Here is a 57671-nt window from a genome sequence, read left to right as displayed (position 1 = left end):
GCGGGTGAGAAGCGCAGGGCGGACGGCACCAGGACATCCGCCCTGCGCTTCGCCTCACCGCACCCGCTGTCGCTCCTCCGGGAGGGCTCGGGCTACTGGCGTTACGTCCCCGTCCCCGACGGCGGCATCCGCTTCCTCACCGGCTACGACTACCGGCCGCGCTGGGGCCGCTTCGGCGCGCTCGCCGACCGGGCCGTCTTCCGCCCCCTGATGGGCTGGGCCACGGCCTGGTCCTTCGACCGGCTCCGGCTCTGGCTGGAGCGCGGGATCACCCCCGAGCGCCAACTGCTGCACGCACTGGCCGAGGTGGGGGTGCGCGTCGGGTGCGTGGCCACGGCCGCCGTCGCCGCGCCGATGGTGGCGCCCGCGGTCCTCGCGCTCGCCTTCGTCCTGCCGCCCCTGCCGACGACACCTGCGGCGCGCCGCTGCCTCCGTGTTCCACCGCCACGCACGCGTGCCCCGCGTGTTCTCGCGACCCTCCAGGAGAAGTGATGCCGGCATCGATCTTCCGTACGGTGATGGGCGCCGACTTCGACCGGCTGCACCCGCAGTTGCGACGCCGCTTCTCCGTGGGCCTGGCGAGCGGCGAGGCGTGCACGGGGCGGGGCGTGATGGACCGCATCTGGCACGGCGGAGGCTTCGTGAAGCCGTTCCTGGCCCTCGGCGGCACGCGCAACATCCTCGTCCCCCGCGCGGGCCGCCACGTGCCCTTCACCATCGAGAACGTGCCGTACGTCGACACCTTCGGCCGTGAGACGGTGAGCTTCGTGCGCACCTTCGATCTGCCAGGACGCTCCCGCCGCTTCGACGCCCAGATGGTCCTCGGCCCCAAAGGCGACCGGATTCTCGACTACCTGGGCACTCATCAGCACCTCGCGAGCGACCTCCACCTCCGGGCCGAGCCGGACGGCTCCCTGTTGATCCGCTCCGGGGAGCACCGCTTCCGGGAGGGTCCGGTGGATGTCCGCGTCCCGGGACTGATCGGCGGTGACGCGGAGGTGCGGGAGTCCTACGACGACTCCACGGGGCGCTTCCGTATCCAGGTCAGGGTGGTGAACCGGCACTTCGGGCCGCTCTTCGGGTACGAGGGTTCCTTCACGGCGGCGTACGCGGATGTCCGCAGCTGCGGTGTGCGGCCGGGGTTGCGGCCCCTGCGCGAGGAGGCGAGGGCGTGAGCGCCGACACGAAGGAGAAGCTCCTCGACGGGGCGCTGCGCACGTTGACGGAGCAGGGCATCGCGAAGACGTCCGCGCGGACGATCGCGGCTGCCGCCGGGGTCAATCAGGCGCTGGTCTTCTACCACTTCGGGTCCGTCGACGAGCTGTTGGCCGCGGCCTGCCGCCATGGGTCGGAGCAGCGGGTCTCGCGTTACCGGGAGCGGCTCGACGCGGTGTCCTCGCTGGCCGAACTCCTCGAATTCGGCCGTGAGATGCACGAGGAGGAGAGGGCCGCGGGGCATGTCGCGGTCCTCGGCCAGCTTCTGGCGGGGGCCCAGACGCAGCCTCGCCTCGCCCCCGCGACGGCGGCGGGTCTCGCCCTCTGGATCGAGGAGATCGAGAAGGTCCTGGTCCGGGTCCTCTCGGCGACGCCGCTGGGGGAGTTCGCTGACCCCGTGGGTCTCGCGCGGGCGGTGGCCGCGTCCTTCGTGGGGATAGAGCTGTACGAGGGGGTGGACGCGGCGGGGGCGGAAAGGGCGCTGGACGCTCTGGAGCAGTTGTCCGTCCTGGTGACGGCTGTAGAGGAGTTGGGGCCGATTGCTCAGCGGGCCATGCGGAGTCGCCTACGGCGGGTTTCGCGGTCCTGAGCTGAGCCCCCTGCGGTGGCGGGCTTCCAAGGGACCTTTCCCACCCACCCGCCCGATTGCCCCGCAGTTACCTCTGGCCGAACGAGCCTTTCCCGCCCACCCGCCCGATTGCCCCGGGTGTCCGGGGTGGGTGGGCGTGCGTGATCGGGTGGGTGGGGAACACGTGCGCGTTCGGACGCCCAGTCGCGAGGCCCGGTCGGTGCTCGGACGGAGCAACCCCGTTCGGCCCCTGCCCCAAGGTCTTTCGGCCCGCAACCCCGGCCGAACCGCTCACCGTAAGACCGCTCGCACGGACGCGTCCGGTTCGACACGCCGGGGAAACTCCACTTTTGTGTGGTTATCGGCTCGTTCGCACCTGAACCTGCCAGAGCCAGATCACCCACGACCTGGAGGGCGCTGTGCGGCCGGAGGGCTACGACTACGACACCCACAGCACACTCGCCGGACCGCTCACGGAGCCGGACGGCGAAGGCAGCGGCAGCGGCGAAGGGGGTCGCTATCGGGTGCGGTACAACAAGCTTCTCTCCAGCGAGCCCCACCGAATACGAGCCGTCCTCCTGATGACGCTCGCCCCCGTCCTCACCGGCCTCCTCCTCGTCTACCTCGTGTGGCCGAGTCACTGGACGGAACGCGAGGGCGCCGACAGCTGGCTCATCGGGCTCGACATCACGATGCTCGTGGCCATCGGCCTGATCGAGCTCTTCATGCTCGTCAACGTCGTGTCCATCGCCCACGCGACCCTGGTGGCGAGGGACCCGGTCCCGGTCACCCCCGAACCCGGCACCCGCGTCGCGTTCCTCACGACGTACGTCCCGGGCAAGGAACCCCTCGGCATGGTCCGCGCCACCCTTGAGGGCGCGAAGGGCATACACCACACCGGCCCTCTCGACGTGTGGCTCCTGGACGAGGGTGACGACGAGGACGCCAAGGCCCTGTGCGCCGAACTCGACGTACGTCACTTCACCCGTAAGGGCGTGCCCGAGTGGAACCGCGCGAAGGGCGTCCACAAGGCCCGCACCAAGCACGGCAACTACAACGCCTGGCTCGCGATGCACGGCGGCGACTACGACTTCTTCGCCTCCGTGGACACCGACCACGTGCCGCTCCCCAACTTCCTGGAACGGATGATGGGCTACTTCCGGGACGAGGACGTCGCGTTCGTCGTCGGACCCCAGGTGTACGGGAACTACGACTCGCCCGTCACCAAGGCCGCCGAATCCCAGCAGTTCCTCTTCCACGCCCTGATCCAGCGCGCCGGCAACCGCTACCGCGCGCCCATGTTCGTCGGCACCAACAACGTCGTACGCATCCAGGCGCTGCGCCAGGTCGGCGGCCTGTACGACTCCATCACCGAGGACATGGCCACCGGCTTCGAGCTGCACCGGCACAAGAACCCGCTCACCAAGCGGCACTGGCGGTCGGTCTACACCCCGGACGTGCTCGCCGTCGGCGAGGGGCCCGCCTCCTGGACGGACTTCTTCACCCAGCAGATGCGCTGGTCGCGCGGGACGTACGAGACGCTGTTCAAGCAGTACTGGAAGGCACCGTTCACGATGCCGCCCGGCCGCCTCTTCTCGTACACGATGATGCTCGTCTACTACCCCATGACGGCGGTCAACTGGCTGCTCGGCGTGCTGAGCTGCGTCCTCTTCCTCTGGTTCGGCGCGTCCGGGACGCAGGTCGCCGCCTCCGTCTGGCTGATGCTCTACAGCGACGCGGCCGCCCTCCAGGTGGGGCTCTATCTGTGGAACCGACGCCACAACGTCTCCCCGCACGAACCGGCCGGCTCCGGAGGACTCGCCGGAATGGGGATGTCGGCGCTCTCCGCCCCCATCTACGCCAAGTCGCTCGGCGCCGCCGTCGTGCGCCGCCCCAGCCGCTTCGTGGTCACCCCCAAGGGCGGCGACGCGAGCCCCGACCGGCTGCTCACCTTCCGCATCCACCTCTTCTGGGCGGCGGTGCTCACCAGCTCACTGGTCGCCTCCTTCGTGCTCGGCCACACCCACGCGGCGATGCGCACCTGGGCCGTCCTGGCCCTGGTCATCTCGCTGGCCCCCGTCACGATCTGGGGCTTCACGCTGCTCAAGGAGCGCAGGGCGAACGAGGGGCGCAAGGAGGCCCGCGCGCGGGCGCGGCAGCGCGGCAGGCAGGACGCGGAAGGCATCGCCACCGCGGCCGCGGACGGCGAGCCGGAGCCGGCGTTCGCCACCGGTACCACGACAGGAGGGAACTGACCCATGGCATACCGGCCCTCTCAGCGGACGAAGAAGACACTCCTGGGTGTCGGGGCGGGCGCGCTGCTCGTCGGGCTCAACGCACCGGCGGCGCTCTCGTTCGCCGAGAAGCAGTACTACGAGTACAAGATCGCCCAGCCCGGCTACAAGGCCAAGTACGGCTCCTGGAAGCAGATCGGCATCCCCGAGGAGTTCCGCACCAACGCCATCCACGCCGCGCTCCTGCACACCGGCAAGGTCCTGATCGTCGCGGGCTCCGGGAACGAGCAGAAGAAGTTCGACAAGGGCGCCTTCGACACGATCCTCTGGGACCCGAGGAACGACACCTTCAAGAAGGTCAGGACCCCGGAGGACTTCTTCTGCGCGGGCCACGCCCAACTCCCGGACGGCCGCCTCCTGGTGGCGGGCGGCACGGCGCGCTACGAACTCCTCGACGGCGAGATCAACCGGGCCGGCGGCGGCATGCGCGTCAAGAACGAGAACCCCGACAAGCCCATCGTCCTCAAGAAGGGCACCCGTTTCCGCTCGCCGTCGGGCGTCGAGTACGTGAGCAAGTTCGACGTCAAGGTCCCCAAGGCCAAGCGGGACTACGAGATCACGTACACCAAGTCCGGTGTGATGAAGCCCTGGAAGACGACGGTCAAGGCCAGCGAGGCGCGCGTCTTCGTCGAGGCGGCCAGGGAGGGCGAGGAGTTCGCCACGCAGAAGGCGGCGCAGTACGAGATCGAGGGCCTCACCGGCAAGGAGGCCGACAACGCGTACGGGATCGCCGAGAAGATCACCATGGACAAGCAGGACTTCCAGGGGATCAAGGCGGCCTACGAGTTCGACCCGAAGGCCGAGAAGTACGTCCCGGTGGAGCCGATGGAGAAGGCCCGCTGGTACCCCACGCTCGTCGGTCTCGACGACGGCAAGGTGCTCGCGGTCTCCGGCCTCGACGACGTGGGCCAGATCGACCCGGGCGACAACGAGATCTACGACCCGAAGACGAAGAAGTGGACCAACGGCCCCAAGCGCTACTTCCCGACCTACCCGGCGCTCTTCCTCACCAAGGGAGGCAAGCTCTTCTACCCGGCGTCGAACGCGGGCTACGGCCCCGCCGACAAGGGCCGTGACCCGGGCCTCTGGGACCTGAAGACCAACAAGTTCGAGAAGATCCCCGGCCTCGTCGACCTCGACCAGACCGAGACGTCCGCGTCCCTCCTGCTGCCCCCGGCGCAGGACCAGAAGGTGATGATCCTGGGCGGCGGAGGCGTCGGCGAGTCCGACAAGGCGACCCGGCGCACGGCCGTGGTGGACCTCAAGGAGAAGCGCCCCTCCTTCCGGACGGGCCCCGAACTCCCGCAGGGCACGCGCTACTTGAACAGCGTGATCCTGCCGGACGACTCGGTCTTCACGGCCAACGGCTCCAAGGACTACCGGGGGCGCGGGGCGAGCAACATCCTCAAGGCGCAGTTCTACGACCCCAAAACGAACAGCTTCCGCGAGGCCGCGTCCCCCAAGGTGGGCCGCAACTACCACTCCGAGGCGCTGCTCCTGCCCGACGGACGGGTCGTCACCTTCGGCTCCGACCCGCTCTACGACAACCAGCAGAACACCAAGCTCGGCCACTTCGAGCAGCGCATGGAGGTCTTCACGCCGCCCGCGCTGCACAAGGCGGGCGACAACCGCCCGGTCCTCGGCGAGGGCCCGGAGGAACTGGCGGCGGACGGCCGCGCGACGTTCCGCACGAAGAGCCCCGGGAAGATCGCCGCGGCCAGGCTGATGCGCCCCAGCGCGGTGACGCACACGACGGACGTCGAGCAGCGCTCGATCGCCCTCGGCCTCACCAAGGGCAAGGGCGAGGTGACGGTGGAGGTGCCCAGGAACGACACCGCGCTGGTGCCGCCGGGCTGGTACATGCTCTTCGTGACGGACCAGGACGGCACGTCGTCAGAGGCGAAGTGGATCCATGTGAGCGGGAAGTAGCCGCGTGGGCCGCGGTCAGGTGGCCTTGGCGTTGCGCGCGAGACCGAGCGCGTAGTCGGGCCACCACTGGCCCGCCGCCGGGCCGCCCCGGCACGGTCCGTCCGAGTCGCCGGGCCGCTTGATCCACAGGACCGCGTCGAGCAGCGCGTCACCGGTCTTGTCCGTGGGCGGGGTGCCGAGCCCGCGCCCCGGCGGGTTGCACCAGGCGTCCTCGCGGTCGCCGGCGAGCGGACCCTTGCCGTTGCGGCTGGTGTCCATCACGAAGTGCTTGCCGCCGACGATCCCCGAGAGACCGCGGCCGTACGCCTTGATGGTCTCGTCGTCCTGGAAGTTCGACACGTTCAGCGAGAAGCCGTCCGCCTGCGCGATCCCCGCCTGCTGGAGCGGCTCGGCGAGCTTGGCCGCCTGGGAGATCCAGCCCGGGTTGCCCGCGTCCAGGTAGACCTTCACCCGCGGCTGCTGCTTGAGCCGCTGGATGGCATCGGAGAGCAGTTGGTAGCGCTCGGCGTGGTACTCGGCGGGGGTGCAGCCGTCCACGATGTGCGGGATCGCGTCCGGCTCCAGGATGACGACGGCCGGCCGGTCGCCGATGGCCCCCGCGAACTCGTCGATCCACTGCCCGTAGAACTCCGGGCTCTGCGCGCCGCCCGCGGAGTGCTGGCCGCAGTCGCGGTGCGGGATGTTGTACGCGACGAGCACGGTGGTGCGGTCCTCTTGCGCGGCGCCGTCGACGGCCGCCTTGATGTCCGGGGCCGGGTCGTCGCCCGCGGGCCACACGGCCATGGGCTGCTCGGAGATCCGCTTGAGCGCGGCGGCGTCCTGGGTGCGGCCCTCCTGCTCCCACTGCCTGACCTGCCGGGCGGCGGGGCTCTGCGGGTCGACCCAGAAGGTGCTCTGTGCGGCCTTCTGGGTGGCCGCGGGGGAGGCGCCGGCCTCGGTGGCCGTCCGCTCCTCGCCCTTCGTGCCGGATTCGGAGGAGCACCCTGCCGTGAGCCCGAGGGCCGTGAGGGCCGTGAGTGCGGTGAACGTGCGGAGCAGCCGGTACATCCAGCCCCCTATGGGCGACGGTGACCGGGCAATCGTTACATAACGGTCCAATCGCCCCTGGTTACGACACCGGGACGGGTGATGACGGCACCGGAGCGGACGTCAGACGCCCCCGCCGGCCGCCAGCGCGATGCCGAGCGGAGTGCGTTCGTAGAGCACCTGGTGTCCGTACCGCCGCGAGACCAGCAGCCCCGCGCCGCGCAGGGCCCCGAGGTGCGCGGAGACGGACGAGGGGGCGAGCCCAAGGCGGTGCGCCAGGGCCGAGGTGGTGGCGGGGTCGTCGAGCGCGGCGAGGACCGAGGCCTTGCCCCGCCCCAGGAGCCGTACGAGTGCTTCGGCGGTGTGCCCGCCCGGCTCGGTCCAGAGCCCGGCGAGCCCGCGCGCGGGGTAGACCAGGGTCGGCTGCCAGGGCGGTTCGTGGCCGCCCACCACGTCGGGCCAGGCGAAGACACTGGGCATCAGGACGAGGCCCTGCCCCGCCAGATGCCGCACGTGGTCGCCCCGCCGGGCGACGGTCAGCGTGCCCGCGTCCCAGGCGAACCGCGGGTCGAGTTCGGCGACCAGCGCGCCGAGGCCGACCTCCGCGAGCCGCCGCGAGTGGAAGGCGACGTCCGCCTCCAGGAGTGCGCGGAGCCTGGGCCAGTCCGGCTCGACCAGGGTGTGCCAGGCGGCCTCCACGGCATCGGCCAACTCCCGTACCGCGCGCACGGGATCGGCGAGCAGCGCGCGCCCCCGCGGGGACTCGGCGGCCCCCGCGGTACAGGCAAGGGCCCGCGCCAGTTCCTGCCGCGCGGCCTCGGGATCGGCCGCGCGCACGGCCGCGATCTCCTCGTCGAAGGAGGCCGCGGGGCCGATGGGCGGCGGGCCGATGAAGTCCGGGGTGTAGCCGCGCACCGGCATCAGGAGCCACAGGGTCTCCAGGTCGAGCCCGGCGCTCGCCCCGCGGATCCGCCGCAGCCACCGCGGGTGGTAGCCGTGCCGTTCGGGCCGTTTCAGGGTGCGCACGGCCTCCTGCGTCTCCCACAGCGGCGACACGGCGAACCGGCACCGCAGAAGGTCGTCGGGCCCGAAGTGCAGCCGGTTCGGCACGCGCCCACCCCCGTGATTCGCCTGGAACCGAAACTCTAGGGCGACGGGCACGCGCGCGTGCAGGGTGCGGGCATGTCCGCAGAGAACCCCACCGTCCCCGAACCCGCCGCTCCCGAACTCGAAGCCCCCGAACCCACCGGATATCTCCGCCTCTTCACCATCCGCGAGTTCCGCGCCGTCTTCCTCGCCCACGCGCTCTCGCTGCTCGGCGTGGTCGTCAGCGAGGTCGCGCTCACCGTGCTGGTGTACGGGCTCACCGGCTCGCCGCTGCTCAGCGCGCTCACCTTCGCCCTGGGGATGCTGCCCTACCTCGTGGGTGGGACGCTGCTGTCCGGGATCGCCGACCGGTATCCGCCGCGCCGGGTGCTCGTGCTGTGCGACGTGGTGTGCGCAGGGTGCGCGGCGCTCATGGCCCTGCCCGCCACGCCCGTCTTCGCCCTGCTGGCGCTGCGGTGCGTCATCGCCCTGGTGTCGCCGGTGTTCAACGGGACGCGGATGGCCACCCTCACCGACATCCTCGGAGACGGTGACCTGTTCATCCTCGGGCGCTCCCTGCTGCGGATCGTCTCGCAGAGTTCCGTGCTCGTCGGGTTCGGGCTCGGCGGCGTCCTGCTCACCGTCGTGCCGCCGCGCGGCGCGCTCCTCATCACCGTCTGTACGTTCGCCGCGTCGGCGCTGCTCCTGCGCTGCGGGACCAGGCGCAGGCCCGCGCGCGGAGGCGGCGGCTCCGCCTTGGTGAAGTACTCGCTCAGCGGCGCCGGACGGGTGCTCGGCGACCGGCGGATCAGGGGGCCGCTGCTCCTCCTCTGGGTGCCGCCGATGTTCATGGTCGCCCCGGAGGCGCTGGCCGCTCCCTACGCCGATCAGATCGGGGTCGGCGTCGCGGGTGTCGGACTCCTGATGTGCGCGCTGCCGGTCGGCACGATCGCCGCCGAGCTGTACGCGGGCTCCGTGCTCTCCGCGACCTCCCGGGCCCGCGTCGCCCTGCCGCTCGCGTCCGTCACGCTGCTGCCGCTCACGGTGTACGTGGTCACGCCGGGCCTCCTGTGGGCGATGCTCGCCCTGGTGCTCGCCGGCTCCGGGTCGGCGTACACGCTGGGCGTCGACCGGTGGTTCGTCGACGCCGTTCCCGAGGAGCTGCGCGGGCGGGCGATGACCGTGCACACGGCGGGGCTCATGACGATCCAGGGAGTCGGGATGGCGCTGGCCGGGCTCGCGGCGGAGTTCTTCGCGGTGAGCACCGTCGTCGCGGCGTCGGGCGTGCTCGGCACGGTCTGCTGCCTCGCCCTGGCGGCCGAGGTCCGCGCCACGCGTCGCGGCGCCGACGGCAAACCCGCCAACCTACGGGAACAGACGACCGAATCGCGAGACGGGGCTGACCACCATGTGACCGGCGGGTAAGGTCTTTGGCGTGCCGAAGCCGCTCAGCCTCCCCTTCGATCCCATCGCCCGCGCCGACGAGCTCTGGAAGCAGCGCTGGGGATCTGTTCCGGCCATGGGGGCGATCACCTCGATCATGCGGGCGCACCAGATCCTGCTCGGCGAGGTCGACGCGGTCGTCAAGCCCTACGGACTGACGTTCGCGCGGTACGAGGCGCTGGTTCTGCTCACGTTCTCGCAAGCCGGTGAGTTGCCGATGTCCAAGATCGGCGAGCGTCTCATGGTCCACCCCACGTCCGTCACCAACACCGTCGACCGCCTGGTCAAGTCCGGTCTCGTCGACAAGCGCCCCAATCCGAACGACGGGCGCGGCACCCTCGCCTCCATCACGGAGAAGGGCCGCGAGGTCGTCGAGGCGGCCACCCGCGAGCTGATGGCCATGGACTTCGGGCTCGGGGTGTACGACGCCGAGGAGTGCGCGGAGATCTTCGCGATGCTGCGGCCGCTGCGGGTCGCCGCCGAGGACTTCGAGGAGCAGTAGAACCCCGGGTTCCGCTCGTGCCGGGGCCGCCCGAAGATCGCGCAAAACGGGCCGATACGCTCGTGGGCATGAAGCGATCCGTGCTGACCCGTTACCGGGTGATGGCCTACGTCACCGCCGTCATGTTGCTCGTGCTGTGCACCTGCATGATTTTCAAGTACGGCTTCGACAAGGGCGAGGGCCTGACGCTGGTCGTCTCGCAGGTCCACGGCGTCCTCTACATCATCTACCTGATCTTCGCCTTCGACCTGGGCTCCAAGGCGAAGTGGCCGTTCGGCAAGCTCCTGTGGGTGCTGGTCTCCGGCACCATCCCGACGGCCGCGTTCTTCGTAGAGCGCAAGGTCGCGCGGGACGTCGAGCCGCTGATCGTCGACGGCTCCCCGGCCACCGCGAAGGCCTAGTCTCACCGCCCGAAGCGCCGCCACGGACATACCCGTGGCGGTGAGCCATCGACATTTACTAGGACGTCCAAGTAAATTCGAGGGTATGGACGCTGACGCCATCGAGGAGGGCCGCCGTCGCTGGCAGGCCCGGTACGACACCGCGAAGAAGCGCGACGCGGATTTCACCACGCTCTCCGGCGACCCGGTCGAGCCGGTCTACGGGCCACGGCCCGGGGACGCCTATGAGGGATTCGAGCGGATCGGATGGCCCGGCGAATACCCCTTCACCCGCGGCCTGCATCCCACCGGCTACCGCGGCCGGACCTGGACCATCCGCCAGTTCGCCGGCTTCGGCAACGCCGAGCAGACGAACGAGCGCTACAAGATGATCCTGGCCGCCGGCGGCGGCGGTCTCTCCGTGGCCTTCGACATGCCGACCCTGATGGGCCGCGACTCCGACGAGCCGCAGTCCCTCGGCGAGGTCGGGCACTGCGGGGTCGCCATCGACTCGGCCGCCGACATGGAGGTCCTGTTCAAGGACATCCCGCTCGGTGACGTCACGACGTCGATGACGATCTCCGGGCCCGCCGTCCCCGTCTTCTGCATGTACCTGGTCGCCGCCGAGCGCCAGGGCGTCGACCCGGGCGTCCTGAACGGCACGCTCCAGACGGACATCTTCAAGGAGTACATCGCGCAGAAGGAGTGGCTCTTCCAGCCCGAGCCGCACCTGCGCCTCATCGGCGACCTGATGGAGCACTGCGCGCGCGACATCCCCGCGTACAAGCCCCTGTCGGTCTCCGGCTATCACATCCGCGAGGCCGGGGCGACGGCCGCGCAGGAGCTCGCGTACACCCTCGCGGACGGCTTCGGGTACGTCGAGCTGGGGCTGAGCCGCGGCATGGACGTGGACGTCTTCGCGCCAGGGCTCAGCTTCTTCTTCGACGCGCACCTGGACTTCTTCGAGGAGATCGCCAAGTTCCGCGCCGCCCGCCGGATCTGGGCCCGCTGGATGCGGGACGTGTACGGCGCGAAGACGGACAAGGCGCAGTGGCTGCGCTTCCACACGCAGACCGCGGGCGTCTCGCTCACCGCGCAGCAGCCCTACAACAACGTCGTACGTACCGCTGTCGAGGCCCTCTCCGCGGTCCTCGGCGGCACGAACTCCCTGCACACGAACGCCCTCGACGAGACCCTGGCGCTGCCGAGCGAGCAGGCCGCCGAGATCGCGCTGCGCACGCAGCAGGTGCTCATGGAGGAGACCGGCGTCGCCAACGTGGCGGACCCGCTGGGCGGCTCCTGGTACGTCGAGCAGCTCACCGACCGCATCGAGGCCGACGCCGAGAAGATCTTCGAGCAGATCAAGGAGCGGGGGCGCCGGGCGCACCCTGATGGGCAGCACCCCATCGGGCCCATCACCTCCGGCATCCTGCGGGGCATCGAGGACGGCTGGTTCACCGGGGAGATCGCCGAGTCGGCGTTCCAGTACCAGCAGTCCCTGGAGAAGGGCGACAAGCGTGTCGTGGGCGTGAATGTCCACCATGGTTCCGTCACCGGTGACCTGGAGATCCTGCGGGTCTCTCACGAGGTGGAGCGGGAGCAGGTCAAGGTGCTGGGGGCTCGGCGCTCGGCGCGGGACGAGGTTCGGGTGCGGGCCTCGCTCGACGCGATGCTTGCCGCTGCGCGGGGCGGGGAGAACATGATCCCGCCCATGCTGGAGGCGGTCCGTGCGGAGGCCACCCTCGGGGAGATCTGTGGCGTTCTGCGGGACGAGTGGGGGATTTACACCGAGCCGCCGGGGTTCTAGTTCGGGTCGCTTGGAGTGCGTGGGGATCTGCGGGCGCGTTGTGGCTGGTCGCGCAGTTCCCTGCGCCCCTTTCAGGGCCTCTTCGGGGCCCAGGGAATCCGGCGGAAACTCGTGGGTGTCAGATGCGCGCGGCTGGGTAGGCGCCGCCCGTCCACCCGCCCTGCCCCTGGAGTCACCCTGTGTCACCCGTGAGCCTGCCCGGTCCCACCCGTACCGCCGTGATCGCCATCGGAGCGGCGACGCTCACGCTGCTCGGTGCGCTGACGGTGTACGGCTCCGGAGAGGTGAGCGCGAGTCCGCCCGCCGAGCCGAAGGTCCAGGACACCTTCGACTCGCTGGGCCCCGACGTGCACGCGGCGAAGCTCTCGAACGGCCGGACGGCTCACTACTCCGACACCGGGAACAAGAAGGGCAAGCCCGTCCTGTTCATAGGCGGCACCGGCACCAGCGCCCGCGCGGCGCACATGACGGACTTCTTCCGCACCACCCGCGAGGACCTGGGGCTGCGCCTCATCTCCGTCGAGCGCAACGGCTTCGGCGACACGGAGTACGACGAGAAGCTCGGCAAGGCCGACTTCGCCGACGACACCCTCGAAGTCCTCGACAAGCTCGGCGTGGACGACGTGAGCGTGATCGCGATCTCCGGCGGCGGCCCGTACGCCGCGGAGCTCGCCGGGCGCGCGCCCGAGCGCGTGTCGGCCCTGCACCTCGCGGCCGCCCTGCCGCCGTACGGCGCGAAGCCCGCGTACTGCTCGATGTCCGACGACGAGCTCGCCGCCACGGTGAAGGACTCCATCAGGGACCCGCGCAAGTGGTGGGCGTTCCCCGACGACAGCCCCGTGAAGTCGATACCGGGCTTCGCCGACACGGCGTACGAGGAAGGCGCGCGCACCTACAACCAGCGCGGTCAGCAGGCGGACCCCGCGCCGCAGGTGCACGAGCAGAAGCTGTACTGCGGGCGCCCGGGACCGGACCTGAAGAAGCTCGACGCCCCCGTCTACCTCTACGGCGGCAAGAAGGACACGACCGTGCCGCCGGCCACCCTCAAGACCTGGCAGGACGAGCTGCCGGGCAAGGCGAAGGTGCGGACGTACGCGGACTCCGGGCACGACGTGCAGTACCGCCACTGGGACCAGATCCTGGTCGACCTCGCGGGACACGGTGACCGCACGGTCATCTGCCGCGGCAAGACCACGCGCGTCATCCCCGCCGGAGAAGCGGACCGCCTCCTCGCGAAGGGCCGTGCCGAGCTCGGCAGCTGCGCCTGGAAGAACTAGAGCGTCAGCCTGAACAGCGCGCCGCCGCCCGGCGCCCTCTCCGCCGAGAGTTCCGCCCCGTGCGCGTGGGCGATCTGGCGGGCCATCGCGAGACCCAGGCCCGAGCCCGGCAGGGCGCGGGCCTTCTCGGCGCGGTAGAAGCGGTCGAAGACGTACGGCAGGTCCTCCTCCGCGATGCCGGGACCGTGGTCGCGGACCGTCAGGGCCGCGGGGGAGAGGGAGACCTCCACGGGCGTGCCCGGCGGGCTGAACTTGGCCGCGTTGTCCAGGAGGTTGGTGACGAGGCGGGACAGGCGCGCCGGAACGCCGGGGATGCTCACGCCGTCGGCCTCCGGCGTCACGTGCAGGGTGAACGGCACCTGCGGCCAGTGGCCGCGCGCCGCGTCCACGACATGCGTGATCAGGGGAGCGAGCCGCACCTCCTCCAGGAGGGGCTGCGGCTCCTCGTCGCGTGCCAGCTCGATCAGGTCGTTGACCATGCCGGTGACCTCGCGGAGCTGCCGGGCGAGCGCGCCGGAGGCCCGTTCGCGCTGCGCTTCGGTCAACCGGTCGGCGCGGGCGAGGAGTTCGGCGTTGGTGCGCAGCGCGGTCAGCGGCGTCCGCAGCTCGTGCGAGGCGTCGGCGACCAGTCGGCGGCGCGCGGTGACCGACTCCTCCAGCTCGGCCAGCATCGCGTTGAACGAGGCGGCGAGCCGGGTCACCTCGTCCTCACGGCCCGGCGGCCCCGGCGGCAGCTCGATGCGGTGGCGGGCGTCACGCGTCGCCGCGATGCGCTCGGCCGTGGCGGTGAGGCGGGCGACCGGGGCGAGGCCGGTGCGCGAGACCCAGTAGCCGCCGAGCCCCGACAGGAGCACTCCGGCGCCGCCCACCGCGGAGAGCAGCCCGGCGGCCTGCCGCACCCCGCGCTCGGCGATGTCGGCGCGCAGGGCGACCTGGACGGCGCTGCCCGTGCCGTAGTTGGTCGTATACATCCGCGTCGGTCTCCCGTACAGCGTCAGACTCGTGTAGTACGGGGCCGCCTGGCCGCGCGCGACCTTCCTGGTGGAGTCGGTGACCGGCAGCAGATACGGCTTCGAGGGGTCCTTCGCGGGGTCGGCGGGGACGATCTGGGAGCAGGCGGGGGCGCCGGGGTAGCGGCACTCGCCCGCCACGACGCCCGGCTCGGCGTCGTACTCCCGCTGCTGGGCGATGAGGGTCGCCGACTGGGTGAGGTTCTGGTCGAGCTGCTGGTAGAGCTTGTAGCGGATGACGAGGAACGCGGCCACGCACACCCCGACCGCGACCAGCGCGACGGCCGCCGCCGCGGCGAGCGCGAGCCGGGTGCGCAGCGGGCGCCTGCGCCGCCACTGCGCGCCGAGCCTGCGCCGGGCGCTCACGGACTGCCCAGCCGGTAGCCGACGCCGTGCACGGTGTGCACGAGCCGCGGTTCGCCGCCCGACTCCAGCTTGCGGCGCAGGTAACCGACGTACACGGCGAGGGAGTTGGAGTCGGGGCCGAAGTCGCGCCCCCAGACCGACTCCTGGATGAGTTCGCGCGGAAGGACCTGCCCGGCGTTGCGCAGGAGCAGTTCGAGCAGGGCGGCCTCGGTGCGGCTGAACTCGACCGTGCGGTGGCCGCGGCGGCCGGTGCGGGTCGACGGATCGAGCACGAGGTCGCCGTACGTGAGGTCGTCGCCCTCGGCGGTGGAGTGCGGCTCGGGGGCCGCGCGGCGCAGGAGGGCGCGGACGCGGGCGACGAGCTCGTCCAGGGCGAAGGGCTTCACCAGGTAGTCGTCGGCGCCCGCGTCGAGACCGTCGACGCGTTCGCTCACCGAGCCGAGCGCGGTGAGGACGAGGACGGGGGTGCGGTCGCCGAGGGCGCGCATCTGACGGCAGACGGCGAGGCCGTCGAGGACGGGCATCATCACGTCGAGGACCACGAGGTCCGGCTCCCAGCGGGCCACCGCCGAGAGCGCGCGCTGTCCGTCCGGGGCGCCGCGCACCAGGTGGCCCTCGACGGTGAGGCCGTCCTCCACCGCCGCGCGGACCTCGGGGTCGTCGTCGACCACGAGGATCTTGGCGGGCGGCGGGCCGCCGCCGGTCACGGGGGGGCCCGGCCTGCTCGTGAAGCTCATGGACCCAAGGTGCCAAACGCGGCTCTTAAAACCCTCTTAGACCTGCTCGTGATGCTCCATTGCCATGCGAACACCCGATATGCGATCACCCGAGGCAGGGGCCCGTACCCACGGGCGGGCCCCTCTCTCCGTCGTCATCGGCGCGGGCGGCACCGGTGGACACATCTATCCCGGGCTCGCCCTCGCCGACGCCCTGCGCCGGGCGGTGCCGGGCGCGGTCGTCTCCTTCGTCGGCACCGAACGGGGCCTGGAGACCCGGCTGATACCGGAGGCCGGATACCGCCTGCACACCGTCGACATGATTCCGTTCGACCCCTCGCTCGGCGCCAGGCGGTTCCTGCTGCCCGCCGCCCTGGTGAAGTCCGGCGCGCAGTGCCGGGCGATCCTGCGGGAGCAGGGCGCGCAGGTGGCCGTCGGGATGGGCGGCTACCCGAGCGCTCCCGTCATCGTCGGCGCCAGGATGGCCGGGCTGCCGAGCCTCATCCACGAGTCCAACGCCGTCCCCGGCCGGGCCAACCGTTTCGCGGCCCGCCTCACCCCGAACATCGCCGTCGCCTTCGACCGCAGCCGCGAGCATCTGCCGGGCGGCGAGCGCGCGTACACCACCGGGATGCCCATCGCGGCGCCGCTCGCCGCGCTCGACCGGGGCGCGCTGCGGGCCGAGGCACGGCGGGAGTACGGGGTTCCTGACGCGGCCCGGCTGCTGCTCTTCAACGGCGGCAGCCTGGGCGCCGCCCGTCTCACCGAGGCGGCCGTGGGGCTCGCGGCGCGCTGGCGGCACCGCGCCGACGTACAGCTCCTGATCAAGACGGGGCCCGCCGCGCTCGACGAGACGCGGCGGCGCCTGACGGAGGCGGGGGTGGAGGCGACCGCGCGCGCCGTGCCCTACCTCGACCGGATGGACCTCGCGTACGCGGCCGCCGATCTCGTGGTCTGCCGCGCCGGTTCCGCGACCGTCGCCGAACTCGCCGCCACCGGGGTGCCCGCCGTCCTCGTCCCCTATCCGCACGCGCCCGGCGACCACCAGACCCACAACGCGCGTGTCCTGTCCGACGCGGGCGCGGGTCTCTTGCTCCCCGACGGCGAGACGACGGCCGCGCGGCTCGCGGAGCTCGTCGGGCCGCTGCTCGCCGATCCGGCGCGGCTGGCCGCGATGAGCGGGGCGGCCGACCCGGGCCCGCACGCGCGGGCCGCCGACCTGCTCGCCGAGCAGGTCATCCGACTCACCCACCACACACCGCACTTGGAGTACGCATGAGCAGCAGCGAGAACACCTTCAGCTGGGCGGGCCGCACGGTCCTCGTCACCGGGGCGGAGGGCTTCATCGGCTCGACCCTCGTCGACCTGCTCCTGGAACAGGGCGCGAAGGTCCGCGCCTTCGTGCACTACAAGCCGTACGCGGAGAAGGGCCACCTCGCGCATCTGCTCGGCGACCCGCGGGTCGAGATGCTCGCGGGCGACGTGCGGGACGCGGGACGCGTGATGGACGCGGTGGAGGGCTGCGACACGGTCTTCCATCTGGCCGCGCTGATCGGCATCCCGTACTCGTACGACTCCCCGGGTGCGTACGTCCAGACGAACGTCGTCGGCACGGAGAACGTGGCGGAGGCGTGCAGGCGGCACGACGTGCGGCGGCTCGTCCACACCTCCACGAGCGAGGTGTACGGGACGGCGCTGACGGTGCCCATCAGCGAGGCCCACCCCCTCCAGCCCCAGTCCCCGTACTCCGCGTCGAAGATCGGCGCCGACATGATGGCGCTCTCGCACTGGCACGCCTTCGAGCTGCCGGTGACGGTCGTGCGCCCCTTCAACACCTACGGCCCGCGGCAGTCGGCCCGCGCGGTGATCCCCACGATCCTCGCCCAACTGCACTCCGGCGCCCGGCAGATCAAGCTCGGCTCGCTCACGCCCACCCGGGACTTCACGTACGTCACGGACACCGCGCGGGGCTTCATGGCCCTGGCGGCGTGCGATGCGGCCCTGGGTCACGCGGTCAACCTCGGCGTGGGCCGGGAGATCGCGATCGGGGACCTGGCGCAGGCGCTCATCGAGGCGTCCGGGCGCGAGGCGGAGGTGGTCGTGGACCCGTCCAGGCTGCGTCCCTCGGGCAGCGAGGTCCAGCGGCTGCTCTCGGACAACTCACGGGCGACGCGGTGGGCGGGCTGGAGCCCGGAGGTCTCCCTGACGGAGGGCCTCAAGCGGACCTCGGAGTGGGTCGCCGGGAACCTCCGCCTCTTCGCCCCGGACCGCTACCAGGTCTGACCCGCGGCCGCCGCGAGGCCGCCGAGCAGGAGCAGCGTGAAGCGGCGGGCCCAGGCCTCGTCGACCGGTTCCGCGCTCACCAGGGCGCGGTGGACCACCGCTCCGGCGATCACGTCGAAGATGAGGTCGGCGGTCCGGCCCGCCGCGGCGGGATCGGGTTCCGCGGGCAGCTCACCGCGCTCCTGCGCCCGCCTGCGCCCCGCGAGGACCAGCCGCTTCTGGCGGTCCACGATCGACGTACGGATGCGCTCCCGCAGCGGCTCGTCCGACGTCGACTCGGCCACCACCGCCATCAGCGCGGTCTTCGTCTCGGGACGGCCGAGCAGCGCCGCGAACTGGAGCACCACGCCCTCGATGTCCGCGGCCAGGCTGCCGCGGTCCGGCAGCTCCAACTCGTCGAACAGTTCCGCCACCGCGTCCACGACCAGCTCGCTCTTGCCCGCCCAGCGCCGGTACAGGGTCGTCTTGGCGACGCCCGCACGCGTGGCGACGTCTCCCAGGGTCAGCTTGGACCAGCCGAGCTCGACCAGGGCCTGGCGGGTCGACTCCAGGATCGCGGTGTCGGCCGCGGCGTTGCGGGGGCGGCCACCGGTGCGGGCGGGTGGGGGAACGCGGCTCTGCATCCCGCGACCATACCGGCCAGTACGGAATCGGTCGGAGCGCGGGCGAGTGAGCCAGATCACCGAAGTTCTCGCAGGTCCGCCGTCCACACGGCCAGGCATGGCAGTTACGCTACGACTCGTAGCGAAAGAGAAGTGGGCGAGATGAACGGCAACTCCTCGGCGCCCACTTTCTTTCGCGGCGAACGAACAGCGACAACCACAGCGACAACCAGAGCGGCACGCACCGGCACAGGGTGGGGACCCTGCGCCACAACCATCGGTCCTCCTCGGGACCTTGGCGCCACGGCCGTCCGCGGCCCCGCAATCCGGCGGGGGGTCACGGACGGGCGCGGTTCCCGCACGGCTTGGGGGAGGATGTACTCATGCAGCCACGGAACATGTCCATGAGCGGAGTCGTCGACCTCGCCGCCGTGAAGGCGGCCCAGGAGGCCAAGGCGAAGGCGGAGCAGGCGCGTGCCGAAGCCGCCAGGCAGGGTGGGGGCGCCGTGTCGGGCGTCTCGCCGTCCAGCCTCGTCATCGACGTAGACGAGGCCGGCTTCGAGCGCGAGGTCCTGCAGCGCTCCACCGAAGTGCCCGTCGTCATCGACTTCTGGGCCGAGTGGTGCGAGCCGTGCAAGCAGCTGAGCCCGCTGCTCGAAGGTCTCGCGCGGGAGTACAACGGCCGTTTCGTCCTCGCCAAGATCGACGTCGACGCCAATCAGATGCTGATGCAGCAGTTCGGGGTCCAGGGGATTCCGGCCGTCTTCGCGGTGGTGGCCGGACAGGCCCTGCCGCTCTTCCAGGGCGCGGCCCCGGTGGAGCAGATCCGCCAGACCCTGGACCAGCTGATCCAGGTCGGCGAGGAGCGCTTCGGCCTGACCGGTCTCACCGTCGACCCGGACGCCCAGGGCGGGGAGCAGCGGGAAGCCCCCGTCGCCGAGGTGCCCGCGGGACCGCACGACGCCCTGCTCGAAGCCGCCGTACAGGCGCTGGACGCGGGCGACTTGGGCGGCGCGGTGCAGGCGTACCGCAACGTACTGAACGACGACCCGGGCAACACCGAGGCGAAGCTCGGTCTGGCCCAGGCCGAACTGCTCCAGCGTGTCGAGGGTCTGGACCCGCAGCAGGTCCGCAAGGACGCCGCCGACCGACCCGCGGACGTGGCCGCGCAGATCGCCGCCGCCGACCTGGATCTGGTGGGCGGTCATGTGGAGGACGCCTTCGGGCGGCTCATCGACACGGTGCGGCGCACGGCGGGCGACGACCGGGACGCCGCGCGTGTACGGCTGCTCGAACTCCTCGAGGTGGTCGGCTCGGACGACCCGCGGGTGACCGCGGCGCGCACGCAGCTCGCGCGGGTCCTCTTCTGACCCGTTCCCCGGGCCGTTCGCTGACCAGTCTCTAAACGCCGGGGCTTGTGATGCCCGAGTGAAAATTCGCCGTCAAGGCGTCACAGTGGCCGCGCTTTACCAAAACTTGGTAATCGCGGCCACTGTTACTTGGAGTAAGCCCAGGTCAGTCTTCTGTCCTGGTGTGCCCTTCAACATCCCGTTCTGTTCCTCCCCATGGGTGCACCGTCTGTGGCCGACCGATACCGGGCGGTCGTGGTTCGGTTATCGCGCCGTTACTAGCCAGTAACGAACCCCCTTGTGCGGGGACCGAGAATGCACCACGATCGGCGACGCTCGGTCCAATAACCCGCAGCCCGAAAGCCAGTCGGGAGCGGGCTTTCTGGGTCCCCACCGAGCAGGCCGGAGACACCCCGTCGCCCGGTCTAGGACAGGGGGGTCTCTGCCGTCCGGCAGGGCCTGTCCGGCAGGTTGTGCGTGTCGCGTGCGACCAGTGGTTGTCGCTCGGGGGTGATCTCCCGAGGACGTAGCGCTTCTCCCATCCCTGCCCGGCTGCGCCGCCCGAACGGCGGCAGCCAGGGCCGGAGATGTACGTCCGAGAAGGAGGAAAGTCATGGAGTCCGTGGCTCGTGGCGGAACCAGATGGAAGCGGTTCGCCGTAGTCATGGTGCCGAGCGTCGCGGCGACTGCCGCGATAGGTGTGGCCCTCTCGCAGGGTGCACTCGCGGCATCGTTCAGTGTGTCCGGTCAGCAGTTCAAGGTGACTGCCGACCAGCTCGACGGTACGGGTTTCGTCCAGTACGGGGCGCTTGACAGCGGCAAGTCGGGTAACCACCCGGTCGCCGTCGTCGGCCTCGACTCGGCCAAGATCACCAACCTGTGTCAGTCCGTCGTCGTTCCGGTCCCCGTCTTCGGCGATGTGTCGATGACCCTCAAGGCCGGCGCCAAGGGCGGCCCCAGGGTCGAGGCGAAGAAGCTTTACATCGACGCCGATGACCTGAAGGCCGACGCCACGTTCACCAACGTGGACATCGGCGTCTCGATCGACCGGACCACCAAGGGCCCGGGTCCGTCGAAGGGTGACAAGTACGCCCCCGACTCGTTCGCGCAGCAGGCCGACAAGGTGCGGTTCACCGACGTCAAGCAGCGTGCGTGGGCGACGACCGCCGGCACTTTCAAGCTCTCCGGTCTGGCCATGTCGGTCAAGAAGGGCAAGCACGAGTGCTACTGAGGCAACTGATGCCTTGGCAGCGGCACTTGTCGCTATGAAACGGCCGGGCGCGGGGGCGCACGGATCTTGACCTCGACCGTCCCCGTGCCCGAATCCGCAGGACACAGAACCAACGCCATTCCCCGAGGAGCTGTACGACATGAGCGCCGAAGCGCAAGTGGGACTGGGCGACAAGCTCGGCCGGATGCGCCGATCGTTCCGAGGGTGGCGCGGTCAGCGCCCGTTCTGGGGTGGTCTGCTGACGTTGCTCGGCGGCATCCCGATCATGTACTTCCCGTACGCGAACCTCACGATCGGCACGATGACGATCCGGATGGCGACGACCGCCGGTGCCGGTTCGCTGATCATCGGCGTCCTGCTTGTCGTGCTCGGCCTGACCATGTGGTTCCAGCCGCATTCCCGGATCTTCGCGGGTGTCGCGGCGATTCTGCTCGCCCTGGTCTCTCTGGTGGTCTCCAACTTCGGCGGCTTCGTCGTCGGCTTCCTGCTCGCTCTGCTCGGCGGTGCCCTCGGCATCTCCTGGGCGGCGGACAAGCCGGTGAAGCAGTCCGCGAAGAAGCGGGCCGAAGGCTCCGACGACGGGGCGCCGGAGCCCGCGGCCGCGGGGGCCGCGAACGGGGTGAGCGGCACTACGGACGATCTGTCAGGAACGAGCCCGGACAACGGGACGAACGGGAGGCACCGTGCCGGCTGACGAGGTGCACCATGTGGACTCCGCGGGGGAGCCCCGCGCGAGATCCGGGCCGCGCCACGCGGCACCCAGAAAGCCGCTCCTCACCCGCCTGCACGTCCCGGCGGGCAAGGCGATAGCCATCGCGGCCATGCCGACCGCCGTTCTCATGGGCATGGGTCTGACTCCCCAGCTCGCGCAGGCCAAGCCGCTGCCGAAGAACCCCTTCCAGGACGGCCCGTGTGTCACGGCGCCGGACGATGCCTCCGAGGCCACCAAGGACTCGGAGAAGGAAGCCGACAAGGCTGCCGAGGAGAAGGCGGCGAAGGAGAAGGCGGAGCAGGACGCCAAGGACGCTGCCAAGAAGGACGAGGCCGCCGAGCCGACTCCCTCGCCCTCCGCCGGTGGCAAGGCGGGCTCGGACGCCGACGGCTCCGGGAAGGCCGAGCCGACCCCGTCGCCGTCCGCTTCCGAGGACGGGGACGAGAAGGCCGAGGAGCCCGCTCCGGAGCCCTCCGAGACCAAGAACCCGCTGGACCCGCTGGGTGTCGGTCCCGCGCTCAAGGACCTCTTCACGCCTGACGAGAAGGAGTCCGAGAGCCCCACGCCGACCCCCTCGGCCGCGGAGGAGACCGAGTCCGCCGAGTCCTCCGAGGACAAGGCGAAGGACACGGTCGACGACGTCACCAAGCCGGTCGACGACGCCCTCGACGGGGTCAAGGACGGCGTCGAGGACGGTGCCGACAAGGCCGGGGACACGGTCGACAAGGCCAAGGAAGACGCCGAGAAGGCGGCCGAGGAGGCTGCCGGCAAGGCGGGGTCCGATGAGCCTGCGGCGTCCGCGGACCCGATGGCACCGGACGAGAACGGCAAGAAGCCGTTCCCGTGTGTGGTCGAGAAGAAGGTCGACGGAAAGGCCGAGCAGACGCCCGCGCCGATCCCGAACCAGCCGTGGCACCTGGAGGCCAGTTCGCTCACCCTCAAGGGCGCGGACTACCAGGGCGTCGTGAACCTGACGATGCCCAACGGCAAGACCAAGCAGGCCCTGAAGTACGTCGTCCAGAACACGGACATCGGCGACCTGCACCAGATCGTCGAGGGCCCGGCCGGCAAGAAGTACCACGTGCAGGCCGAGAAGGGCTCCACGTCCACGATCCGTGGCGGCGAGACGACGATGTACACCGAGTCGATCTCCGGCAAGCTCTTCGGCCTGATCCCGATCACGTTCGACCCGGAGCACCCGCCGCCCCTGAACATCCCGCTGATCTACTTCACGGACGTGAAGGTGCAGCAGGCGGGCCAGTTCGGCGGCAACCTGCACGTCCCCGGCCTGAGCCAGACGATCACCGACTGATCTTCACCGGGAGCCGCGAAAGCGCCGAGGGCGCCCCCTGTGTCAGGGGGCGCCCTCGGCGTCGTACCAGGTGTCGGTGTGTCAGTCGCGGCCGACGCCGCCCAGGTGGTGCACCCGGACCATGTTGGTGGTGCCGGGGACACCGGGAGGCGAACCGGCCGTGATGATCACGGTGTCGCCCTCGTTGAAGCGGTTCAGCTTGACCAGCTCGGCGTCGACGAGGTCGACCATCGCGTCGGTGTTGTCGACGTGCGGCACGACGTACGAGTCGACGCCCCAGCTCAGGGAGAGCTGGTTGCGGGTGGCCTCGTCGGTGGTGAAGGCCAGGATCGGCTGGGCCGCGCGGTAGCGCGACAGACGACGGGCCGTGTCACCGGACTGCGTGAAGGCGATCAGCGCCTCGCCGCCGAGGAAGTCCGCGATCTCGCACGCGGCACGGGCCACCGAACCACCCTGCGTACGAGGCTTCTTGCCGGGCACGAGCGGCTGCAGACCCTTGGCGAGCAGCTCCTCCTCGGCCGCCGCGACGATCTTCGACATCGTCTTGACGGTCTCGATCGGGTAGGCGCCCACGGACGACTCGGCGGACAGCATGACCGCGTCCGCGCCGTCCAGGATCGCGTTGGCGACGTCGGACGCCTCGGCGCGCGTGGGGCGCGAGTTGGTGATCATCGACTCCATCATCTGGGTCGCGACGATCACCGGCTTGGCGTTGCGGCGGCACATCTCCACGAGGCGCTTCTGCACCATCGGGACCTTCTCGAGCGGGTACTCGACGGCCAGGTCGCCACGGGCGACCATGACGGCGTCGAAGGCCGCGACGACGCCCTCCATGTTGGCGACGGCCTGCGGCTTCTCCACCTTGGCGATGACGGGGACCCGGCGGCCCTCCTCGTCCATCACCTTGTGGACGTCCTTGACGTCGCTCGCGTCGCGCACGAAGGAGAGGGCGACCATGTCGCAGCCCATCTTCAGCGCGAAGCGCAGGTCCTCGATGTCCTTCTCGGAGAGCGCGGGCACGTTCACGGCCGCGCCGGGCAGGTTGATGCCCTTGTGGTCGGAGATGACGCCGCCCTCGACGACGATCGTCTTCACCTGCGGCCCGCTCACCTCGACGACCCGCAGCTCGACGTTGCCGTCGTTGATCAGGACCTGGTCGCCCTTGGAGACGTCACCGGGCAGGCCCTTGTAGGTGGTGCCACAGATGGACTTGTCGCCGGGGACGTCCTCGGTGGTGATGGTGAACTCGTCACCGCGCACCAGCTCGACGGGGCCCTCGGCGAAGGTCTCCAGACGGATCTTCGGACCCTGCAGGTCGGCGAGGACGCCGACGGCACGGCCGGTCTTGTCGGCAGCCGCACGGACGCGGTCGTACCGCCCCTGGTGCTCGGCGTGCGTGCCGTGGCTGAAGTTGAATCGGGCCACATTCATGCCGGCCTCGATCAGCGAGACGAGCTGCTCTTCGGAGTCGACGGCGGGGCCCAGCGTGCAGACGATTTTGGAACGGCGCATAGGGGCGATCCTATCGGTTTGTTTCGCTTCGGAATATTCCGTCTGGTGGAATCTACAAATGGGCGGAACTGCGCTCAGGCGTTGCGGTGAAGAAATGCTGATGAATTGCGGTTATGACGGGTTCTGCGGGTTCTACGGCTTCGGTTCTACGGGTTCTGCGGGTCCCCCACCAATGCGTACGTCTGCTGCGCGATCTCCAGCTCCTCGTCGGTGGGGACGACGGCGACCGCGACCCGCGCGTATTCCGGTGAGATCAGCCGGGCCTCGTCGGAACGTACGGCGTTGAGTTCTCCGTCGACCGCGAGCCCCAGTTCCTCCAGGCCCGCGACGGCAGCCTCCCGCACCGGCGCCGCGTTCTCACCGACCCCCGCCGTGAACGCGATGGCGTCCACCCGGCCGAGCACCGCGTAATAGGCGCCGATGTACTTCTTCAGCCGGTGGATGTAGATGTCGAAGGCGAGCGCGGCCGCCTTGTCGCCCCCGTCGATACGGCGCCTGATCTCCCGCATGTCGTTGTCGCCGCAGAGACCGACCAGACCACTCTTCTTGTTGAGCAGGGTGTCGACCTCGTCGATCGACATCCCGCCGACGCGGGCCAGGTGGAAGACGACCGCCGGGTCCACGTCACCGGAACGGGTACCCATCACGAGCCCCTCAAGCGGCGTGAGCCCCATCGATGTCTCCACGCACCTGCCGCCCCGCACGGCGCTCGCGGAGGCGCCGTTGCCCAGGTGCAGCACGATGACGTTCACTTCCTCGGGCGTCTTGCCGAGCAGCTTGGCGGCCTTGCGGGACACGTACGCGTGCGAGGTCCCGTGGAAGCCGTAGCGCCGCACGCGGTGCTGGTCGGCGGTGGCCACGTCGATGGCGTAGCGCGCCGCCGACTCCGGCATCGTCGTGTGGAACGCCGTGTCGAAGACGGCGACCTGCGGGAGGTCCGGGCGCAGCGCCTGGGCCGTGCGGATGCCGGTGATGTTGGCCGGGTTGTGCAGCGGCGCCACCGGGACGAGCCGCTGGATCTCCGCGAGCACCTCGTCCGTGACGACCGTCGGCTCGGTGAACTTCAGGCCGCCGTGCACCACGCGGTGACCGATCGCGGCGAGCTCGGGGGAGTCGAGACCGAGCCCGTCGGCGGTCAGCTCGGCGGCGACCGCCTTCAGCGCCGCCTCGTGGTCGGCGATCGGCTCCTCGCGCTCCCGCTCCTCGCCGCCGCCGGCCAGCGGGGTGTGCTTGAGCCGCGAGGTCTCCTCGCCGATGCGCTCGACGAGGCCGACCGCGAGGCGTGAGCTGTCCCGCATGTCGAGCAACTGGTACTTCACCGACGAGGAACCGGAGTTGAGGACGAGGACTCGGGTGGCGGTCACAGGAGGAATGCTTTCTGTAGACGTCATACGGGGCTTGCGGGGCCGCTAGACCGAGGTGGTCGGGCGGCCCTGGGCCTGGATCGCGGTGATCACGACGGTGTTGACGATGTCCTGCACGAGAGCGCCGCGGGACAGGTCGTTGACCGGCTTGCGCAGGCCCTGGAGGACCGGCCCGACGGCGATCGCGCCCGCCGAGCGCTGCACGGCCTTGTACGTGTTGTTGCCGGTGTTCAGGTCCGGGAAGATCAGCACGCTCGCCTGCCCCGCGACCTCCGAGTCCGGCAGCTTCGTCGCCGCGACCGAGGGCTCCACGGCGGCGTCGTACTGGATCGGACCCTCGATCTTCAGGTCACCGCGGCTCTCCCGCACCAGCTCCGTCGCCTCGCGCACCTTGTCGACGTCGGCGCCCGAACCCGACGTGCCCGTCGAGTACGAGAGCATCGCGATCCGCGGCTCCACGCCGAACTGCTCGGCCGTGGCCGCCGCCTGCACGGCGATGTCGGCGAGCTGCTCGGCGTTGGGGTCGGGATTGACCGCGCAGTCGCCGTAGACGAGCACCTTGTCGGCCAGGCACATGAAGAAGACCGAACTGACGATCGAGGCGTCCGGCTTGGTCTTGATGATCTCGAACGCGGGCCGGATCGTGGCGGCCGTGGAGTGAACGGAACCCGACACCATGCCGTCGGCGAACCCCTCCTGCACCATCAGGGTGCCGAAGTAGTTCACGTCGGCGACGACGTCGTACGCCAGCTCGACCGTGACGCCCTTGTGGGCGCGCAGCTCGGCGTACTTGGCGGCGAACGCGTCCCGCAGCTCGGAGGTCTGCGGGTCGATGAGCTGCGACGCGGCGAGGTCGACACCGAGGTCCGCGGCCTTCTTGCGGATCTGCTCGACCGGGCCGAGCAGCGTCAGGTCGCAGACACCGCGGCGCAGGAGCACGTCGGCGGCACGCAGGACGCGCTCCTCGGTGCCCTCGGGCAGCACGACGCGGCGCTTGTCGGAACGCGCCTGCTCCAGGAGCTTGTGCTCGAACATCATCGGCGTGACGCGGTCGCTGCTGGGCGCCTGTACGCGGCCGAGCAGCCCCGCCGTGTCGACGTACCGCTCGAAGAGGCCGAGGGCCGTCTCCGCCTTGCGGGGCGTGGCGGCGTTCAACTTGCCCTCCAGGGCGAAGAGTTCGCCCGCGGTGGGGAAGGAGCCGCCGGAGACCGCGATGACCGGGGTGCCGGGCGCCAGGCGGTCGGCGAGCTTCAGGATCGCCTCGCCGGGCTGCTCGTTCAGGGTCAGCAGGACGCCCGCGATGGGCGGCGTACCGGCGCTGTGCGCGGCGAGCGAGCCCACCACGAGGTCGGCGCGGTCCCCGGGGGTGACCACGAGGCAGCCCGGGGTCAGGGCGTTCAGGAAGTTCGGCAGCATCGCGCCGCCGAAGACGAAGTCGAGCGCGTCACGGGCCAGGCCCGCGTCGTCGCCGAGCACGACCCGGCCGCCGAGCGCGTGGGTGATCTGGGCGACCGTGGGGGCGGCGAGCGCGGGCTCGTCCGGCAGGACGTAACTGGGCACGGGAAGGCCGGCCGCGAGGCCCTCATGGATCTCGTCGCGGTCGGCGGGCGCCACCCGGTTGGTGACCATCGCCAGGACGTCGCAGCCCAGGCTCTCGTAGGCGCGATAGGCGTTGCGCGTCTCGGCGCGGACCGATTCGGCGGTCTGGTTCTTGCCGCCGACGACGGGTATCACCGAGGCGCCGAACTCGTTGGCGAGGCGCGCGTTGAGGGACAGCTCGTCGGGGAGCTGGGTGTCGGCGAAGTCCGTGCCGAGCACCAGGACGATCTCGTAGTCCCTGGCCACCCGGTGAAAACGGTCGACGAGCTGGGAGACCAGCTCGTCGGTGCCCTGCTCGGCCTGGATCGCGGAGGCCTCGTGGTAATCCATGCCGTACCCGGACGCGGCGTCCTGCGCGAGCCGGTACCGGGCCCGCAGGAGATCGAAGAGGCGATCGGGCCCGTCGTGGACCAGTGGCCGGAAAACCCCCACCCGGTCGACCTGGCGGGTCAGGAGTTCCATGACTCCCAGCTCGATGACCTGGCGGCCGTCGCCCCGGTCGATCCCGGTCACGTACACGCTGCGCGTCACGCGTGCTCTCCCCTTCTCCGCTGCTCCGCCGCGGTGTTCCCTGGCCGCCCGGTGAGACCGGGCGGCTCCCGTCAGGGCCGGACAAATGACCCGATATGGTTGCCGTGCCCTCTTGACAATACCTCTGCGGCTGGCTAGGTCGCCCGCCGGACGAAAGGCCTCGTGAAGCGGCCCCAAGGGCCTTCTCCCCAGGATCGGCCGGGGCAGCCGTGAACCGGGTCGCTCTGTGGTGAGCGGCACCGGGTTCGCGGTCATGGAACAATCGGACCGGCTCACACGCATCAACAGCGAGCAGGAGACACAGCACGATGCGCATCGGAATTCTCACCGCAGGCGGCGACTGCCCTGGCCTCAACGCAGTGATCCGGTCGGTCGTGCACCGAGCCGTCACGCACTACGGAGACGAGGTCATCGGCTTCGAGGACGGTTACGCGGGCCTGCTCGACGGCCGCTACCGCTCCCTCGGTCTCAACGAGGTCAGCGGCATCCTGGCCCGCGGCGGAACGATTCTCGGCTCCTCGCGCCTGGAGCGTGACCGGTTCCGCGCGGCCTGCGAGGACGCGCGTGCGCTCGCCAAGGAGATCGGCTTCGACGCCCTGATCCCGATCGGCGGCGAGGGCACCCTCACGGCCGCGAAGATGCTGTCGGACGCGGGCCTGCCGGTGGTGGGCGTCCCGAAGACGATCGACAACGACATCTCCTCCACGGACCGCACCTTCGGTTTCGACACGGCGGTGGGTGTCGCCACGGAGGCGATGGACCGCCTCAAGACGACGGCCGAGTCGCACCAGCGCGTGATGGTGGTCGAGGTCATGGGCCGGCACGCGGGCTGGATCGCCCTGGAGTCCGGCATGGCGGGCGGCGCCCACGGCATCTGCCTCCCCGAGCGCGCCTTCGACCCCGCTGACCTGGTGAAAATGGTCGAGGAGCGGTTCTCGCGCGGCAAGAAGTTCGCGGTGATCTGCGTGGCGGAGGGCGCGCACCCGGCCGAGGGCACCATGAACTACGGCAAGGGTGCGATCGACCAGTTCGGCCACGAGCGCTTCCAGGGCATCGGCACGGCGCTGGCGTACGAACTGGAGACCCGCCTCGGCAAGGAGGCCAAGCCGGTCATCCTCGGCCACGTCCAGCGCGGCGGCACTCCGACGGCGTACGACCGTGTCCTCGCGACCCGCTTCGGCTGGCACGCGGTGGAGGCTGTGCACCGCGACGACTACGGCCGGATGACGGCCCTGCGGGGCACCGACATCACGATGGTGCCGCTCGCGGAGGCGGTCACCGAGCTGAAGACGGTGCCGAAGGACCGGATGGACGAGGCGGAGTCGGTCTTCTAGCGGCCGGTTTCCGTCTTCGCCGGATCAGCCCCCGGCGGCGCCGCGCACCTGGGTCCAGAAGTGCTCCAGGATCTTGTCCAGGAAGTCCTGCCCGGCGCTCCCCGAGGCGTCGGCCCCGGCGCCGCCGCCCCAGCTCAGGGTGCGGACCATGCGCGACTGGTAGTCGGCGTGCAGCTGCTGCAGCACGTCCTCGAGATGCCGCTTGTGCACGGGCAGCATCTTGCTGACGGGCCGCACATACCCCTGCCAGCGGGTGGTGACGGCCCTGCGCAGCAGGTCGGCGAGCTCGTCGGCGCGTCCGACGACGTTGATGAAGTCGGGCAGCGGGAGCCGCAGCACGTCGGCGAGGGCGGCGGACTGCCGCTCGTTGCCGCGCCAGGTGTTGGTCTCCTCCATGTGCAGATAGGCCTGGATCTCGACGCCGGACCCGCGCGCCACGTCCTCGGGCGCGAGCCCACGGGCGAGCCGGTGCTCGCGCAGGGTGGTGGCGGCGCCCATGAGCTCACCGGGCGAGCACCACAAGGTCCCCGCGAGCGCGGTGAGCTCGGCGGAGGTGGGCGCGGCGAGCCCGCGCTCCCAGGCGGCGATGGTCTCGGGGGTGATGTAGGTGAGCCCGTAACTCGCCCGCATCCCGTAGGCGACATGCCCGTGCGCCATCCCCAGGGCCTCACGGAGGCGCCGGGCGGCGGGAAAGTTGAACGGGGGCGTCGGCTGATTGGGCTGGCTCGATTGCACGGGCACACGGTATGGGCGCGGGGGGCCGACGACTACGGTGCGTTCATACGAGGTTGCGGATTGGTGCGAAGCTACGGAGTGCTGGGTGCGCGGGGGGCGTGAGGCTCGCCGAGCAACTCCTCCAGGGCGTGCCCGTACGCACGGAAGAGGGGCCGGGCCTTGGGATGCGCGGGGGAGTCCGGGAGCAGCAGGTCGGCGAGGTGGGCGACGCGCCATATCCGCAGGACGGCCATGGCCGCGGCTCCGCGCGCGGGGCCGCCGGGTCCCCCGGGCTCATCGTCCTCCCCTTCGAGCGCGCGGCCGACGAGTCCTGCCGCGATTTGTATCGCCTCGGCGATGAGGGCGGCTCCGCGGGGGACCTCGGGGCCGCGTGCGATCGCCGCGGTGATCAGGGCCTGGAGAAAGCGGGTCAGCTGCAGATCCGCGCCGAGCCGGCACATACGGCGCACGGCGTGCGGCTGATCGAACGGCCCCCGCACGTCCTCGTACCCGGAGGACCACAGCAGGAGGCTCGACGCCTCCACGGGATGCTCCCGCAGATAGCCGAGTTCATCGAAGATCCCCATGACCGGCTCCCCGAAGTCCCCGACCCACCGGACCACTTCAAGAAGCCGCACCACATCACCCCTCCGCCCCGCGACGAAGTCGCCCACGGAAACATCCGCCAGTTCCCAGGTCCCGGCCGCGGCGACAGCACCGATCTCGATGATGCCGCCGAGGGGGCCGAAGAGGGAGCGGGCGAGGGTCTGTTCCGGGACGTCGTATCGCTCGGTCATGTCACGTCGTGTTGTGCCGTGTCGTGCCGTGCGGGCTATCGGTTGATCGACTGGATCTCCTCGACCACGACCTCTTGGTCCGCGCCGAACTCGCCGTCGGGGAGTTTCTGCGGCTTGTTGACCCCCGTGCCGGTCCAGTGGATCTTCCAGGTGACGGTTGCCTTGAGCGGGTAGGAGCCGTCGCCGGACGAGCGGAGGTACTTCACGCCGCAGGGCGGGTCCTCGTCGGACTTGCCCTTGGTGTAGGGCTCACCGATCTTGCCGTCGTTGATCGGGCAGACGCCGGATGCGGGGTAGGTTTCGGCGTCCTTGGTGCCGGGGTCGATCTTCAGGGAGACGGGTTCGGCGGTCGCCGTTGCCTGGAGGTCGAGGACCGGGACCGAGGCCGTCACCGACACCGGCTTGAAATCGGCCTGATCCAGCCACGCCCAGGTCGGGAGATTGACCTTGGTGGTATCCGCCGGGGCGAGCGTGACTTCGGTGTCGGGTACGCGGATCTCGGCGTACGCGAGCTGCGCGAGGACCTCCGGAGTGACGGCTTCCGGAATGTCGGCCGGCGGCGGGTCGCCCTTGTCGACCCAGAAGTACGGCTTGTCGCAGTCGAATGCTCCCGGGGCGCTTTCCCTTCCCTCCGGGATGAAGCCGTCCCACCAGAAGCCGTCACCGGTCTTGTCCTTGTTGAAGTCCTTGTAGGGCTGCCCGTCGACGTAGCGATTGCGCTGCGACAGATCCCACTGCGATCCGGTGGACTCGGCCGCCCAGATCGGCTCAAGCTTCTTCTGGAGCTGGGCAGGGGTGTGCGCGGGAGCGTAATAGCAGGGCGGAGGCGTCCAGTTGGTGGACGGAGTCACCGGGCCCGTCGTGCCGCCCTTGCCGTTCTTCGAGTGGTCGAATTTGACGCCGCCCGCCGTGGCGGACAGGGTCTGCCCGTCGCTGTCGGCGTCCACCTGCGTCTCGGAGCCGTTGCCGCCCGGGTCGATGTCGGCCCACGCCTGAGGGCCGCTCAAGGCCACTGCCAGGCCCGTGAAGAATGCCGTCAGGGCTGTGGCCCTTCTTACGGTTGGCATTGCGCCGCCCCCCTGGTGGAAATGATCTGCGAGGTCTGCCAGGTGCCGTCGTCGTTCTTGATCAGCTGCGTGTTGTACGAGACGTAGCTGTTCTTGGTCACCGGCGTCTTGTTGGTCTTGTCGTTCTTCTTGCTCTTGGTGAAGCCCTTGCCTTCGTCCGCACAGAAGGAAAGCGTGGCGGTCTTCTTGTCCTTGAGCGTCACTTGGCGGTCGTAGTAGCGCACTGTCCCCGTGAGCGACAGATCGGCGTCCTTGAACTTCTTGACCCAGGTCACCGCCGCTTCGAGCGCCTTGCCGGTGTTGTAGTAGCCGACCGCCTCACCCTTCGGGTCCGTCCCCGTGATGGCGGCGTTCACGGCGCGCATGCGCTCCGCGTTGTCGGCAAGCACGGCCTTCTTCACGGCGTCCCCGGTACGGGGCTCCTCAAAGGTCATGGTCAGATCCGCCGGGAGCTCGATCTTGGGACGGCCGGAGTCCTTTGCCGGGCTCGCGCTGGGCGAAGCCGACTCCTTCTCGCCCCCCTTGCCCGCCCCAGCGATCTTGTCGTTGTCCTTGGACTCGTCGTCGCCGCTGCCGCAGGCTGTGAGCAGCAGAGCCGCGGTCGCGGTGAGGGCGACCGTCGCGAGACGGAGAGGGCGGTTCACTGACGGCTCCTGGTGAGGGTGGGAGTTGGCGCGAGCTAAGCACGCTAGCGGGAGCTGATCGGCGGCACCAGAGAGAAATCTGCTGAGCAATGGGGCGTGAGGGGTTCATCCCGGTGAATCGGGCGGCACAAAAAGGGAGATCGCACGTGGTGATGGAGCGGAAAGCCATGGATCTTGAGGGGTACATGGAGCGGGCTCGCAGCGGACCCTGCTTTGTTTGTGCGTTTCTTCGCGGAGAAACCGGCTATGCCCATCACCTCGTCCACGAGGACGACGAGCACGTCGCCTTTCTCGACCGGTGGCCCACCCTCCCCGGGAAAGTCCTCGTCGCGCCCAAGGCCCACGTAGAGCACGTCGTTCGCGACCTGGACGAGGCCGCATACGTGCGGATCATGCTCTTCGTGCGCCAGGTGACCCGCGCCGTCGAGCGGGTCTTCGACTCCGAGCGCACCTACCTCTACTCCCTCGGGAGCCAGGAAGGGAACAGCCACCTCCACTGGCACATCGCCGCTCTGCCGCCCGGAATCCCGTACGAGCAGCAGCAGTTCCACGTCCTGATGACCGAGAACGGGGTGCTGGACGTGGCGCCGGGTGAGATGGCTGACGTCGCCGCGCGGCTTCGGGCCGCCCTGAAGGCTTAGTCGCGGACATCGCTACTGCTTCGTCGGCTCGTATGTGCTGTCCACCTTGCCGATCTCGGTCCACGTGTCCTTCTCCCTGCGGTCGAACCACACCGGGCGTTCACGCGCCGAGCGGCGCTTCTCGAAGGAGACCTCGTCCAGGACGCCGTTGACCGAGACGTTCTGGATCTCGCGGTCCAAGGTGTGGCGGAGCGAAGTCGGGGAGGCGTCCGCCGGGAGTTTCTTGAGGGCCGTCGCCAGAGCCAGGGCGCCGTCGTACAGCTCCTGGTTGCCGCGTGCGGGGAGGTTGTCGCCCGGCTCGCCGGAGTAGTTGCGCGTGCGCAGGACACCCTCCGGGATGCCCGCGGCCGTCTTCGCCGCCCTCGCCCGCTCCTCCGAGTCCTCGCAGACCCCCTCGGGGGCGCTCTGGGACAGGATCGGCCCGGTGAAGCCGCCCGCCCTGAGCTTCTTCGCCCACACGGTGACGTCCGTCCCGATCGGCACCACCACCGCGTCCGCCCGCGCCTCCTCGGCCAGCGCCGGGATCTGCGCCGTCTTCACCTCGTCCGGCCGCACCTCCAGCGCCTCGGCGGGCACGCCCGCCTCGCGCAGCCCGGTCCCGATGCCGTCCTGCCGGTCCGCCCAGACCTTGTCCTCCGCCACAAGCACCCGGCGCGCGTCGGTCCGCGTCAGGAGGTACTCGGCCATCGCCTCACCCTGCCGTTCGTCGTCGGCCGGGATCGCGAACGCGCCCCCGGCGTGGGCGACGTCGTAACACGTGCTGATCTCCGGCAGGAACGCCTCGTCCGTGTCGTGCACCCAGGAGAAGTCGACGGTGTCACCGATGACCGCGAGCATGTCCGGGTGCTCGGCGAGCAGTTCGCGGGACGTCGTGTCCGGGTCCGCGGCCACGGGGACGAGACGGAAGCGGTCGCCGCCCTTCTCGCCGCTCTTCTCACCGCCCTTCTCGCCGAGCGTCTCGGCGAAGGCGGACTCGACGGTACGCATCTGCTGCGTCGTGAACTGCTTGAACTCCGAGGTCTCCTCTGCGCCACCGCCGGAGCGTGCCGTGCCGACGTGCGTGTAGCTGTGGGCGACGCCGATCTCGTACGTGCCCGGGACCGGGGTGGATGGTTCCCCCTCGGACGCGGCAAGGGAACGTATGCCGAGCCCCGTCGGGATGCTGACCGCGAGCAGCAAGGCCGCGGGGATCAGCAGACGCCGCTTCCCGCGTGAGCCGTGTGCGTCCGGGGGCACGGACACCTTGCTGACCGGCTGGGGCCGGGGCTGGGGCTTGGGCTGAGGTGTGGGCTCGGGCCGGGGACGCGCGTCCTCCACCTCCCCGGCCGCCTGCCGCTCCCGCTCGCCCACGACGGCGTCCTGTATGTCGTCGTCGGCCCCGCCCGCACCACCGTCCCCGTCCCCGTCTTCGTCCCCGTCCCCGCCCTGATCGGCCGCCGCCAGAATCCGCTCCAGCGTCGTCGCCGCGTCCGCGGGCCGGTCGGCGGGGTCCTTGGCCAGGAGGTCGAGCACGAGGCGTTCGACGGGCGCCGGCACCTCGGGCCGCGCCCGCGAGGGTCGCAGCGGTGCGTCGTTGACGTGGTTGAACATGACGCCCGCCGCCGAGCCGGTGAACGGCGTTCTGCCGACGAGGAGTTCGTAGAGGACGCAGCCGAGCGCGTAGAGGTCGGTGCGACCGTCGCCCGGCTCCTGCCGGAACCGCTCCGGCGCCAGATACGGCACGCTGCCGAACGGCAGCTCCCCGGTCCGCGTCAACCGCGAGTCGCCCGCCGCCCGCTCGATGAACGTCGCGATGCCGAAGTCGACGACCTTGGCTGTGCCGTCCTGCGTGATCATGATGTTGCCGGGCTTGATGTCACGGTGCACGACACCCGCCGAGTGCGCCGCGTCCAGGGCGCGGCAGACGTCGGCCCCCCAGTGCAACGCCTCCGCCACGGGCACGCGCACGCTCTCGCGCAGCACGTGGTCGAGGGAACGTCCCTGCACGAGGGCCATCACCAGGTACGGAGTCGGCTGCGAGCTGCCACCGGCCGTACCGCCGCCCGTACCCTCATCCGTGCCGTGGTCGTACACGGCCACGATGTACGGGCTGTCCAGCGAGGCCGCCGCCCGCGCCTCCTGCCGGAAGCGCGCCAGGAGCTGGTCCAGTTCATCGGCGTCGGCGGACTCCGCCGCCGCGAAGAGCTTCACCGCCACCTCGCGGCCGAGGCTTACGTCCCGCGCCCGCCACACCTCTCCCATGCCGCCCGCGCCGAGCCGCTCCAGCAGCTCGTACCGGCCGTTCAGCAAACGCCCCCGCATGTGCCCTCCCTCAGACCCGGCGATCCTAGCCAGCGGGGTGGGCAGCGGAGGAGGGCCGGGGTCACCCCTTCACCGCACCCCCCAATGCGAAGCCGCCGCCAAGACGCCGTGAGATCAGTACGTAAAGGAGGATCACCGGCGTCGAGTAGATGATCGAGAAGGCCGCCAACTGGCCGTAGATCACTGTCCCCTTGTTGCCGAAGAAGTCGTTGATGCTGACCGACGCCGGCATCTGCTCCGGGGTGAGCAGCAGCATGAACGGGACGAAGAAGTTGCCCCACATCATGACGAAGGAGAACACCGTCACCACCGCCACCCCCGGGCCCATCAGGGGGAGCACGATGCGCAGCAGGGACTGGAACGACGACGCGCCGTCCGTCCACGCCGCCTCCTCCAGCTCCTTCGGTACTCCGTCCATGAAGTTCTTCATCAGCCAGATGGCGAAGGGGAGTTGGGACGCGGCGAAGAAGAAGATCGTGCCCTGCATCGTGTCGATCAGGTCGACCTGCACGAACAGCGCGTACACCGGGACCATGATCGCCGTGATCGGCAGGCTGGTCGCGAAGAGGATCGTCAGCATGAAGGGGCGGTTCAGGCGGGACCTGAAGCGGGAGAGCGGGTAGGCGGCGAGCGCCGCGCACGCCACCGTCAGGAGTGTGCCGCCGCCGCACAGCAGCAGGCTGTTGAGGAGGGGCGTGAAGGTGATCTCGGGGGTCAGGACCGCGTCGTAGTTGTCCAGGGTGATGCCGTCGGGGACCTTCACCCTGAGGTCGGCCCTGGCGTCGAGCGAGGACAGGACGACCCAGATCAGCGGCAGGACGAACGCCACCGCGACGACGAGCAGGCCGGCGTCCGCCGCGAGGCGTCGGCCCGCCCTGCGCGAACCCATGCTCCGTACAGATGTGTTGGCGGACACTCAGACCTCCGTGCGGAGCAGGCGCATGTAGACGAGGGAGAAGAGTGAGCCGACGACCAGGAGCAGAAGCGCCACCGCCGTGCCGTAACCGATCATGCTCTTCTGGAAGGCCTGTTCGTACATGAACAGGGGGAGGGTCTGGCTGCGGTTTCCCGGGCCGCCGCGCGTCATCACCCAGATCAGACCGAAGACGGAGAGGGTCTGGAGGGTGTTGAGCATCAGGTTCGTGCCGATGGAGCGGCGGATCATCGGGAGCGTGATGTGCCACATGCGGCGCCAGCCGCCCGCGCCGTCCACCTGGGCCGCCTCGGTGATCTCCTTGGGGATCTCGTTCAGGGCCGCCGAGTAGACGAGCATCGAGAAGGCCGTCCCGCGCCACACGTTGGCGAACGACACCGCCAGGATCGGCAGCGTGTACATCCAGTTCTGGGACGGCAGATGGAGGAAGTCGAGGACCGCGTTGAGGGTGCCCTCGCGGCGGAAGAAGGCGTACAGGAGGAAGGCCGCCACCACCTCGGGCAGCACCCACGCCGTGATCACGATGGCGCCGGTGACCGTGCGGGCCGGCCTGGACGCCCGCTGCATCAGGGACGCGAGCGCGAGGCCGATGGTGTTCTGCCCCAGGATCGACGACACCAGCGTGAAGACCAGGGTCAGCCAGACCGCGTTGAGGAACGCCTCGTCCCCGAAGGCCTTACGGAAGTTGTCGAACCCGACGAAGCTCGACTCCGCCTGGCCGGTGAGCTGGAGGTCGGTGAACGCGATGTAGGCGCAGTAGCCGATCGGTCCCGCGAGGAACAGCAGCAGGAGGATCACGGCGGGGGAGACGGGCAGCGCGCGGGACAGGGCCCGGCCCGTCAGCTTGGAGCGGGACGGGGGCCGCGCGGCCCCCGTCCCCGGAGTCTTGACGACGCCGCCGGGTCCGGCGGTGGGTGCGGTGGTCACCTCGGGGATCTCACTTCCCTTGCTTGCCTGCCGGATCTCGGACTCCCTTGCCTGCCGGATCGCGGGCCCGGCCTACTTCTCGATGACCTCGCCGTCGGTCGCCGCCTTGACCTCGTCGTCGTAGCCGCTCGCCGCGTCGGCCACGGACGCGTCGCCCGTGGTGACCTTCTCCATGGCCTCCTGCACCGCGGTGGAGACCTTCGGGTACGCCGGGTACGCGGGCCGGTAGTGCGTCGATGCCACCAGGTCGGTGAAGAACTTCAGGCCGGGCTGCGCCTTGAGGTAGGCGGGGTCGGCGGCGACGTCCTTGCGGACCGCGATGCCCGAGTTCGCCACGTACCACTTCTGGGCGTTGGCCTTGGTCTGCATCTGCTCGATGAACTTGAAGGCCAGGTCGGGGTTGCCCGCCTTGGAGGGGATCGCCCAGGTCCAGCCGCCGGACATGCTCACCTTGCCGGGAGCCTCGCCGTTCTGCGTCGGCATATGGGCCAGGCCCAGCTTCTGGGACCACTCCGGCCACTCGTGGCCCGCGCCCTTGCCCCAGTCCTGCGGCAGCCAGGAGCCGTCGAGGTTGATGCCGAGCTTGTCCTCGGGGAGGAGTTCGCCGCGCACCCGGGTGGCGAAGTTCGGGTCGAGGGCGTCGGAGACGTCAGGGCCGAGCTTCTCCTTGTAGACCGTCTCGACGAACTCCAGGGAGTCCTTGAAACCCTGGCTGCCGGTGACCCACTTCTTCGACTTCGGGTCGTACATGGGGTCCTCGCCCGTGCCGTACAGGAGCATCTCCATGCCCTGCATGGTGGCCGCCTCGCCCGCGGGCTTGCCCGTGTAGACGTTCATGGGCGTGACGCCGGGGACCTTCTTCTTGATGGTGCGCGCGGCCTGGAGGATCTCGTCCCACGACTTGGGCTGCCAGTCGGCCGGCAGCCCGGCCTTCTTGAAGATGCTCTTGCTGAACCAGAGGCCGCGGGTGTCGGTGCCGTCCGGTACGCCGTACGTCTTGCCGTCCGCCGCCTTCGCCGCCGACTTGGCCGTGCCGATGAACTGGTCCCAGTCCTTCCACTTGTTCAGGTACGGGTCGAGCGGCTTCAAGTACCCGCTGGTGATGTCCGAGTTGATGAGGAAGGTGTCCTCGTAGACCAGGTCGGGCGCGGTCTTCGGGGAGCGCATCATCTGCTGGAGCTTGGTGTAGTACTCGGAGTCCGGCGCCTTGATCGGCACCAGCTTCACCTTCTTGCCGGGGTTCTCCTTCTCGAACTGCTTCTTGATGTCCGCCAGGAAGGTGTCCATGACCTTGACCTGGTTGTCCGTGGACTGCTTGAAGGAGACCTTCACGGTGTCCGGATCGTCGCCGGAGTCCCCGCCGCACGCGGTGAGGGTGGCGGCGGCGACCAGGGCGGTGGCGAGGAGCAGAGGGGTGGTGGGACGCACGGGCACGACCTCCTACTGGCCGATACGGCCGGGTTACCACGCGGGGCGCAACGCGGGGCTGCCCGGTGAACGTAAGGGCGGGTTCGGAGCAAGGTCAATGCCCGTGCGTCGCCCCTTGTCATCAACGTGACAACGTTGTTATTGGAGGCGGCGCGCGGACGCTTCCGGGGTTTCGGAGGGGCGGCAACCGGCGTACACGCGCGGGGATTTGATGCGTCAGGTGTTCGACGTGAGCCAGCGGTAGGCGTACTCGGGGCGGCCGACGTGGCCGTACTGCGGGGTGCGGGCGGCGCGGCCCGTGGCGACCAGGTGCTCCAGGTAGCGGCGCGCGGTGATGCGGGAGATTCCCACAATCTCGGCGGCGGCCGCGGCGGTGACGCCCTCGGGGGGCGCGTCGCGCAGTGTGCGCGTCACTCTTTCGAGGGTGGGTCCACTGAGCCCTTTGGGCAGGGCGGCCGGTCCTGGCGCGCGCAGGGTGGCCAGCGCGCGGTCCACCTCGTCCTGTCCGGTGGCCTCGCCCGCGGCCGTGCGGAACTCGGCGTAACGGGCGAGGCGGTCGCGGAGGGTCGCGAAGGTGAAGGGCTTGAGCACGTACTGGATCACGCCGAGGGAGACGCCCTCGCGTACGACCGCGAGATCGCGGGCCGAGGTGACCGCGATGACGTCGGTGCGGTGGCCCGCGGCGCGCAGGGTGCGGGCCAGTTGGAGGCCGTGGCCGTCGGGGAGGTGCAGGTCGAGGAGGAGGAGATCGACCTCCGTACGGTCCAGGGCGCGTTTCGCCTCGGCCGCGCTGTGCGCCTTGCCGACGGCGTGGAAGCCGGGGACGCGGTTCACGTAGAGGACGTGGGCGTCAGCGGCCACGGGATCGTCCTCCACGACCAGGACGCGGATGGGCTCGGTCACGTGGTGCCTCCGTCTGCTGCGCCCGGCGGAACGGACGCCTCTTCATCGGCACCCGGCTCTTCATCGGCACCCGGCGTCGTGGGCACGAGGGCGGTGGCCGCCGTCCGCAGGCGCACCTCGAACTCCGCGCCGCCCCCGGGCGCCTCCCGCACCTTAAGCGTCCCCTCGTGCTTCGTCACCGTCTGGTGGACCAGGGCGAGGCCGAGGCCCCGGCCCGCCGTGGCCTTCGTGGACCAGCCGCGCCGGAAGACCGCCTCCGTGTGGGCCGGGTCGACGCCGGGCCCCGTGTCGGACACCCGCAGCGTGAGCCCCGCCTCGTCCGCGCGTGCCGTCACCGTGACACGGGCCGCGGGCGAGCCCTGGGCCGCGTCCACCGCGTTGTCGATCAGGTTGCCGAGGACCGTCACCAGATCACGCGCGGGCAGATTCGCGGGCAGCATCCCGTCGTCGATGCTGCTGTCGGGCGACACGACGAGTTCCACGCCGTGTTCGTTCGCCTGAGCCGCCTTGCCCAGGAGCAGCGCCGCGAGCACCGGCTCGCTCACGGCCGCGACCACCTGGTCCGTCAGCGTCTGCGCCAGCTCCAGCTCGGCCGTGGCGAAGTCGACGGCCTCGTCCGCGCGGCCCAGCTCGATGAGCGAGACCACCGTGTGGAGGCGGTTGGCGGCCTCGTGGGCCTGCGAGCGCAGCGCCCGCGTGAAGCCGCGTTCCGAGTCGAGCTCGCCGGTCAGCGCCTGCAGCTCGGTGTGGTCGCGCAACGTCACGACCGTGCCCCGGCGCTCGCCGCTCGACACGGGCGAGGTGTTCACCACGACCACCCGGTCCGCCGTCAGGTGCAGCTCGTCGACCCGCGGCTCGGCGGCGAGCAGCGCGCCCGTCAGCGGAGCGGGCAGGCCGAGCTCGGCGACGTTCCGGCCGATCAGGTCGCCCGACACGCCGAGCAGCTCGCGCCCCCCGTCGTTGATCAGGGCGATGCGCCGCTGTCCGTCCAGCATCAGGAGGCCCTCGCGCACGGCGTGCAGGGCGGCCTCGTGGTAGTCGTGCATGCGGCTCAGCTCGGTGGCGTTCATGCCGTGGGTGTGGCGGCGCAGGCGGGCGTTGATGACGTACGTGCCGAGTCCGCCGAGCACGAGCGCGCCGGCCGCGACGCCGAGCAGGGCGAGGAGCTGGCCGCGCGCCTTCTGGCTGATCTCCTCGATGGTGATGCCCGCGCTGACCAGGCCGGTGATCCGGCCGCTGCCGTCGTCGGCCAGGATCGGGGTGACCACGCGCACCGAGGGGCCGAGCGTCCCCGTGTACGTCTCGGTGAAGGTCCTGCCCTTGAGCGCGTCCGCCCGGTGGCCGAGGAAGCGCGCGCCGATCTGGTCCTCGTCGGGGTGCGTCCAGCGGGTGCCGTCCGGGTCCATGATCGTGACGAAGTCGACGCCGGTGTGCAGGCGCACGGCGGTGGCGTACGGCTGGAGGGTCCTCGTCGGGTCCTCGCTGAGCGCCGCCTCACGCACCGAGGGGGAGTCCGCGACCGCGCGTGCAGCGGCCGTGGCCTGGCGGCGCGCGCCCTCCTCGGCCTGCTGCCGGTCGCTCAGGAACGTGAAGAGCGCACATCCGGCCACCACGACGGTGACGAGCACGATCTGCATCGCGAAGAGCTGTCCGGCGAGGCTGCGCGGCCGGGGCGGACGGGCGAGGGACATGGTGCCAGTCTGCCTCGCCGTATAAGTGCGAACTAAATGAACGTAAGGGTGACCGCCCTCACAGGGCGAGAGATAGTCACCCGAGATTCGCCTGCCCAGGACGTGCGCCGCACCAGCCGCACGTACGGGCCGATCCAGGACGTGAGCCGCACGCACTGGCCGAAAACGCCGACGTAGTCGTTCAAGGAGGGCCCTCGTGGCCGACACCACCGACAGCCAGGTGGCCAAGGCTCCCGCTGCCAAGCGGGACCGCACCCACTATCTGTACATAGCCGTCATCATCGCCGTGGTCCTCGGTATCGGTGTCGGCCTGCTCTTCCCCGACTTCGCCACGGAGCTCAAGCCGCTCGGCACCGGCTTCGTGAACCTGATCAAGATGATGATCTCGCCGATCATCTTCTGCACGATCGTCCTGGGCGTCGGCTCGGTCCGCAAGGCCGCCAAGGTCGGCAAGGTGGGCGGCCTGGCCCTCGCCTACTTCGTCGCGATGTCCGTCGTCGCGCTCGCCATCGGTCTGATCGTCGGCAACATCCTGCACCCGGGCTCGGGCATGGACATCTCCGACTCCGAGAAGGGCGCGGGCCACGACGCCGCCGACGAGGCGAACAAGGGACTCGTCGACTTCGCGCTCGGCATCATCCCCAAGACGCTCGTCTCCGCCTTCACCCAGGGCGAGGTGCTGCAGACGCTGCTCGTCGCGCTGCTCGTGGGCTTCGCGCTGCAGGCCATGGGCCGCTCCGGGGAGCCGATCCTGCGCGGCATCGGGCACATCCAGAAGCTGGTCTTCCGGGTCCTCGGCATGATCATGTGGGCCGCTCCGATCGGCGCGTTCGGCGCGATGGCGGCGGTGGTCGGCGAGACCGGCACGGACGCCCTGAAGGCGCTCGCCACGATCATGATCGGGTTCTACGTCACCTGCGCGCTGTTCATCCTGATCGTGCTCGGCGCGCTGCTGCGCCTGGTGACCGGGGTCAACCTCTTCAAGCTCCTGAAGTACCTGGGCCGCGAGTTCCTGCTGATCCTCTCCACCTCCTCCTCCGAGTCCGCCCTCCCGCGGCTCATCGCGAAGATGGAGCACCTGGGCGTCAGCCGCCCGGTCGTCGGCATCACGGTCCCGACGGGCTACTCGTTCAACCTCGACGGCACCATGATCTACCTGACCATGTCGTCGCTCTTCATCGCCGAGGCGATGGACCAGCCGCTCGGCATCGGCGAGCAGATCTCGCTGCTCCTGTTCATGATGATCGCGTCGAAGGGCGCGGCGGGCGTCTCCGGTTCCGGCATCGCGGTCCTGGCCAGTGGCCTGCAGTCGCACAAGCCGGCCCTGGTGGACGGCGTCGGCCTGATCATCGGCGTCGACCGCTTCATGAGCGAGGCCCGCGCCCTGACCAACTTCGCGGGCAACGCGGTGGCCACGCTCCTGATCGGCACATGGACCAAGGAGGTCGACCGGCAGCGGGTGGACGACGTGCTCGCCGGACGGCTGCCGTTCGACGAGAAGACGCTGCTCGACGACGGCGCTCCCGAGCCGGAGGACGTGGACCCGGACGCGGTGGACGCCGTTCCCTCGCAGCCGGCCGGCGTCGAGAAGAAGTCCCTGACGGCCTAGCCGTCGACGGTCGCCGCTCTCCGGTCGGCGACCCGTGTCACCAGCTCGGTGGCTTGTGAGGCGGGCAGGCCCGCCGCGGTCAGAAACGTGATCGCGGTGGACCTGCCCGCCTTTTCCGCTGGTACGACACCGTCGTTGACGGCCTCCATCACGGCGAACAGGATGCCTTCGAGCACGTAGCCGAGCGCCCGCGTCGGCAGCGGCGACACGAACGTGCCGTCGTCCAGGCCGCGCTGGAACGTCTCCAGACCCTCCTCGTGTACGCGGCCGAGCCGTTCGCGGATGCCGCCCATCGTCACGCTCCGCTCGCCGAGGGAGAGCAGCAGGCGGTAGCGGTCGGCGACCTCCCACACGGCGAGCAGCGAGCTGGCCACCGCCTCCGCGGGGTCCTCGACGCCCGCGCGGCCCGCGGCGTGCGCGGTCTCCACCGCCGCGATGGCCCGCTCCACGATCGCCTCGATCAGCGCGTCACGGCTGGGGAAGTGCCCGTAGACCGTCCGCCGCACGACGCCCGCGGCGCGCGCGATCTGGTCCATGGAGGCGTCGGGGTCGCGCAGCAGCTCGGCGACGGCGACGTCGAGGATGCGGCGGCGGTTGGCGTCGGCTCTGACGCTGCTCGCGGGGCGGGGATTCATGGCCCCATTCTGCCCACTCGCCCGCGCCCCCGTTCCCCCCGCTTGCACACTGCTGTGCAACATGGAGTATCTTGCACAGCAGTGTGTAGTTGCACAGGGTTGTGCAATATCTGTGCGATGCCTGCGCAATGCGTATGCAATGCGTGTGCGAGAAACGGGATGGGTGAGATCCGATGCCTCTGCTGATCAAGGAACCGGTCGAACGGATGGACCGTCCGTACGCCCGCCGCTGGTGGGCCCTCGGAGTCCTCTGTCTGAGCCTGCTGATCGCGGTGATGGCCAACACCGCGCTGACGGTGGCCGCGCCCGACATGACCATGGACCTCGGCCTGTCCAGCTCCGACCTGCAATGGGTCATCGACGCCTACACCGTCCCCTACGCCGCGCTGATGCTGCTGCTCGGCGCGATCGGCGACAAGTACAGCCGCCGTGGCGCGCTGGTGCTCGGCCTGCTGATCATGTCCGTCGGCGCTGCCGCGGGCTCCGTGGTCGACAGCTCGACGGCCGTCATCGTGGTCCGCGCGGTGATGGGCGTGGGCGCGGCGCTGATCATGCCGGCCACGCTCTCACTGCTCGCGGCGACCTTCCCGCGCGCGGAACGGGCCAAGGCGATCACCATCTGGGCGGCCACGTCCGGCATCGCCATCGCCGCGGGGCCGCTGATCGCGGGGGCGCTGCTCCGTGACAACGGCTGGCACTCGACGTTCCTGATCAACATCCCGGTGGCGGTGCTCGCGATCGTCGGCGCGTTCGTCCTCGTACCGCCGTCGAAGGCCGCCCAGCACGGCCGGATCGACTACGTGGGCGGCCTGCTCTCGGTCGTCTGGGTGGGCTCCCTGATCTTCATGATCATCGACGGTCCGCACTTCGGGTGGGGCGTACGCGCGATCTCCGCCGCGGTGGTGGCGGGCCTCGGCCTGATCGCCTTCGTCGTCTGGGAGCTGAAGCACCCGCGCCCCGTCCTGGACGTACGCAGGTTCACGCAGCGCGGCTTCGCGGGCTCGAACCTCGCCGTGGCGCTCTTCTTCCTCGCGGTGTTCGGCGCCTTCTACTACCTGACCCAGCACCTCCAGTTCGTCCTCGCCTACGACCCGTTGGAGACCGGCGTACGCATGCTGCCGCTGGCCGGCGCGGTCTTCGTGGGCTCGGCGGTCACCGGAATCCTCGCGCCGCGCATCGGCGGCAAGATCATGGTGGTCGCGGGGATGGTCGGCGGCACGGTCGCGCTGGCGCTCCTCACACAGATCGAGGCGGGCTCCACGTACGGGGACTTCGTGGCGCCGCTGGTCATCCTCGGCCTGTCGCTCGGCTTCGCGGTCTCGCCGTGCACGGACGTCATCATGGGCGCGTTCCCCGAGTCGGAGCTCGGCGTGGGCGGCGCGGTCAACGACACCTCGCTGGAACTCGGCGGCTCGCTCGGAATCGCGGTCCTCGGCTCGGTCCTCGCGAACGCCTACTCCTCGAAGCTGGCCGACGAGACCGCGGGCAGCAAGCTTCCCGCCTCCGCGCTCTCCACGGCCCAGGACTCCGTGGGCGCGGGCAACGGCGTGGCCCAGGGCATCGCCGAGCAGGCGCGCGAGCTCTCGGCGAAGGCGGCGCAGGCGTCCTCGCCCCAGGAGGCGTCGCAGCTGAAGTCGCAGGCGCAGGAACTCGCCGGGGGCGCGCACCAGATGGCGGACGCGGTGGGCTCCGCGTTCTCTGGCGCGGTGGCCCACACCAGTCTGATCGGCGCGGTGATTCTGGGAGTGGGGACCGTGGTGGTGGCGGTGCTGTTGCCGGGGCGGCGGAAGGGGGCGACGGGGGTGCCCGGGGCCTCGGAGGCCGAGGAGACCGCAGGGGCCCCGGAGCCTGCGGAGATCCCCGAGGCCGCGGGGCGGCGGTAGGCGTGGGGCGGCGCCGCGGGTCCGGGGGCCGGCGGGTGCGGCGCCGCTCTGACCTGAGCCGCCGCTGCGCAGGCGGCGCCGCTCTGGCCTGAGCCGCCGCTGCGCGGTGGATGTGTCTCGGGTGCGGCGCCGCACTTGCCTGTGCCGCCGCTGCGCGGTGGATGTGTCTCGGGTGCGGCGCCGCACTTGCTCTGTGCCGCCGCTGCGCGGCGGAAGCTTTTCGGGTGCGGCGCCGTTCCGGCCTGAGCCGCCGCTGCGCGGCGGAAGCTTCCCGCCCGCCCACCCGTTTCCCCGCAGCTCGCAGCAGACGTAGGGCAACGATGCCCCCACGGGGCAATCGGGTGGGTGGGCGGGATAAATCCGCCGCGAAGCGGCGAGACGGTGGTGGTGGGGTGCCACCTGGTGCGAGCTGTGGGGTAAACGGCGGGACCGACTGCCCCGGGGAGTGCGAGCGCGCGGGGTAAACGGGCGGGGCCGATCAACCCCGGGGAGACGTTGTGGTCCTACGTCCGGTGGGAGCTGCGGGGTAAACGGGTGGGTGGGTGGGGAGAATCCGCCGCGGAGCGGCGGGACCGTGGTGGCGGCCTGCCACCCGCCGCGAGCCGCGAGGGAAACGGGTAGCCACGGGGAGGCCCAACTTGCCGGAGAGCAAGCGTGACTGCCTGGCCTGCGACCTCGCCGAAGGCACAGCCCCGCCCCCCGGCGGCACCCTGCTCCGCACCGCGCACTGGACAGTCGAGCACTGCACAGGCCCCCTCGGCATCGGCACCCTCATCGTCAAACCGCTGCGGCACATCACGGGAATACACGAGCTCGGCGCCGAGGAAGGCGCCGAGCTCGGCCCGTTGCTCACCCGGGTAACCACCGCCGTGCGCAGGGAAGTTGGCGACGAGTGCGAGCAGGTGTACGTCTGCCTCTGGTCCCACGCCGGGCGCGTCCCCGGCCACGTGCACTTCGTCGTGCAGCCCGCCCGTACGCGCGACATCGAACGCCACGGCCGCGTGTACGGCCCCACCCTCCAGGCGGCGATGTTCGCCGAGGCCGCCGAGCCGGACCCGGCGGCGGTGGAGGAATTCTGCGGGCGGGTGCGTCGCGCGCTGGGCGAGGGTGAGGGCGAGGGCGAGGGCGAGGGTGAGGGTGAGGGTGAGGGTGAGAGCTCCGCCATCTAGGTGGCCGCGTGCGCAAACTGTTGACTCTTGTTCAAACCTGCCAGTAACTTCAGCGTTGCACCACTGAGAACCGCCGAAAGCCGCTGAAGCCTGCTCAAATCACCCCCACCGTACGGCTGTTGGCGCCCGCGGCTTGCTCGCTCCTCTCCGGGAATGACCCCCCATCGGATTCAAAGGAGATTCCAGATGGTGATCCGCGCACGCGCCCTGCGCCTGGCAGCCGCCACTCTCGCCGCCGCAGGTACCGCCACCCTCGGCCTGGCCGCCGCACCCGCCCACGCGACCGGCGCCGACCCGCTCGACTACGTCGCCCTCGGCGACAGCTTCAGCGCCGGTTCCGGCGTCCTGCCCCTCGACGTGACCGCGCCCCTCCTCTGCGCCCGCTCGACCGCCAACTACCCGCACGTCGTGGCCAAGCGGACCGGCGCCAGACTCACCGACGTGACCTGCGGCGGAGCCCAGACCAAGGACTTCGCCGGATCGCAGTACCCCGGCGTCGCACCGCAGCTCGACGCCGTCAAGGCCGACACCGACGTCGTGACGCTGACGATCGGCGGCAACGACAACAACACCTTCATCAGCGCGATCCTCGCCTGCGGCTCCGCGGGAGTGCTCTCCGGCGGGAAGGGCAGCCCCTGCAAGGACGCCAACGGCGACAAGTTCACCAAGCAGATCGACGCGAGCACGTACCCGGCGCTGAAGACCGCCCTCCAAGCGGTAAAGGCAAAGGCGCCGAACGCGCGCGTCGGCGTACTCGGCTACCCGTGGATCGTGCCGGAGAAGTCCGACCCCAGCTGCTTCGCCAAGATGCCGATCGCCACCGGGGACGTCCCCTACCTGCGCGATCTCCAGGCCCACCTGAACAAGGCCGTGCAGCGCGCCGCAACCGAGACGGGGGCCACGTTCGTCGACATGGCCGCCGCGTCGGACGGGCACGACGCCTGCAAGCCGGTCGGCACGCGCTGGATCGAGCCGGTGCTGTTCGGCACCAACTTCGTGCCGGTGCACCCGAACGCCCTCGGCGAGTCCAGGATGGCCGACCAGGCCATCGGCGTACTGAAGCTGGGTTGACCCGCGGGTCAAGCGCAACAACTCCCTTCACCCATAACGTAGTTGCATGAGCGCACCCCAAGACGTCGACTTCTGGTTCGACCCCGTCTGCCCCTACACCTGGCTGACCTCCCGGTGGATCCGGGAGGTCGGGCGGGTGCGGGACGTCCACGTGCGGTGGCGGGTGATGAGCCTCTCGGTGCTGAACGAGCACCTCGACGTCGACCCCGAGGATCCCGACGGGCAGTGGGGCGACTACATGCGGGGTCCGGGCCGGGTCTGCGCGGCGGTGGCCGCGCGGCACGGGAGCGACGCGCTCGGCAGGTATCTCGACGCGCTCGGGGTGCGGTTGCACGAACGGGGCGAGTGGGACGGAGCCGAGCGCGCCCTCGCCGACGCCGGACTGCCCACGGAACTCGCGGCGGTGGCCTGGACGGAGGAGTACGACGACGCGGTGCGGGCCTCGCACGAGCGGGGCATCGCGCTGGCCGGCCCCGATGTCGGGACACCGATCCTGTCCGTCCACGGCGTGGGCGCCGTCTTCGGCCCGGTCGTCTCGCCCGCGCCGAGGGGTGAGGCGGCGGGGCGGCTGTGGGACGGGGTGCTGCTGATGGCCGGCGTCCCGAGTTTCTACGAGCTGAAGCGGGCGTACGGCGCACTCGACTTCGGCTGATTCCCGTGCACTCGATACCTCGGCTGGTTCCCGGACACCCGACACCTCGGCTGATTCGCGGACACCCGACACCTCGGCTGGTACCCGGACCGACCGCCCGGCCGCGCCCCAACTCCCGCCCCACGCTTACCTTTTCGTAAGTACCTGACTATTTAGTCCGTACTTGTGTGGAGGTGGGCGCTCGCCAAGCATGGTCGGTATGACGAACCAGCAGCGCAAGACCTCAGTTACCGTTCTCGGCCTCGGTGCCATGGGCCGGGCCCTCGCCGGCGCCTTCCTTCAGGCCGGGCACCCCACCACCGTCTGGAACCGCACGCCCGGCAAGGGCGACGACCTGGTGGCCAGGGGAGCCACGCGCACCACCACCGCGGCCGAGGCCGTCCGTGCCTCGGACGTGGTGGTCGTCTGCCTCTACGACTACGCCGTCTCGCAGGCCGTGCTCGACCCGCTCGCCGCCGACCTCTCGGGGCGCGCCCTGGTCAACCTCACCTCGGACACCCCGGAGCGCTCGCGCGAGGCGGCGGCCTGGGCCGCCGGGCACGGCATCGACTACCTGGACGGCGCCATCCTCGTGCCGGTGACCGTGATCGGCACCGCCGACGCGCTGCTCTTCCACAGCGGCCCGCGGCCGGTGTTCGAGCGGCACGAGAGCACGCTCAGGGTGCTCGGCGGCAACACCGTGTACCTCGGCGAGGACCACGGACTCGCCGCCGTCTACGACAACGCCCTGCTCGACTTCTTCTGGACCAGTATGTCCGGCCTCGTGCACGCCTTCGCGCTGGCCGGGGCGGACGGCGTGAAGGGCGCGGAGCTGGCCCCGTACATGAGCGCCCTGCTCTCCATCTTCCCGGAGGCCGTCGCGTCGACGGCGGTCGAGGTCGACTCCGGGGAGTACCCGGGCGAGCAGGCCCCGCTGGTCACGGAGGCCGCCAATGTCGACCACGTCATCCACGCCTCCGAGCACCGGGGCCTGGACGTCGGCGCCCTGAGGGGCGTCAAGGCCGTCCTTGACCGGGCCATCGCCAAGGGGCACGGCGCCGACGGCTGGACGGCCACCATCGAGGCGGTACGCGGCGTACGGTGAAAGTGACCGCCGTCACAGAGTGGGAGCCGTGCGATGACCGGTGAACCGAGTTTCTTCGAGATCGGTGTCCAGGACCCGGAGCGTGGGCGGGCCTTCTACGGTGAGTTGCTCGGCTGGACCTTCGAGCCGGGGCCCTCGGGGCAGGGGTACGTGATCGGGACCCCGGGCGTGCCCGGCGGCATGCACGGCGGTGACGCCGGAGCCGCGCCCTACCTGTTCTTCCGGGTCGACGACCTGGAGACGGCCCTGGCCGCGGTCATCAAGCTGGGCGGCACCGTCGAGGCGCCCCTCGGCGGCGAGAGCGAGGAGTCGGACGCCGCCTTCGGCCGCTTCCGGCTGTGCAAGGACGACCAGGGTTCTCCCTTCGGCCTGCACCAGCCGCCAAAGAGTCCCTGAATCACGCTGGCCTTGACGCCTGCGTCAAGGATTACCGTCGTACGCATGCGCATCGGCGAACTTGCGGAGCGGGCGGGCACCACCACGCGGACGCTTCGGTACTACGAGTCACGGGGGCTGCTGCCCGCTCGTCGCAGCGGCAACGGATACCGCACCTACGACGAGGACGACGTGCGTCTCCTCGAGCAGATCAGGACCCTTCAGGACTTCGGGTTCGATCTGGAGGAGACGCGCCCGTTCGTGGAGTGTCTGCGCTCGGGGCATCCGGCGGGCGACTCCTGCCCCGCGTCACTGGACGTCTACCGCCGCAAGCTCGGTGAACTCGACGCTCTGATCGGCGAGTTGACGGCGGTGCGCGAACAGGTCGGGGCGCAGTTGGTGCGTGCCGAGGCGGCGATCCCGGGTGGCCCGGAGCCCCGGTGCGGGCTGACGGACTGAGGGAGAGGGAGGAGCACGGCATGGCGATGGTCAAGGCGGACGGCGTGGCCGAGGTGACGGACGCGGACTTCGAGGGGGAGGTGCTCAGGGCGGAACTGCCGGTGCTCGTGGAGTTCGGGGCCCAGTGGTGCGGTCCGTGCCGGCAGCTCGCGCCGGTGCTGAGCGAGATCTCGCGCGAGGAGGCGGACCGGCTGAAGATCGTGCAGCTCGACGTGGACCACAACCCGGAGACGGCGATGGCGTACGGGGTTCTCTCGGTGCCGTCCCTCCTGGTCTTCCGGGGCGGTGAGCCGGTGAAGTCCATGGTGGGCGCGCGCCCCAAGCGCAAGCTCCTCGCCGAGCTCGCGGAGGCCGAGGTGCTCTGAGTGCACCCGGCTCCACCCCGCGGGGAACACACGCGGAAAGAGAAATACCCCGGACGAATTGACGTCCGGGGTATTTCTTGGCGTATATTAGATCCTTTCGCGACCTCATACCCATCTGGGCATACCGGTATCGCGAGAATCTGTATAAGAGCACTGTAACTGGCGAGGGGCTGAATTGTCAACCGAGGAATTGCGGGAAGAGCAGCAATTCGTCTCCGGGCTGTACGCGCGCCTCGACGCGCTGCGCGAGGAGGCACAAGCCGCCGTGCAGGCGTCGTTGACGCAGGTCGGCAACGGTCTGCAGGCCAGGCTTGAGCGTGACGTCCTGGTGGCCGAGCGGTCCGGACTGCTGGCCGCCTTCGACGCGGGGGAGAACGGCCTCTGCTTCGGCAGGCTCGAATTCCGCGACGGCCGTGATCACCACATCGGACGCATCGGAATCCGCGCGTCCGACACCGAACGCACCCCATTGGTGATCGATTGGCGCGCGGAAGTCGCGCGTCCCTTCTATCTCGCCACCGGGCATACGCCGATGGGACTGCGCAGGCGCAGGCACATCACCACCGAGGGCCGCGACGTCACGGCCCTGCACGACGAGATCCTCGACCTCGGCGACACCACCCGCACCGGGCACGAGGGCGCGGACGCCGACGAGGTGCTGCTCGCCGCGCTGGACTCGGCACGCACCGGACGCATGCACGACATCGTGCAGACCATCCAGGCCGAGCAGGACCGCATCATCCGGGCCCCGCACCACGGCGTACTCGTCGTCGAGGGCGGCCCCGGCACCGGCAAGACGGTCGTGGCGCTGCACCGTGCCGCGTTTCTCCTCTACGCCCACCGCCAGCTGCTCGCCAAGCGCGCGGTCCTGATCGTCGGCCCCAACCCCGCCTTCCTCGGCTACATCAGCGAGGTCCTGCCCGCGCTCGGCGAGACGGGCGTCCTCCTCTCGACGGTCGGCGAGCTGTTCCCCGGCGTGAGCGCCACCGGCACCGACACCCCCGAGGCGGCCGAGGTCAAGGGCCGCGCGGAGATGGCGGACGTGCTCGCCGCCGCCGTGCGCGACCGGCAGCAGACCCCGGAGCCCGGCGCCCCGGTGATCATCGAGCACGACGACGGCGACCTCGTCCTGGACTGGACGATCGCGCACGAGGCCCGGGAGGCAGCCCGCGAGGCGGACGTCCCGCACAACCTCGGCCGGCCGCACTTCGCCTTCCGCGTCATCGACATGCTCACCGAGCAGCTCGCCGAGCGGCTCGGCGCCGACCCGTACGGTGGCCCGAACTTCCTCGGCCCCGACGACATCGCCCAGCTCGGCAAGGCCATCGCCGCGAGCCCCGAAGTACACGCCGCCATCGACGAGTTGTGGCCCCAGCTCACCCCGGAGGGCTTCCTCGCGGACTTCCTGGAGGAGCCGACGCACCTGTCGGACGAGGACGCCCGGCTGGTCCGGCGTCCGCGCGGTGCCGACTGGACCGCCGCCGACGTCCCGCTGCTCGACGAGGCGGCCGAGCTGCTCGGCAACGACGACAGCGCGGCCAAGGCGATGGCGGAGGCCGAGCGCGCCAAGCAGATCGCCTACGCGCAGGGTGTGCTCGACGTGTCGTACGCGTCCCGTACCTACGAGTTCGAGGACAAGGAAGACGACGAGTCCGAGGTCCTGCTCGCGCACGACATCATCGACGCCGAGCGGATGGCCGAGCGCCAGGAGGAGGCCGACCACCGCAGCGCCGCCGAGCGCGCGGCAGCTGACCGGACCTGGGCCTTCGGGCACATCATCGTCGACGAGGCGCAGGAACTCTCCGCGATGGCCTGGCGGTTGCTGATGCGGCGCTGCCCGACCCGCTCGATGACACTGGTCGGCGACCCGGCGCAGACGGCGGAGGCCGGTGGCTGCGGCTCCTGGGAGGCGATCCTCTCGCCGTACGTCGACGACCGCTGGGAGTACACACGGCTCGGCGTCAACTACCGCACCCCCGTGGAGATCATGGACGTGGCCGCCGAGGTGCCCCGCGTCGAGTACCCCGACTTCGCGCCGCCGAGTTCTGTGCGGTCCACCGGGGTGCTCCCGTGGGCGCACCGCACGGACGACCTGCCCGCGGCCGTGGCAGGCGCGGTGGCGGCCGAGGCGCGGGACGAGGGCCGCCTCGCGGTGATCGCCCCGCGCGAGCTGCACGCTCGGCTCGCCGAAAAGCTCCCCGGTGTGACGGCCGGGGAGGCCCCGGACCTGACGCGGCCGGTCGTGTTGATCGACCCGCGTCAGGCGAAGGGCCTGGAGTTCGACACGGTCCTGGTCGTGGAGCCGGGCCGCTACGGCACGAGCGACCTGTACGTGGCCCTGACCCGGGCCACGCAGCGCCTCGGCATCCTGCACGCCGAGGAGCTGCCGGTGGCGCTCAAGCAGGTCGCAGCCACACCGTGGCCAGCGGCGGCAGGGTGAGGCGCAGGGACGCCGGGCGGCCGTGCGACGCCACCGGCTCGGTCTTGACCGGGTCCGGGTTGGTGACGTCGCCGCCGCCGTAGCGCCCCGCGTCCGTGTTCAGGACCTCGTGCCAGGCGGTGTACTCGCCGGGGACGCCCAGGCGGTACTCGTGCCGCACGACCGGCGAGAAGTTGGAGACGGCCAGCAGAGGTGCCTCGTCCGTCTCCTCCTCGGCGTACCGCAGGAACGCGAAGACGTTGTCCTCGGCCGCGTCGCCCTCGACCCAGGCGAAGCCGCCCGGGTCCGTGTCGCGCTGCCAGAGCGACGGCTGGCCGCGGTAGACGGTGTTGAGGTCGCGCACGAGATCGCGTACGCCCCGGTGGTCGGCCTCCGCCCCGTACGCCGGATCGAGCAGCCACCAGTCGGGACCGTGGCCCTCCGCCCACTCGGCGCCCTGCGCGAACTCCTGTCCCATGAAGAGGAGTTGCTTGCCGGGGTGGGCCCACATGAAGCCGAGGTAGGCCCGGTGGTTGGCGCGCTGCTGCCACCAGTCGCCGGGCATCTTCGACACCAGGGACCGCTTGCCGTGCACGACCTCGTCGTGCGAGATCGGCAGGACGTAGTTCTCGCTGTAGGCGTACACCATCGAGAACGTCATCTCGTTGTGGTGGAACTTGCGGTGCACGGGCTCCTTCGACACGTAGTCGAGGGAGTCGTGCATCCATCCCATGTTCCACTTCAGGCCGAAGCCGAGCCCGCCGAAGCCGCCGGGGCCCTGGTGGTGCGTCGAGCGAGTCACGCCGTCCCAGGCCGTGGACTCCTCGGCGATGGTGACGACGCCGGGCGCGCGGCGGTAGACGGTGGCGTTCATCTCCTGGAGGAAGGCGACGGCGTCCAGGTTCTCGCGTCCGCCGTGCGCGTTCGGTGTCCACTCGCCGTCCTCGCGCGAGTAGTCCAGGTACAGCATCGAGGCGACGGCATCGACGCGCAGACCGTCGATGTGGAACTCCTCGCACCAGTAAGAGGCGTTCGCGACAAGGAAGTTGCGGACCTCCTTGCGCCCGTAGTCGAACTCCAGGGTGCCCCAGTCGGGGTGCGCGGCCCGCCCCGGGTCCTCGTGCTCGTACAGCGTCCGGCCGTCGAACTCGGCGAGCGCCCAGTCGTCGCGCGGGAAGTGCGCGGGCACCCAGTCCATCAGGACACCGATGCCCGCCCTGTGCAGCGCGTCGACGAGGAACTTGAAGTCGTCGGGCGTGCCGAGGCGGGCCGTGGGCGCGTAGAAGCCGGTGACCTGATAGCCCCACGAGCCGCCGAAGGGATGCTCGGCGACCGGCATCAGCTCGACGTGCGTGAACCCCAGGTCGGCGACGTACGCGGGCAGCTGCTCGGCGAGCTGTCGGTACGTCAGGCCTGGTCGCCAGGACGCCAGATGCACCTCGTACACGGAGAAGGGCGCCTGGTGGACCGGCACCTCCGCCCGCCGCACCAGCCACTCCGTGTCACGCCACTCGTGGTGCGACTCGTGCACGACCGAGGAGTTCGCGGGCGGTGCCTCCGTGCGGCGCGCGAGCGGGTCGGCGCGGTGCGTCTTCGTCCCGTCGGGCCGGGTGATCTCGTACTTGTAGAGCTCGCCCTCGCCCACCGACGGCACGAAGAGCTCCCACACGCCGCTGCCGCCGAGCGAGCGCATCGGGAAGCCGGTCCCGTCCCAGAAGTTGAAGCTCCCCACCACGCGCACGCCCAGGGCGTTGGGCGCCCACACCGTGAAGCGGGTCCCGGTCGCCCCCTCGTGCACCATCGGGCGTGACCCGAGCGCGTGCCACAGCTGCTCGTGCCGGCCCTCGCCGATCAGATGCAGGTCGAACTCGCCGAGCGCGGGCAGGAAGCGGTACGCGTCGTGGATCTCCAGCTCGGCGTCCTCGTACGTGATGTGGAGCCGGTAGTCGTCGGGGACCTCACGCAGCGGGAGCACCCCGGAGAAGAACCCCTCGCCGTCGTCCCGCAGCTCCGCCCGCAGATCCTTGGCGACGACGGCGACGGAACGGGCGTACGGCCGCAGCGCGCGGAAGGCGATGCCCTCGCGCACGACGTGGGCGCCGAGCACCCCGTGCGGGTCGTGGTGGGTGCCGCCCAGGAGGCGGGCACGGTCGTCCTGGGGGACGGGAGACTCGGGGCGGGCGGCCCGCGGCTCCGCCGCCTGCGGGGGTTGCTTCGCCTGCTTCGGCTGCTTCTGCCGGGGCGGCTCGGGTTTCCTGCCGGTGGCCTCCGGCTTCCGCTTGCCCTTCTTGCTGGCCTCGTCGGACGGTTTGCGCGGCTGCGGGCGGGGGGTCACGGGGGAGCCTCCTCGGCGATGGCAGGTCAGTGGGGTTCGGTGGCGGGGCCGTTCGTGGCGAGGCGTTTGATCGCGGCAAGGGGGACGGGAAGCCAGTCAGGGCGGTGACGGGCCTCGTAGAGCACCTCGTAGACCGCCTTGTCCGTTTCATAGGCGCGCAGCAGGACCGGGTCCATGCGCGGATCGCGGCCGGAGACCTCCGCGTACCCCGCGCAGTACGCCGCCCGGCAGTCGCCCGCCCACTCGGGGGCCCACGGCTCGTGCGAGCGCGCCGCGTAGTCGAAGGACCGCAGCATGCCCGCCACGTCGCGCACCGCCGGCTGCGGCATCCTGCGTTCGGCGAGCGGGCGCGACGGCTCACCCTCGAAGTCGATCAGGGACCACTCCCCGGCGGGCGAGCGCAGACACTGCCCCAGATGCAGGTCGCCGTGGACGCGCTGGGCCGTCCAGGTCTCCTCGCCACGGCCCAGGTCGGCGAGCGCCTCGTAGGTGGTGTGCAGCGCGGGGGCGTACGGCCGCAGGGCGGGCACCGCCCCGGCGGCCGTGGCCAGGCGGTCGGCCATGCCCTCGGCGATCAGCTCGACCTGGGCGCGGCCCAGCGTGACGGTGGGCAGTGCGCGGGCCAGCGCCCCGTGCACCTCGGCGGTCGCCCGGCCGAGCTGCCGCGCCTCGCCGCTGAAGTCGCGCCCCGCGGCGAGCTCTTCGAGGGCCAGCTCCCAGCCGTCCACCGTGCCCTTCAGGTAGGGCTGGAGCACGCCGAGGACGCTCACGTCGTCCCCCGTGTCCGCGAGGAACCAGGCGGCGGGAGGGGGGACCTGCGCACAGCCGTAGCGGGACAGCACCAGGGGCAGCTCCAGGTCGGGATGGGACCCGGGCACGATGCGGCGGAACAGCTTCAGGATGTACGTGTCGCCGTACACCAGCGAGGAGTTGGACTGCTCGGCGGCGAGCACGCGCGGTGTGAGATCCGCGTCTATGTCCTTGCGGCGGTCGCGCTCGAAACGCAGCTTGCCGACGCGCGCCTGCACGCGCAGCGCCTCAAGGAGAAAACCGGACATCCGGGAGTCGTGCAGCGCCTCGTAGACCGTGTACCCGTTGAGCGGGCCGCGCGTCACGTGGCCGATCAGGGCGGGGGCGAGCCGTGGCGGCAGCTCGCGCCGCACACCGAGCAGGAGTTGGTAGCAGTCGGCGGGCGGCGGGGGCGCGCCGCCCGCCTGCCCCGGCACCTGTGGCTGCCGGACCCGCACGATCAGGTGGAGGAGCCCCGACTCGGAGGTCGGCGGCAGCAGTTCGGTCGCCGTGACGACGGTGAACTCGGTGATGGGGCGGCCTTTGCCCGCGAACCAGCGCTGTCGTGGCAGCCACGCGCGCAACAGCGGATCGAGCGAGGCGAGCAGCGCGTCCGCGGTGATGCCCGGGCGGGTGACGGCTTCCGACATGGCGTCGCGTCCTTTCCGCGGTGCGGACAAGGGAGAAGTGCGGGAGTGCCGGTTGTGCGGGGAGAGTTCCCAGGGCGGGGCGGTGGAAACCGCCCCGCCCGGGAGTAACAGGGGTGGAGCCTACGCCTGGTCCCTGCGCAGCCGGAACCAGTAGAAGCCATGTCCGGCCAGAGTCAGCAGATAGGGCAGTTCACCGATGGCCGGGAATCGCACCCCGCCGATCAGTTCCACCGGATGCCGGCCGTTGAAGGTCTGCAGATCCAGTTCCGTGGGCTGGGCGAACCGCGAGAAATTGTGCACGCACAGCACCAGATCGTCTTTGTACTCGCGCAGGAAAGCGATCACCGCGGGATTCGACGACGGGAGTTCCGTGTAGGAGCCGAGTCCGAAGGCGGGGTTCTGTTTGCGGATCTCGATCATCCTGCGGGTCCAGTGCAGGAGTGAGGAGGGCGAGGACATGGAGGCCTCGACGTTGGTGACCTGGTAGCCGTAGACGGGGTCCATGATCGTGGGGAGGTAGAGGCGCCCCGGATCACACGACGAGAAGCCCGCGTTGCGGTCGGGCGTCCACTGCATCGGTGTACGCACGGCGTCGCGGTCGCCGAGCCAGATGTTGTCGCCCATGCCGATCTCGTCGCCGTAGTAGAGGATCGGGGAGCCGGGCAGGGAGAGCAGGAGTGC

The 57671-nt window shown here is 70.5% G+C and carries 50 protein-coding genes (1 of these 50 running past the window's edge); 28 read left to right on the top strand and 22 right to left on the bottom strand.

Features of this window, described 5'->3' with window-relative positions; all coding sequences use genetic code 11:
* From ACWFRU_RS22425 to ACWFRU_RS22405, 5 genes are all read left to right on the top strand, one after another.
* Positions 1-492, top strand: the 3' portion of a protein-coding gene (locus tag ACWFRU_RS22425) for a hypothetical protein (RefSeq protein WP_453689579.1). It extends 195 nt beyond the left edge of the window; 492 of the gene's 687 nt are visible here — the last part of the coding sequence; its start codon lies beyond the left edge, outside the window; the stop codon is at positions 490-492.
* Positions 492-1175: a DUF4166 domain-containing protein gene (locus ACWFRU_RS22420; RefSeq protein ID WP_453689578.1), complete on the top strand. Its 684-nt coding sequence runs from the start codon at positions 492-494 to the stop codon at positions 1173-1175. The genes ACWFRU_RS22425 and ACWFRU_RS22420 overlap by 1 nt, the downstream gene beginning before the upstream one ends.
* Positions 1172-1804 carry a TetR/AcrR family transcriptional regulator gene (locus ACWFRU_RS22415; protein ID WP_453689576.1) on the top strand — a complete coding sequence of 211 codons (633 nt, stop codon included), beginning with the start codon at positions 1172-1174 and terminating at the stop codon, positions 1802-1804. The genes ACWFRU_RS22420 and ACWFRU_RS22415 overlap by 4 nt, the downstream gene beginning before the upstream one ends.
* A gap of 398 nt (positions 1805-2202) precedes the next feature.
* A complete protein-coding gene (locus ACWFRU_RS22410; protein WP_453689574.1) occupies positions 2203-4038 on the top strand; it encodes a glycosyltransferase family 2 protein in 1836 nt (611 codons plus the stop codon).
* Positions 4039-4041: 3 nt separating this feature from the next.
* Positions 4042-6006 carry a galactose oxidase-like domain-containing protein gene (locus tag ACWFRU_RS22405; RefSeq protein ID WP_453689572.1) on the top strand — a complete coding sequence of 655 codons (1965 nt, stop codon included), beginning with the start codon at positions 4042-4044 and terminating at the stop codon, positions 6004-6006.
* Between the two features lie 15 nt (positions 6007-6021).
* Here ACWFRU_RS22405 and ACWFRU_RS22400 read toward each other — a convergent pair whose 3' ends face one another.
* Together ACWFRU_RS22400 and ACWFRU_RS22395 are read right to left on the bottom strand one after the other, a co-directional pair.
* Positions 6022-7053 carry a glycoside hydrolase family 6 protein gene (locus tag ACWFRU_RS22400; RefSeq protein ID WP_453689570.1) on the bottom strand — a complete coding sequence of 344 codons (1032 nt, stop codon included), beginning with the start codon at positions 7051-7053 and terminating at the stop codon, positions 6022-6024.
* A gap of 102 nt (positions 7054-7155) precedes the next feature.
* Positions 7156-8142, bottom strand: coding sequence for a DUF5937 family protein (locus tag ACWFRU_RS22395; RefSeq protein ID WP_453689568.1), 987 nt, complete (start codon positions 8140-8142; stop codon positions 7156-7158).
* Between the two features lie 72 nt (positions 8143-8214).
* Between ACWFRU_RS22395 and ACWFRU_RS22390 the strand changes: the two genes are divergently transcribed.
* From ACWFRU_RS22390 to ACWFRU_RS22370, 5 genes are all read left to right on the top strand, one after another.
* The gene (locus tag ACWFRU_RS22390; protein ID WP_453689566.1) at positions 8215-9543 is read left to right on the top strand and encodes an MFS transporter; all 1329 of its coding nucleotides are present in this window, start codon (positions 8215-8217) and stop codon (positions 9541-9543) included.
* Positions 9544-9553: 10 nt separating this feature from the next.
* Positions 9554-10063, top strand: coding sequence for a MarR family winged helix-turn-helix transcriptional regulator (locus ACWFRU_RS22385; protein ID WP_363308244.1), 510 nt, complete (start codon positions 9554-9556; stop codon positions 10061-10063).
* 68 nt (positions 10064-10131) lie between these two features.
* On the top strand, positions 10132-10464 hold the full coding sequence (locus ACWFRU_RS22380) for a DUF3817 domain-containing protein (protein WP_363209331.1): 333 nt from the start codon (positions 10132-10134) through the stop codon (positions 10462-10464).
* An 85-nt stretch (positions 10465-10549) separates the two neighbouring features.
* Positions 10550-12250, top strand: a complete 1701-nt coding sequence (locus ACWFRU_RS22375; protein WP_453689563.1) for an acyl-CoA mutase large subunit family protein — start codon at positions 10550-10552, stop codon at positions 12248-12250.
* A 188-nt stretch (positions 12251-12438) separates the two neighbouring features.
* Positions 12439-13527 (top strand): alpha/beta fold hydrolase, encoded by a 1089-nt coding sequence (locus tag ACWFRU_RS22370; RefSeq protein WP_453689561.1) that lies wholly within the window; start codon positions 12439-12441, stop codon positions 13525-13527.
* Here ACWFRU_RS22370 and ACWFRU_RS22365 read toward each other — a convergent pair.
* Positions 13524-14903, bottom strand: a complete 1380-nt coding sequence (locus ACWFRU_RS22365) for a sensor histidine kinase (protein ID WP_453689560.1) — start codon at positions 14901-14903, stop codon at positions 13524-13526. The two genes, ACWFRU_RS22370 and ACWFRU_RS22365, sit on opposite strands and share 4 nt — an antisense overlap.
* Positions 14900-15640, bottom strand: a complete 741-nt coding sequence (locus ACWFRU_RS22360) for a response regulator transcription factor (protein WP_453689558.1) — start codon at positions 15638-15640, stop codon at positions 14900-14902. The genes ACWFRU_RS22365 and ACWFRU_RS22360 overlap by 4 nt, the downstream gene beginning before the upstream one ends.
* 64 nt (positions 15641-15704) lie before the next feature.
* Between ACWFRU_RS22360 and ACWFRU_RS22355 the strand changes: the two genes are divergently transcribed.
* Together ACWFRU_RS22355 and ACWFRU_RS22350 are read left to right on the top strand one after the other, a co-directional pair.
* Positions 15705-16898, top strand: coding sequence for a UDP-N-acetylglucosamine--N-acetylmuramyl-(pentapeptide) pyrophosphoryl-undecaprenol N-acetylglucosamine transferase (locus ACWFRU_RS22355; RefSeq protein ID WP_453689556.1), 1194 nt, complete (start codon positions 15705-15707; stop codon positions 16896-16898).
* The gene (locus tag ACWFRU_RS22350; protein ID WP_453689554.1) at positions 16895-17902 is read left to right on the top strand and encodes an SDR family NAD(P)-dependent oxidoreductase; all 1008 of its coding nucleotides are present in this window, start codon (positions 16895-16897) and stop codon (positions 17900-17902) included. Before ACWFRU_RS22355 ends, ACWFRU_RS22350 begins: the two co-directional genes overlap by 4 nt.
* Here ACWFRU_RS22350 and ACWFRU_RS22345 read toward each other — a convergent pair.
* Positions 17890-18525: a TetR/AcrR family transcriptional regulator gene (locus ACWFRU_RS22345; protein WP_453689552.1), complete on the bottom strand. Its 636-nt coding sequence runs from the start codon at positions 18523-18525 to the stop codon at positions 17890-17892. The two genes, ACWFRU_RS22350 and ACWFRU_RS22345, sit on opposite strands and share 13 nt — an antisense overlap.
* 362 nt (positions 18526-18887) lie before the next feature.
* On the opposite strand from ACWFRU_RS22345, the gene ACWFRU_RS22340 reads away from it, so the two are divergent.
* The 4 genes from ACWFRU_RS22340 to ACWFRU_RS22325 all read left to right on the top strand — a co-directional run bounded on the left by ACWFRU_RS22340 (position 18888) and on the right by ACWFRU_RS22325 (position 23108).
* A complete protein-coding gene (locus ACWFRU_RS22340; RefSeq protein ID WP_453689550.1) occupies positions 18888-19874 on the top strand; it encodes a tetratricopeptide repeat protein in 987 nt (328 codons plus the stop codon).
* 592 nt (positions 19875-20466) lie between these two features.
* Positions 20467-21084 (top strand): DUF6230 family protein, encoded by a 618-nt coding sequence (locus ACWFRU_RS22335; RefSeq protein ID WP_453689548.1) that lies wholly within the window; start codon positions 20467-20469, stop codon positions 21082-21084.
* 139 nt (positions 21085-21223) lie between these two features.
* Entirely contained in the window at positions 21224-21778 is a 555-nt protein-coding gene (locus tag ACWFRU_RS22330; RefSeq protein WP_453689546.1) for a DUF6114 domain-containing protein, read from the top strand.
* On the top strand, positions 21768-23108 hold the full coding sequence (locus ACWFRU_RS22325; protein ID WP_453689544.1) for a hypothetical protein: 1341 nt from the start codon (positions 21768-21770) through the stop codon (positions 23106-23108). The genes ACWFRU_RS22330 and ACWFRU_RS22325 overlap by 11 nt, the downstream gene beginning before the upstream one ends.
* 81 nt (positions 23109-23189) lie before the next feature.
* On the opposite strand, the gene pyk is transcribed toward ACWFRU_RS22325, so the two are convergent.
* The 3 genes from pyk to pta all read right to left on the bottom strand — a co-directional run bounded on the left by pyk (position 23190) and on the right by pta (position 28114).
* The gene (pyk, locus tag ACWFRU_RS22320) at positions 23190-24620 is read right to left on the bottom strand and encodes a pyruvate kinase (protein ID WP_363209342.1); all 1431 of its coding nucleotides are present in this window, start codon (positions 24618-24620) and stop codon (positions 23190-23192) included.
* A gap of 146 nt (positions 24621-24766) precedes the next feature.
* Positions 24767-25984: an acetate kinase gene (locus tag ACWFRU_RS22315; protein ID WP_453689542.1), complete on the bottom strand. Its 1218-nt coding sequence runs from the start codon at positions 25982-25984 to the stop codon at positions 24767-24769.
* Positions 25985-26029: 45 nt separating this feature from the next.
* Entirely contained in the window at positions 26030-28114 is a 2085-nt protein-coding gene (gene pta, locus ACWFRU_RS22310) for a phosphate acetyltransferase (RefSeq protein WP_453689540.1), read from the bottom strand.
* Positions 28115-28422: 308 nt separating this feature from the next.
* Between pta and ACWFRU_RS22305 the strand changes: the two genes are divergently transcribed.
* On the top strand, positions 28423-29448 hold the full coding sequence (locus ACWFRU_RS22305) for an ATP-dependent 6-phosphofructokinase (protein WP_453689538.1): 1026 nt from the start codon (positions 28423-28425) through the stop codon (positions 29446-29448).
* Positions 29449-29472: 24 nt separating this feature from the next.
* On the opposite strand, the gene ACWFRU_RS22300 is transcribed toward ACWFRU_RS22305, so the two are convergent.
* The 4 genes from ACWFRU_RS22300 to ACWFRU_RS22285 form a co-directional block, all read right to left on the bottom strand.
* Positions 29473-30189 (bottom strand): helix-turn-helix domain-containing protein, encoded by a 717-nt coding sequence (locus ACWFRU_RS22300; RefSeq protein WP_453689536.1) that lies wholly within the window; start codon positions 30187-30189, stop codon positions 29473-29475.
* Between the two features lie 65 nt (positions 30190-30254).
* Positions 30255-30959 carry a hypothetical protein gene (locus ACWFRU_RS22295; RefSeq protein ID WP_453689535.1) on the bottom strand — a complete coding sequence of 235 codons (705 nt, stop codon included), beginning with the start codon at positions 30957-30959 and terminating at the stop codon, positions 30255-30257.
* A gap of 35 nt (positions 30960-30994) precedes the next feature.
* Positions 30995-32026, bottom strand: a complete 1032-nt coding sequence (locus ACWFRU_RS22290; RefSeq protein WP_453689533.1) for a hypothetical protein — start codon at positions 32024-32026, stop codon at positions 30995-30997.
* Positions 32014-32670 (bottom strand): hypothetical protein, encoded by a 657-nt coding sequence (locus ACWFRU_RS22285; protein ID WP_453689531.1) that lies wholly within the window; start codon positions 32668-32670, stop codon positions 32014-32016. Before ACWFRU_RS22285 ends, ACWFRU_RS22290 begins: the two co-directional genes overlap by 13 nt.
* 167 nt (positions 32671-32837) lie before the next feature.
* Between ACWFRU_RS22285 and ACWFRU_RS22280 the strand changes: the two genes are divergently transcribed.
* Positions 32838-33311 carry an HIT family protein gene (locus tag ACWFRU_RS22280; protein ID WP_453689529.1) on the top strand — a complete coding sequence of 158 codons (474 nt, stop codon included), beginning with the start codon at positions 32838-32840 and terminating at the stop codon, positions 33309-33311.
* 12 nt (positions 33312-33323) lie between these two features.
* Here ACWFRU_RS22280 and ACWFRU_RS22275 read toward each other — a convergent pair whose 3' ends face one another.
* From ACWFRU_RS22275 to ACWFRU_RS22250, 6 genes are all read right to left on the bottom strand, one after another.
* Positions 33324-35612, bottom strand: coding sequence for a bifunctional serine/threonine-protein kinase/ABC transporter substrate-binding protein (locus ACWFRU_RS22275; RefSeq protein ID WP_453689527.1), 2289 nt, complete (start codon positions 35610-35612; stop codon positions 33324-33326).
* 61 nt (positions 35613-35673) lie between these two features.
* On the bottom strand, positions 35674-36501 hold the full coding sequence (locus tag ACWFRU_RS22270) for a carbohydrate ABC transporter permease (protein ID WP_453689525.1): 828 nt from the start codon (positions 36499-36501) through the stop codon (positions 35674-35676).
* Positions 36502-36528: 27 nt separating this feature from the next.
* On the bottom strand, positions 36529-37473 hold the full coding sequence (locus tag ACWFRU_RS22265; RefSeq protein ID WP_453689523.1) for a carbohydrate ABC transporter permease: 945 nt from the start codon (positions 37471-37473) through the stop codon (positions 36529-36531).
* A gap of 72 nt (positions 37474-37545) precedes the next feature.
* Positions 37546-38901, bottom strand: coding sequence for an extracellular solute-binding protein (locus ACWFRU_RS22260; protein WP_453689521.1), 1356 nt, complete (start codon positions 38899-38901; stop codon positions 37546-37548).
* Positions 38902-39117: 216 nt separating this feature from the next.
* Positions 39118-39804: a response regulator gene (locus ACWFRU_RS22255; RefSeq protein ID WP_453689519.1), complete on the bottom strand. Its 687-nt coding sequence runs from the start codon at positions 39802-39804 to the stop codon at positions 39118-39120.
* Positions 39801-41495 (bottom strand): sensor histidine kinase, encoded by a 1695-nt coding sequence (locus ACWFRU_RS22250; protein ID WP_453689517.1) that lies wholly within the window; start codon positions 41493-41495, stop codon positions 39801-39803. The genes ACWFRU_RS22255 and ACWFRU_RS22250 overlap by 4 nt, the downstream gene beginning before the upstream one ends.
* Before the next feature lie 220 nt (positions 41496-41715).
* Here ACWFRU_RS22250 and ACWFRU_RS22245 point away from each other — a divergent pair, with 220 nt between their 5' ends.
* Positions 41716-43104: a cation:dicarboxylate symporter family transporter gene (locus tag ACWFRU_RS22245; RefSeq protein ID WP_453689978.1), complete on the top strand. Its 1389-nt coding sequence runs from the start codon at positions 41716-41718 to the stop codon at positions 43102-43104.
* On the opposite strand, the gene ACWFRU_RS22240 is transcribed toward ACWFRU_RS22245, so the two are convergent.
* Positions 43101-43739: a TetR/AcrR family transcriptional regulator gene (locus ACWFRU_RS22240; RefSeq protein ID WP_453689515.1), complete on the bottom strand. Its 639-nt coding sequence runs from the start codon at positions 43737-43739 to the stop codon at positions 43101-43103. The genes ACWFRU_RS22245 and ACWFRU_RS22240 overlap by 4 nt on opposite strands.
* Before the next feature lie 173 nt (positions 43740-43912).
* Here ACWFRU_RS22240 and ACWFRU_RS22235 point away from each other — a divergent pair, with 173 nt between their 5' ends.
* The 9 genes from ACWFRU_RS22235 (at position 43913) to ACWFRU_RS22195 (ending at position 53237) form a co-directional block, all read left to right on the top strand.
* On the top strand, positions 43913-45622 hold the full coding sequence (locus tag ACWFRU_RS22235; RefSeq protein ID WP_453689513.1) for an MFS transporter: 1710 nt from the start codon (positions 43913-43915) through the stop codon (positions 45620-45622).
* A 638-nt stretch (positions 45623-46260) separates the two neighbouring features.
* A complete protein-coding gene (locus ACWFRU_RS22230) occupies positions 46261-46791 on the top strand; it encodes an HIT family protein (RefSeq protein ID WP_453689511.1) in 531 nt (176 codons plus the stop codon).
* A 186-nt stretch (positions 46792-46977) separates the two neighbouring features.
* A complete protein-coding gene (locus ACWFRU_RS22225) occupies positions 46978-47862 on the top strand; it encodes an SGNH/GDSL hydrolase family protein (RefSeq protein ID WP_453689509.1) in 885 nt (294 codons plus the stop codon).
* A 46-nt stretch (positions 47863-47908) separates the two neighbouring features.
* Positions 47909-48514 (top strand): mycothiol-dependent nitroreductase Rv2466c family protein, encoded by a 606-nt coding sequence (locus tag ACWFRU_RS22220; protein ID WP_453689507.1) that lies wholly within the window; start codon positions 47909-47911, stop codon positions 48512-48514.
* Between the two features lie 199 nt (positions 48515-48713).
* Positions 48714-49598, top strand: a complete 885-nt coding sequence (locus ACWFRU_RS22215) for an NAD(P)-dependent oxidoreductase (RefSeq protein WP_453689505.1) — start codon at positions 48714-48716, stop codon at positions 49596-49598.
* Between the two features lie 33 nt (positions 49599-49631).
* The gene (locus ACWFRU_RS22210) at positions 49632-49994 is read left to right on the top strand and encodes a VOC family protein (RefSeq protein ID WP_453689503.1); all 363 of its coding nucleotides are present in this window, start codon (positions 49632-49634) and stop codon (positions 49992-49994) included.
* Between the two features lie 45 nt (positions 49995-50039).
* Complete coding sequence (locus ACWFRU_RS22205; protein WP_453689501.1) at positions 50040-50432, top strand: MerR family transcriptional regulator; 393 nt, start codon at positions 50040-50042, stop codon at positions 50430-50432.
* A 26-nt stretch (positions 50433-50458) separates the two neighbouring features.
* Positions 50459-50797 carry a thioredoxin gene (trxA, locus tag ACWFRU_RS22200; protein WP_453689976.1) on the top strand — a complete coding sequence of 113 codons (339 nt, stop codon included), beginning with the start codon at positions 50459-50461 and terminating at the stop codon, positions 50795-50797.
* 175 nt (positions 50798-50972) lie between these two features.
* The gene (locus ACWFRU_RS22195; RefSeq protein ID WP_453689499.1) at positions 50973-53237 is read left to right on the top strand and encodes a HelD family protein; all 2265 of its coding nucleotides are present in this window, start codon (positions 50973-50975) and stop codon (positions 53235-53237) included.
* Here the strand turns inward: ACWFRU_RS22195 and glgB are convergent.
* The 3 genes from glgB to ACWFRU_RS22180 all read right to left on the bottom strand — a co-directional run.
* Positions 53194-55551 carry a 1,4-alpha-glucan branching enzyme gene (gene glgB, locus ACWFRU_RS22190; RefSeq protein WP_453689497.1) on the bottom strand — a complete coding sequence of 786 codons (2358 nt, stop codon included), beginning with the start codon at positions 55549-55551 and terminating at the stop codon, positions 53194-53196. The genes ACWFRU_RS22195 and glgB overlap by 44 nt on opposite strands.
* 26 nt (positions 55552-55577) lie before the next feature.
* A complete protein-coding gene (locus tag ACWFRU_RS22185) occupies positions 55578-56990 on the bottom strand; it encodes a maltokinase N-terminal cap-like domain-containing protein (protein ID WP_453689495.1) in 1413 nt (470 codons plus the stop codon).
* Between the two features lie 120 nt (positions 56991-57110).
* On the bottom strand, positions 57111-57671 hold a 561-nt coding region (locus ACWFRU_RS22180; protein ID WP_453689494.1), incomplete at its 5' end, for an alpha-glucosidase C-terminal domain-containing protein.

Source organism: Streptomyces sp. NPDC055099, assembly GCF_053607685.1.
This window is presented reverse-complemented; position numbering and strand designations above follow the sequence as displayed.

Coding starts and splice junctions, on each gene's coding strand:
- ACWFRU_RS22420 (WP_453689578.1), top strand. CDS start 492: ATGCCGGCATCGATCTTCCGTACGGTGATGGGCGCCGACTTCGACCGG.
- ACWFRU_RS22405 (WP_453689572.1), top strand. CDS start 4,042: ATGGCATACCGGCCCTCTCAGCGGACGAAGAAGACACTCCTGGGTGTC.
- ACWFRU_RS22400 (WP_453689570.1), bottom strand. CDS start 7,053: ATGTACCGGCTGCTCCGCACGTTCACCGCACTCACGGCCCTCACGGCC.
- ACWFRU_RS22390 (WP_453689566.1), top strand. CDS start 8,215: ATGTCCGCAGAGAACCCCACCGTCCCCGAACCCGCCGCTCCCGAACTC.
- ACWFRU_RS22380 (WP_363209331.1), top strand. CDS start 10,132: ATGAAGCGATCCGTGCTGACCCGTTACCGGGTGATGGCCTACGTCACC.
- ACWFRU_RS22375 (WP_453689563.1), top strand. CDS start 10,550: ATGGACGCTGACGCCATCGAGGAGGGCCGCCGTCGCTGGCAGGCCCGG.
- ACWFRU_RS22360 (WP_453689558.1), bottom strand. CDS start 15,640: ATGAGCTTCACGAGCAGGCCGGGCCCCCCCGTGACCGGCGGCGGCCCG.
- ACWFRU_RS22355 (WP_453689556.1), top strand. CDS start 15,705: ATGCGAACACCCGATATGCGATCACCCGAGGCAGGGGCCCGTACCCAC.
- ACWFRU_RS22350 (WP_453689554.1), top strand. CDS start 16,895: ATGAGCAGCAGCGAGAACACCTTCAGCTGGGCGGGCCGCACGGTCCTC.
- ACWFRU_RS22345 (WP_453689552.1), bottom strand. CDS start 18,525: ATGCAGAGCCGCGTTCCCCCACCCGCCCGCACCGGTGGCCGCCCCCGC.
- ACWFRU_RS22340 (WP_453689550.1), top strand. CDS start 18,888: ATGCAGCCACGGAACATGTCCATGAGCGGAGTCGTCGACCTCGCCGCC.
- ACWFRU_RS22335 (WP_453689548.1), top strand. CDS start 20,467: ATGGAGTCCGTGGCTCGTGGCGGAACCAGATGGAAGCGGTTCGCCGTA.
- ACWFRU_RS22330 (WP_453689546.1), top strand. CDS start 21,224: ATGAGCGCCGAAGCGCAAGTGGGACTGGGCGACAAGCTCGGCCGGATG.
- pyk (WP_363209342.1), bottom strand. CDS start 24,620: ATGCGCCGTTCCAAAATCGTCTGCACGCTGGGCCCCGCCGTCGACTCC.
- ACWFRU_RS22305 (WP_453689538.1), top strand. CDS start 28,423: ATGCGCATCGGAATTCTCACCGCAGGCGGCGACTGCCCTGGCCTCAAC.
- ACWFRU_RS22295 (WP_453689535.1), bottom strand. CDS start 30,959: ATGACCGAGCGATACGACGTCCCGGAACAGACCCTCGCCCGCTCCCTC.
- ACWFRU_RS22290 (WP_453689533.1), bottom strand. CDS start 32,026: ATGCCAACCGTAAGAAGGGCCACAGCCCTGACGGCATTCTTCACGGGC.
- ACWFRU_RS22280 (WP_453689529.1), top strand. CDS start 32,838: ATGGATCTTGAGGGGTACATGGAGCGGGCTCGCAGCGGACCCTGCTTT.
- ACWFRU_RS22275 (WP_453689527.1), bottom strand. CDS start 35,612: ATGCGGGGGCGTTTGCTGAACGGCCGGTACGAGCTGCTGGAGCGGCTC.
- ACWFRU_RS22270 (WP_453689525.1), bottom strand. CDS start 36,501: ATGGGTTCGCGCAGGGCGGGCCGACGCCTCGCGGCGGACGCCGGCCTG.
- ACWFRU_RS22250 (WP_453689517.1), bottom strand. CDS start 41,495: ATGTCCCTCGCCCGTCCGCCCCGGCCGCGCAGCCTCGCCGGACAGCTC.
- ACWFRU_RS22240 (WP_453689515.1), bottom strand. CDS start 43,739: ATGAATCCCCGCCCCGCGAGCAGCGTCAGAGCCGACGCCAACCGCCGC.
- ACWFRU_RS22235 (WP_453689513.1), top strand. CDS start 43,913: ATGCCTCTGCTGATCAAGGAACCGGTCGAACGGATGGACCGTCCGTAC.
- ACWFRU_RS22225 (WP_453689509.1), top strand. CDS start 46,978: ATGGTGATCCGCGCACGCGCCCTGCGCCTGGCAGCCGCCACTCTCGCC.
- ACWFRU_RS22220 (WP_453689507.1), top strand. CDS start 47,909: ATGAGCGCACCCCAAGACGTCGACTTCTGGTTCGACCCCGTCTGCCCC.
- ACWFRU_RS22215 (WP_453689505.1), top strand. CDS start 48,714: ATGACGAACCAGCAGCGCAAGACCTCAGTTACCGTTCTCGGCCTCGGT.
- ACWFRU_RS22210 (WP_453689503.1), top strand. CDS start 49,632: ATGACCGGTGAACCGAGTTTCTTCGAGATCGGTGTCCAGGACCCGGAG.
- ACWFRU_RS22205 (WP_453689501.1), top strand. CDS start 50,040: ATGCGCATCGGCGAACTTGCGGAGCGGGCGGGCACCACCACGCGGACG.
- trxA (WP_453689976.1), top strand. CDS start 50,459: ATGGTCAAGGCGGACGGCGTGGCCGAGGTGACGGACGCGGACTTCGAG.
- ACWFRU_RS22185 (WP_453689495.1), bottom strand. CDS start 56,990: ATGTCGGAAGCCGTCACCCGCCCGGGCATCACCGCGGACGCGCTGCTC.